This window comes from Massilia sp. DWR3-1-1 (assembly GCF_049898325.1).
GTDB lineage: Bacteria > Pseudomonadota > Gammaproteobacteria > Burkholderiales > Burkholderiaceae_D > JAFCUW01.
In genome coordinates this window covers 1-57,527 of sequence record NZ_JAFCXL010000004.1, presented here as the reverse complement: position 1 = coordinate 57,527, position 57,527 = coordinate 1, and the positions used below count along the sequence as shown (strand labels likewise).

The window sequence follows — 57,527 nt, the reverse complement described above, 5'->3', positions numbered from 1 at the left end:
TGCGAATCAGTTACCGAACTGCGTCACCAGGCCGGCCAGGGCGCCGTCGATATCGGCACCGATACCCTTGGGCGCCAGCTCGACCATCGGCGGCGGCACGTCGGCTTCGATGGTGTAGCTGACTTCCGAACCCGTACCATCGGCAGTGACCACGAAGGTCGCATCGAGACTCTTGATCGGCGGCGCGCCGGCCGGCGTTTCCTGGCCAGGCACCAGTTCGTAGGTCAAGGTCATGGCCCCATCGTCCTGATGCTTGATTCGGTCGAGCATGGTATTACCGCGCTTGAACAACACCTTGCGATCCCCATTGGCCAGCATTTCCACGGAGGTGATGTGCGGTTGCCACGAGGCAAAACCGGCGAAATCCTTGACGAAATTCCATACCTCAGCTGCGCCCGCTTTCAATTTCACGCTCTTGTTTACATTAACAATTGTCATCGTTACTTCCTTTTTTGTTGAGTGATCGGCGCCGCGCGCCGCATACGACACCCCGCCCTCGTGACGCCATCGAGACCTCGAAGCGATGAACGGGATTGCCACAACGCCCCGTTCCAGAACGAAAGACGTCGGGAACGTTACTCGATTAGTCTAACGCGCAAGGAAACGGCAGGAGAGCATTTCCCCGCCTTATGTCCGCACGGTGTATCAAGGGTCAACACGGCGCTATCAGCGGGGGACGCCAACGGTTGAAAGCGCCTGTAATGACACGGCCATCATCGCCGCGGCGGCAGCTGAGCGGCGGCAATGGCATTCGCCTGCCCAGGGGGGCTGATCAATGAATGATTTCGGCGCTTCCGCTGATTTTTACGGACGCGAGCGCCTTGCAATTTTATCGTGCGTCTTTTCGGACTGCCAGAGGCTGGATTTTCAGCAATGTGCCTGGTTCACGTCCGAGACGTTGCCAGCGGTGCCCACAACGGTATGCACCAGACCAGATGGCGCGCCCACACCGATCGGGCAAGGCGTCGATTTGTGACATTCAGAATTGCGTGTCGCCTTCCATGTTTGCTCCCGTTCAGATTGAAACGGCAAGCATTCGGAAAGCAGTACCAAGCGGCATGTCGTGGTTCATGGATCGCTTGGCTTATACCTTGCGTTTGCATCTCGGCACAGCCCTCAGTACATGTGCCGCAGCACCGTGTTCGCCGCGAAGCCCACCTCGGCGGCGATACGCCGCAGTCTCAACCCATGTTTGCTCAATAACGCAATTTCCACATACACCTCGCTGGGTTTCAAGGCCGCTCCGCGAAGCAGCCATCTTCCAAAATCGATGTATCAGTGTACAACCGCTACTGACACATGGTTACGCGTCGAGTAAGTAGGCCATGTCAGCGGAGTTGGCTGAGGGAAGAAAACAATTCATGCAGACGATAAAACTGCGAAAAATAGCGAGAACTGGCACCAATGCGACAGCCATCCATAAGAACCTATCCCGGTAGGTTCTAAGCGGCAGTGTGGCCACGTCTCTAACGATAAAGCCCCGTGAAAAAAGAGCTTTATCGGTTCATCAAAAATGATCATTTTTGTTTCTTGAACAAACTTATTCCCACTCAATCGTCGCCGGCGGTTTCCCCGAGATGTCGTACACCACCCGGTTAATCCCCCGCACCTCATTGATGATCCGGTTCGACACCTTGCCCAGCAGCGTGTGCGGCAAGTGCGCCCATTGGGCCGTCATGAAGTCCAGCGTCTGCACGGCGCGCAAGGCCACCACCCATTCGTAGGTGCGGCCGTCGCCCATCACGCCCACCGATTTGACGGGCAGGAACACGGCGAAGGCCTGGCTGGTCGCTTCGTACCAGTTGGTGGGCGCGTCGCCCGAATCGATCGTGGTCAGCGGCGGCAAGTCGAACGGGGTGGCGCGCAATTCTTCGATAAAAATCGCGTCGGCGCGACGCAGCAAATCTGCATACTCTTTCTTGACTTCGCCCAGGATGCGCACGCCCAGGCCCGGGCCCGGGAACGGGTGACGGTACACCATGTCGTGCGGCAGGCCCAGCGCCACGCCCAGCTTGCGCACCTCGTCCTTGAACAGTTCGCGCAAGGGCTCGAGCAGTTTCAGATTCAGGGTCTCCGGCAAGCCGCCCACGTTGTGGTGGCTCTTGATGGTCTGGCCCTTCTTGCCTTTGCCAGCGCTTTCGATGACGTCCGGATAAATCGTGCCCTGCGCCAGCCACTTGGCGTTCGGCAGCTTGCCCGCTTCGGCCTGGAACACCTCGACGAACTCGCGGCCGATGATCTTGCGCTTCGCTTCCGGGTCCGTCACGCCGGCCAGGTTGCCCAGGAACTGCGCTTCCGCGTCGACACGGATGACCTTGACACCGAGGTTGCTGGCAAACATCGCCATCACCATGTCGCCCTCTTCCAGGCGCAACAGGCCATGGTCGACGAACACGCAAGTCAACTGGTCGCCGATGGCGCGGTGGATCAGGGCCGCGGCCACGCTCGAATCGACGCCGCCGGACAGGCCCAGGATGACTTCGTCCGTGCCCACCTGCCGGCGAATATTGGCGACAGCCTCAGAGATGTAGTCGGGCATGTTCCAGTCCGCCTTGCAGCCGCAGATTTCATGCACAAAGCGGCCCAGCATGGCCTTGCCCTGCACCGTGTGCGTCACTTCCGGGTGGAACTGCACGCCATAAAAGCGCCGTTCCTCGTCGGCCATGGCGGCGATCGGGCAGCTCGGGGTGTTGCCCATCAGTTTGAAGCCGGGCGGCAGCTCGAGTACCTTGTCGCCGTGGCTCATCCAGACCTTGAGCATGCCGTGGCCTTCGCTGGTGACGAAGTCGTTGATGCCGTTCAACAGCGCCGTGTGGCCGCGCGCGCGCACTTCGGCGTAACCGAATTCGCGCACGGCGCCGTTTTCCACCTTGCCACCCAGTTGCTGGGCCATGGTCTGCATGCCGTAGCAGATACCCAGCACCGGTACGCCCAGTTCGAACACCGCCTGCGGCGCGCGCGGCGATTCGCCGTCCAGGGTCGAACTGTGGCTGCCCGACAGGATCACCCCGGCGGCGCCGTAGTTGCGGACGAACTCGTCGCTGACGTCGTACGGGAACACTTCGGAGAACACGCCAGCGTCACGCACGCGGCGGGCGATCAGCTGGGTAACTTGCGAACCGAAATCGAGGATGAGGATCTTTGAATGCATGGGGCGGTCTCTAGACTAAAACAGGGATAAGACGACAATGGGGGAGCCAATACAACAACGCGGCGAATAATCGCCGCGTCGGAGGGATCAGTCGCCGGAACGGTAGTTCGGCGCTTCCTTGGTGATCTGCACGTCGTGGACGTGCGATTCTTTCATGCCGGCCGAGGTGATTTCCACGAACTCGGCTTTCTCGCGCAACTCGTCGATCGAGGCGCAACCGCAATAGCCCATCGACTGGCGCACGCCACCGACGAGCTGATAAATGATCGCCAGCACGCTGCCCTTGTAGGCCACGCGCCCTTCGATGCCTTCGGGGACGAACTTGTCGGCCTTGATCGACGCGTCCTGGAAATAGCGGTCGGCCGAACCGTCCGCCATCGCGCCCAGGCTGCCCATGCCGCGGTAGGATTTGTAGCTGCGGCCCTGGTACAGGATCACTTCGCCAGGCGCTTCTTCGGTGCCGGCAAACATCGAGCCCATCATGACAGTCGAGGCGCCCGCCGCCAGCGCTTTCGAGATATCACCCGAGAAACGGATGCCGCCATCGGCGATGCACGGCACGCCCGAGTCCTTCAAGGCATCGGACACGTTCGAAATGGCGGTGATCTGCGGCACGCCCACGCCGGCGACGATGCGGGTGGTGCAAATGGAGCCAGGGCCGATGCCCACCTTGACGGCGTCGGCGCCGTATTCGACCAGCGCCAGCGCGGCGGCGGCGGTGGCGATATTGCCGCCAATGACATCGACCTGCGGATACTTGGTCTTGATCCAGCGCACGCGGTCGAGAATGCCCTGCGAGTGGCCGTGGGCAGTGTCGACCACGAGCACGTCCACGCCGGCGGCGACCAGCAGGTCGATGCGCTCTTCATCGCGGGCGGACACGCCCACGGCGGCGCCCACCAGCAGTTTTCCCTGGGCATCTTTCGAAGCGAACGGGTGTTCGTGCGATTTTTGTATATCCTTGACGGTAATGAGCCCGCGCAATTCAAAATTGTCATCGACGACCAGCACGCGCTCGAGGCGGTGCTTGTTCATCAGGCGCTTCGCTTCGGCCGGGTCGGCGTCTTCCTTGACGTAGACGAGCTTGTCGCGCGGGGTCATCTTGGCGCGCGCTTCGGCGTCGAGTTCTTCCTCGAAGCGCAAATCGCGGTTGGTGATGATGCCGACCACGGTTTTGCCCTCGACGACAGGAAAACCGCTGATGCCGTATTGTTCGGTCAGGGCGATGACGTCACGGATTTTCATGTCCGGCGGGATGGTGATGGGATCGCGCAGCACGCCTGCTTCGAAACGCTTGACCTTGGCCACTTCGCGGGCCTGGTCCTTGGCGCTGAGATTCTTGTGGATGATGCCGATGCCGCCCTCTTGCGCCATGGCGATGGCCAGGCGGCCTTCAGTGACGGTGTCCATCGCGGCCGACAGCAGCGGGATGTTCAAGGTGATATTGCGCGTCAGCTTGGTCTTCAGAGACGTATCTGCAGGCAAGACGTTGGAGTAGGCGGGGACGAGCAGCACATCATCGAACGTGAGTGCTTTTTGAAGCAGACGCATAGTAATTTTCCTATAGGCGCAAAAGCGAATTATACAGAAGTTCGCCGGCCCCGTCTGGCGTTCATTTTTTTCTATGCCTCAAGGCATTTGTCGATCGGCCACAGTGTGCCCGCCTTTCCGCCCCGCCCTGGCCGCGCCGGGTTGACACGGCCGCCAATCCGTGGCGTAGTGATGTAAAGAAACATCCAGAAAGCTTCACCATGAACCAAGCCATCCGACTTCGCACAAGGCTGCCAGCGCTGGCCGGCGCCCTGCTGCTGTGCAGCGCCACGCTGGCGCACGCCCAGTACATGTGGATCGACGCCAAGGGCATCAAGCAGTATTCCGACCGGCCACCGCCGCCCTCGGTGCCATTGAAGGACATCAGGCAGGCGCCCAGGGGCCAGTTCAGCGCGGACAATATGCCGCCGCCCGAGGCCGCCCCGACCGCCCCCGCCGCCGCGCCAAAAGCGCCGCCCACCCTGGCCGAGCGCGAAGCCGATTTCAGCAAGCGTCAAAAAGCCAAGGCCGAGCAGGACAAGAAGGAGCGCGACGACACGGCACGACGTAGCGCCCAGGCGGCCAACTGCGCGGGCGCGCGCCGCGCCCGCGCCGCGCTCGACTCGGGTTCGCGCATCAGCACGACTGACAGCAATGGCGAGCGCGGCTACCTGGACGAGGCCCAGCGGGAAGTGGAAAGCAAGAAAGTCAACCAGGCCATGGCCGACTGCAAGGGCGGCTGAGGCCAGGCCCGCTCAAGCCTTGGTGCCCGCGCGGCGGCGCCGGCTTTCCTTCGGGTCCGCCAGCAGGGGCCGGTACAGTTCGACCCGGTCGCCATCGCGCAGCACGCTCTCGAGCGGCCGCTTCTTGCCGAATACACCGACCTGGTGCAGCGCCGGATCGAACGGCACCGTGCCCGGGTCGCGCGGATCGGCAAGATTGCCCAGCGTTCCCGCCTGCGCCAGCCGCGCCATCTCGGCCAGGATGCCGGACGCCGCGATCGCGTCGCCCACCGTGGCGCCCTGCGCCAGCGCCAGTGCGCGCACGATTTCCTGCTGCGCCGTGGCGTAGCTGACGACGACGTGGACGGTGGCAGGCGCGGTGGGCACGCTCATCTCACACCCCATGGACGGTTTCAGCGCGCTTGCAGAAGGAATCGACCATGCTGTTGGCGATCACGCCGAACACGGGGCCGACCAATTGTTCCAGGATGACGCTGGAAAACTCGTAGCGCAGGTCGAATTCGACCTTGCAGGCATCCTCGCGCAGGGCCTTGAAGGTCCACAGGCCATCCATGACCTTGAACGGCCCGTCGACCAGCTTCATGGCCATCTGGGTGGGGCGCGTGTTGGTGTTGGCCGTGGTGAACGCTTGCTTGACGCCATGAAAATTGATGCCGACCGAGGCGACGAGTTTGCCGTCGGTCTCTTCGATGACCCTGACGGCGCCGCACCAGGGCAGGAATTTGGGGTAATCAGCGACGTTGGCGACCAGGTCGAACATCTGCTCCGCGCTGTAAGCGAGAAAAACTGTCTTGTGCACTACTGCCATGTGTCTGCCATTTGCTATGATGTGGAAGTTGTTGCCGCCGGTTCAAGGTGCGACGCCCTAGTTTAACCGACCCGCGCATTTTAGCTAATACATGAGCATTGTTGATAATAGAAAAGCATTTCACGACTACTTCATCGAGGACCGCTACGAAGCGGGCATCGTGCTCGAAGGCTGGGAAGTGAAAGCCATCCGCGATTCGCGGGTGCAAATCAAGGAGGCCTATGTGGTCGTGCGGGGCGACGAACTGTTTTTGTTCGGCGCCCACATCAGCGCGCTGGCGACGGCGTCCGCCTTCACCCACCCGGACGCGGTGCGCACCCGCAAGCTGCTGCTGCACCGGGCCGAAGTCGACAAGCTGATCGGCAAGGTCGAGCGCTCGGGATTTACCCTGGTGCCGCTGAACCTGCACTTCAAGGGCGGCCGCGTGAAGTGCGAAATCGGCCTGGCCAAGGGCAAGAAGCAGCACGACAAGCGGGCCACCGAGAAAGAGCGCGATGGCAAGCGCGAAGTGGCCGCGGCAATGAAGACGCACAGCCGCTAACCACCGCGCCCCGCTGCAAAAAGCCGCCCGATCCGGGCGGCTTTTTTTTGGCGCCCGCGTTTACACGGCCGGCTCGGGCACGGCGAAGCGCTTGAGCGTGCTCAGGCGCCAGCAGATAAAAGCCAGCACCACGCCGGCCAGCATGCCCGCGGCCAGCTTCAAGGCGCTGCCGAACAGCAGCGGCGCGACCAGGCCCGAGACCAGGGCAAAGGCGATCATCTGGATGAACGACAGCATCGACGAGGACAGGCCGCGGTTGTCGGGAAACAGTGCGAACGCGCTCATCTGGATGGCCGGCATGGCGCTGGCCAGGCCGAAGGTAAATACCATCAGCGGCAACACCGCCCACGGGATCGCGGCCACGAACAGCAGGTTCAGCACCACGCCGCCGCCGGCGCCGGCGAACATGATGGCAAAGCCGATCCACTTCATGCGCACCGGGGCGATGGTGGCGGCCACCTTGCCGCTCCAGGCTGAACCGATCACCATGCCGCTGATCAAGGGGATGAACAGCCAGCCAAACGCGGTTTCCGGCAGGTGCAGCACTTCCATGACGAAGTTGGCGGCCGAACCGATGTACAGCGACAGACCGCCGAAAGCCATGCCCACGGACAAAGCCAGCAGCACGAAGCGGGGGTGGCGCAGTACCTTGAGGTAATTGGCGGCGATCTCGCCAGGGTGAAATTTAGTGCGCTGCGACGGGGGCAAGGATTCAGGCAGCGCGCGCCACACGATCAGCCACATCAGCGCACCGAACACGGCCAGAAAATAGAATGTGGCACGCCAGCCGAAGTGCACGTGCAGCCAGCCGCCGAAGATGGGCGCGATGGCCGGCGCCAGGCCGAACACCATCATGATATGCGCCATGACTTTTTGCGCCTGGGCGCCGGAAAAACGGTCTTGCACGATGGCCGCGCCCACCACTGAGCCGGCGCCGGCCGCCAGCCCCTGCAGCGCGCGCGCCACCAGCAGCGCCCCGAAACTGGGCGCCAGCGCGGCGCCCAGCGAAGCGACGGTGTACAGGGCCAGCGCCACCAGGATCACGGGGCGGCGGCCGAAGGAATCGGACAGCGTGCCGTAGAACAGCATCATGAAGGCAAAGCAGAACAGAAACAGACTCAAGGTCTGCTGGACCGCCACCGGCCCCACCTCGAAGTGGCGGCCAATCGCCGGAATCGACGGCAAATAGGTGTCGATGGCGAGTGCCCCCACCATGCTCAGAAACGCCAGAATCACCGTCATTGCACGCTGCATTACTACCCTGTTCTTCAAAATTGGCCGCCCCTGCGGCGCAGGGCCGAATTTTACCTGATCGTGTTTGGGGGCGTGTATTTGTGCCTGCCTGAAAGCTGGCATTTTGCAAAGCCCCATGTCGGTATAAAAACAACAAATGTATAAAAAATAATAAACTTGTGAGGATGTATATTTTCAGCAATACTCGGCACGTAAGTAAATAATATTTATTTGTAAACGATCTGGCGTGCTTCGTATTGTGCGCACAGCAATAGTGCAAATCAAATTTTTCACTGCACCATGCTGGCGCGCAAGCGTTTGCGCGCCCGGCGGCGCGGCTGCGCGCTGTCTTGTTGTCCTGCTGGTCTCGATGTTCTGCCCGTCTAATTGTCCTGCACGCCTGGTTGTCTTGCTGTTCTGCTGGTCCCGCCCCACTGTTTGTCTCTATTTTTTTAACAAAAAAACAAAGGTAATCATGACACTCACCCCTCGTACCACGGCGATCAGCCTGCTGGTGTCCCTCGTTTGCGCATCGGGCGGCTTCGCGCAGGCGGCAAGCGCGGAAAAAGCGCCCACCCAGGCAACCGGCCAGAACTGGCAAGACCTTACCAACGCCCACGCCAGGAGCCTGGCCGGCAGCGATAGCGTCATCATTGGCGGCAAATCGGTCAGCCGCGGCATCAAGGCCAGCAAGTTCCGCTCGATCAATCTGGACAAGCGCGCCATGTTGCGCCTGGTGGCCGGCGCGCCGAACGAGCGTTCAGTCAAGAAAGGCGATTCCGGCTTCATCATTTCGCTGCCCCATCCGGAAGGCGGCTATCAGCGTTTCCGCCTGGTCGAATCGCCCATCATGGAAGCGGAACTGGCAGCCAGGCATCCTGAAATCAAGACCTTCGCCGGCCGTGGCGTCGATGATCCGAACGCGTCCCTGCGGATGGACGTGTCGCCGCTGGGCCTGCACGCCTCGGTGCGTTCGGCCAAGGGCAACTGGTACGTCGACCCGATGAATGCCACCAACGACAGCGTCCACGCCACCTATTTCACGCGCGACGCCGTCAACCAGGGCAATGCCCTGCGCGAAGGCAGCATCGACGCGCCCCAACTGCTGCTCGATCGCAGCTTCTATCATGCCGCCGACAGCGTCGAAGTGCGCGGGGCCGGCTTCGAGCCGAACGGCTCGGTGTCGATCACCGTGCGCGGTGAAACCGAGTCCGCGCCCACCCAGAATTTCGTCACCAGCGCCGACGCGGAAGGGGTGATCAATTTCAGCTTCCCGGCCGATCCAACCGGCAACATCGGCGCCTACGTGCTAGCCGCCCGCGACGCCAGCAATGAAACCACCAGTTCGTTTTCGGTCGTCGCCGACAGCGTCACCACCAGCGGCGTGACCGGCATCACCCTGCGCACCTACCGCCTGGCCCTGCTGACGGACCCTTCCTACGCCACCTACTTCGGCGCCGCCAACGTGACCGCCGCCAAGGTCTCCTTGGTCAACCGCGTGAACCAGATCTACGAAGATGAAACCTCGATCCGCCTGGTCCTGATCGGCAACAACGACGTTCTCAACCTCAACACAACGGCCGCGATGAACAATCCCGGTGGTCCTTGCGGCGACACCGCCTGCTTCACGGTTAGCCAGTCCAGTTCATGCGTCAGCGGCACCCTGAGCCGCAACCGCGTGGTGCTGGGCCTGCTGGTGGGCGCCTCGGCCTACGATATCGGTCACATCGCCCTGGGCAATGATGGCGGCGGCATCGCCAGCCTGGGCGTGGTTGGCACCAGCGCCAAGGCACAGGGTTGCACCGGCGTGCCCACCCCGGACGGCGACTACTTTGCCGTCGATTATGTGGCGCACGAAATGGGACACCAGTTCGCCGGCAACCACACCTTCAACGGCGCCGTCGGCAGTTGCACGGGCGGGAACCGCAATGCAGGCACCTCCGTCGAGCCAGGCAGCGGGTCGTCGATCATGGCCTACGCCGGCATCTGCGGCACCGACAATCTGCAGCCGCACAGCGATCCGTACTGGTCGCAGCGCAGCTTTGATGAAATCACCGCCTACACCGCGGGCGCCGAAAGCACCTTGAGTGAAATTCAACAGGCCGCCCTGACCGGCTACACGGGCGCCGCCGGCCAGTCGTTCAAGATCGCCTACAACGGCAATGTCTCGGCCACGACCATCACCGGCACGCCCACCGCGGCCGTCATCAAGGCCGCGATCGAAAGCACCCCGGGATGGCCGAGCGGCGCCACCGTCACCGCGTCGGCCGTGTCGCTCAGCGGCTTTACCGTCACCTTTGGCGGCGCCCTGGCCGGCGCCGATGCGCGACCACTGAGCATCGTCAACGCCGTTGGCGCTTCAGGGTATGTCGGGGAAATCACCAAGGGCGGTTCGACCACGCGGCGCGGCGCCACCTCCGACACGGGCAACAGCGCGCCGGTCGTGACCGTCACCGCCGGCTACACCATCCCGGTGCGCACGCCATTCGTGCTGACCGGCAGCGCCACCGACGTCGACGCCAATACCGTCACCTACATGTGGGAACAGAACGACCGCGGCGGCGCGGGCGGTACCGGCCTGATCAGCAACAGCAAGGTGAACGGTCCGCTGTTCCGCCAGTTCGGCACCCGCGCCATCGTGTCCTATACGGACTCGCTCCAGTACAACTCGCCTGGCGAGAACATTGTCACCACCAATCCGACCCGCGTCTTCCCCGACATGGTGCAGATCCTGGCCAACAATACCAATGCCCTGACCGGCCAGTGCCCGCTGGCCGGTGCCGCGGCGCCCACCACGACCGAGGTCGACTGCTTCTCGGAATGGCTGCCCACCGCGGCCTACGTCGGCGTCGCCGGTGTCAACGCCAGTCCGGCGACGCTGCACTTCCGCCTGACGGCGCGTGACGGCAAGGGTGGTATCGGCAGCGGCACCACGACCCTGACCCTGGCCCCGGCCGCCGGTCCCTTCCTGGTCACTTCGCCGAATACGGCCGTGTCGTACAACACCGGTTCGACCCAGACGGTAACGTGGAACGTTGCCAACACCAACGTGGCGCCGGTCAGCACGGCCAACGTGAAGATCAGCCTGTCGACGGACGGTGGCACCAGCTTCGCCACCGTGCTGGCGGCCAGCGTACCGAACACGGGCAGCGCCAGCGTTGTCATGCCGGCAAGCGCAACCACCACGGCGCGCCTGAAGATCGAAGCGGTCGACAACATCTACTTCGATGTGTCCGACACGAACTTCACCCTCGTCACCCCGCCGCCGCCGGTGATCGTGCCGGCCGACGTCGACGGCGACGGCGTGGTCAGCTGCATCGATCTGGCGGCGGTGAAAGCGGCCATCGGCAAGCGCAGCGGCCAGGCTGGCTACAGCGCCAACCTGGATGTCAACAAGGATGGCGTGATCAACATCCTCGACGTCAACCTGGTGACCAAGGCTCTGGCAAGCGGCACCACCTGCGTCAAATAAACGGCGCGGCAACAAGTCAAGCGCGTCCGCCCGGCCCCGGCCGGGCGGACGCCAGCGGATTCGACCTATTACAAACAAGGAATGATCATGAAGTTCAACACTCTGAAACAAGGCCTCACCGCCGCCCTGCTCGTGGGCGCCATGGCGCTGCACTCGGCGTTTGCCGCACCGACGATCAGCGCGACCGTGTCGCCCACCGTCGGCAACAGCTTCGGCGTCGACGTGCTGGTGAGCGGCGCGGTCGACATCGCGGCGTACCAGTTCTCGCTGTTTTTCAATCCTGCCGCCGTAGCGTATGCGGGCACCGTCGCCGGCACCTTCCTCGATTCGGCTGGCACCTTTGATTTCGATGGCGGCAGTGCCGGCACCGGCAGCATCAACTACACCTTCGCCTCGCTGATCGGGCCTGGCCCGGGCGCCAGCGGCAGCGGCCTGCTGGCCCACTACGATTTCATCGCACTGAGCGCGGCGGCCCCCCAGTTCACCTTCGCTGAGGTGATTTTTGTCAACGACGCTGGCGACGAGGTGCCATTCAATCTCGGCGACATCACGATGCCCGTGACGCCACCCACGGGCAACGTGCCTGAACCGGCAAGCCTGCTGCTGGCGCTGGCCGCGCTGGCCGGCTTGACCGTGCTGCGCCGCCGTCGCGGTATCTGAGTCGTCCGAAGTTCGACGGGGCGGCCTGGGGGCCGCCTTTTTTATTGCCCGATCTTTTACTGGGCGGCCGCCAGCGACAGGCCGAAACGCGCCGGTCGCGGCAGCCAGTTGCCCAGCATATCGGCCGACACCAGCACCCGCTCGGCGCGACCGATCAACAGCGTCCTCGGCACCAGGCCGATATAGCGCGAGTCGGCGCTGTTGTCGCGATTGTCTCCCAGCATCATGAACTGCTCGGGCGGGATGCGCACGGGCGCAAAGTCGCGCCGCGCGGCGACCTCGGGCAGCAAGGCGATGCGGTGCGCGTGGCCGGCGATGGTTTCCACCAGTTCGGCGCCCCCGCTGCTGCTGGCGTCCTGCACGCTGTACTGGCAAGGCTGGCCGTTGATGATCAGGTGTTCATTGCGCATTTCGACGACGTCGCCCGGCAGCGCGACCACGCGCTTGATCAGGCGCGTGCCATCGACGGGCGAATGAAACGTGACGACATCGCCGCGCCGCGGCTGGCCCAGCCGCGCCAGTACCACCTCGGTGAGCGGCAGCTTGAGATCGAACGCCAGCCGGTTGACGAAGACCACGTCGCCCTCGAGCAGATTGGGGCGCATCGAGCCCGAGGGAATCGGATTCCAGTCGGCCACGGCAGTGCGGAACACGCCGAACAGCACGATAAACAACAGGAAGCCCTTGTTTGCGGCCAGAAAATTTTTCATCGCAGATCTCCGTATAGATGGTGGTGCAACCTTTATACGGCGCGATTCTGAAAATGCTCTTAAACCCCGGCCAGCAAGGCCAGCAGCGCGCCCAGTCCGCCAGCGACCAGCAGCATGAGCGCACAGGCGCAGGCCCGGCCGATCGCCTTCAGGCGCCGCCCGCGGGCGCGGCTGCGCCACAGATACAGGGGCAGGACGGGAAACAGCAGCGTCACCATGCCCATGTTCCACCAGGCGGTGCGCTGAAACTGGCAGGCATCGCTGTCCCGGCAGTACCACAGGAACGGCAGGAAACTGAGCGCCAGGTTGCTCAGCACGGCGTGCAGCACCGCCCAGGCGCCCGCCGGCAGGGCCGGCGCCACCCCGGCAAACAGGGCCGCGCCGAACAGCCACCACAGTGCCGCACGGGGCGACGCCGGCTGCAACTGCAGGGTCGGATTCACTTCTGCGCTTTGACGATCTGCATGGCGCTGGCGATCATGCCGCTCATCTCGCCCAGGTTGGACGGAATGATGATCGAGTTATTCGTCTTGGCCAGGTTGGCGAAGGCATCGACGTATTTTTCGGCCACCCGCAGGTCGACCGCATCGCGCCCGCCCGGCGCGGCGATGGCGTCGCCCACTTCGCGCAGCGCCGTCGCCGACGCCTGCGCCAGCGCCACGATGGCGGCCGCCTGGCCTTCGGCGCGGTTGATCGAGGCCTGCTTTTCGCCTTCCGAGCGGGCGATCGCCGCCGTGCGTTCGCCGTCGGCGATATTGATCTGTTCCTGCTTGCGCCCTTCCGAGGCGGCGATCAGCGCGCGCTTTTCCCGCTCGGCGGTGATCTGCGCCTGCATCGCGTGCAGAATTTCCTTCGGCGGCGTCAAGTCCTTGATCTCGTAGCGCAGCACCTTCACGCCCCAGTTGGCGGCCGACTCGTCGATGGCGTTGACGATGGTGGTGTTGATGTGATCGCGCTCCTCGAACGTCTTGTCGAGTTCCATCTTGCCGATCACCGAGCGCAAGGTCGTTTGCGCCAGCTGGGTGATGGCGGCAATATAGTTCGACGAGCCATACGAGGCGCGCATCGGATCGGTGATCTGGAAATACAGGATGCCGTCCACCTGCAGCTGCGTGTTGTCGCGCGTGATGCACACCTGCGGCGGCACGTCGAGCGGGATCTCTTTGAGGATGTGCTTGTAGGCGATGCGGTCGATGAAGGGCACCACGATGTTCAGGCCCGGCGCCAGCGTCGCATGGTATTTGCCCAGCCGCTCGACCACCCAGGCGTGCTGCTGGGGCACCACGTTGATGGTCTTGAACACGAACACGAGCGCGATGACAAAGATGAGGAACGCGACAGTACCGAAAGAAAATTCCATTATTTAGCCTTTTTTGATATTTTATTTCATTGCCTGCATCAAGCGCCGCTCACGATGAGGCGGCTGCCCTGTACTTCCACGATCTTGAACACGCCCGGCTGCGCGTGCGCGCCCGGCCCCAGTTCCACGTCCCACAGGGCGCCCCGGTACTTGACGCGGGCGTGGCCGTCGCGCCAGTGGTCCACTTCGAGCTTCTGGCCGATATCGATATTCATGTTCGGGTCGCGCGCCGTGTTGCCGCGCCGGCTGTGGCCGAAACGGCTGCGGTGCAGCACCACCGTCGCCACCACCCCCACCAGCGCGGCGCTGAGCAGTTGCACGGCCGCGCCGAAGCCGGCCAGCGCGGCCAGCGCCCCGGCCGCCAGACCGGTGGCGAACATCAGCAAATAAAAAGTGCCGCTAAACAGTTCCAGCACCACCAGCACGCCAGCAGCTATCAGCCAGCCCATCGAATCGCTCATTGCCCGTCCCTCCCCTTCCCGCCAGTGACTCCAACAAAAAACCCCCGCTGCCCGACAAGGACAACGAGGGTTCGCAAACCGTACAGTGATTTTTTGATGGCTATTCTGTCAAACATTCCAATGTGGATAGTCTAGCCGATTTCTGGCGCGAGTCAATCATTTGCTGCCGGCAGAAAAATGGCCCCCTTGCGGGAGCCATTCGAGCGTACAACAGGGGCGTCGCTTACTTCGCTTCAGCCGCTTTGACTGCCGCCAGCTTGGTCCAGGTATCGATCACCGAATCGGGATTCAAGGACATCGACTCGATGCCTTCGGCCATCAGCCAGGCCGCGAAATCGGGGTGGTCCGACGGGCCCTGGCCGCAAATGCCCACATACTTGCCCGCCTTGCGGCAAGCCTGGATGGCGCGCGAGAGCATGGCCTTGACGGCCGGGTCGCGTTCGTCGAAATCGGCCGCCAGCAGGGCGATGCCGGAATCGCGGTCCAGGCCCAGCGTCAGCTGGGTCAGATCGTTCGAGCCGATCGAGAAGCCGTCGAAGTACTCGAGGAATTCGTCGGCCAGGATGGCGTTCGACGGCACTTCGCACATCATGACGATGCGCAGGCCGTCCTTGCCACGTTCCAGGCCGTTTTCGGCCAGCAGGTCGATGACTTTTTTCGCCTGGCCCAGGGTACGCACGAAGGGCACCATGATTTCGACGTTGGTCAGGCCCATTTCATTGCGCACCCGTTTCATGGCGGCGCATTCCATCTCGAAGGCGCCGGCAAAGTCGGACGCCAGGTAGCGCGCCGCGCCGCGGAAGCCCAGCATCGGGTTTTCCTCGTCCGGCTCGTAACGCGAACCGCCGATGAGCTTTTTGTACTCGTTCGATTTGAAATCGGACAAGCGCACGATGACCGGCTTTGGCCAGAACGCCGCGCCAATGGTGGCGATGCCCTCAGCCAGCTTGTCGACGTAGAACGCGCGTGGCGAGGCGTGGCCGCGGGCCACCGACTCAACGGCTTTTTTCAGATCCGCATCGATGTTCGGGTACTCGAGGATGGCCTTCGGGTGCACGCCGATGTTGTTGTTGATGATGAATTCGAGACGCGCCAGTCCCACGCCCTTGTTGGGAATCGACTGGAAGTCGAAGGCCAGTTGGGGATTGCCGATGTTCATGGTGATCTTGACGGGGATCTCGGGCAGTTCGCCGCGCGCCACTTCCGACACTTCCGTTTCGATCAGGCCGTCGTAGATGCGGCCTTCGTCGCCTTCGGCGCAGGACACGGTGACGATGGTGCCATCCTTGAGGATGTCGGTGGCGTCGCCGCAACCGACGACGGCGGGCACGCCCAGCTCACGGGCGATGATCGCCGCGTGGCAGGTGCGGCCACCGCGGTTGGTGACGATGGCCGAGGCGCGCTTCATGACCGGTTCCCAGTTGGGATCGGTCATGTCGGCCACCAGCACGTCGCCCGGCTGCACGCGTTCCATTTCCGACGGATCGGAAATGACGCGCACGGGACCGGCGCCGATTTTCTGGCCGATGGCGCGGCCCGAGGTCAGCACGGTGCCGGTGCCCTTGAGCTTGAAGCGCAGCTGGGCGTCGGACGACTTCTGTTGCGACTTGACGGTTTCCGGGCGCGCTTGCAGGATGTAGATTTTGCCGTCGCGGCCGTCCTTGCCCCACTCGATGTCCATCGGGCGCTGGTAGTGGTCCTCGATGATGACGGCGTACTTGGCCAGTTCCACCACCTCTTCGTCCGTGAGCGAATAACGGTTGCGCATTTCGATGGGCACGTCGACGGTCTTGACGGATTTGCCCGCCTTCGCCTCGGCGGTAAATTCCATCTTGATCAGCTTCGAGCCGATGTTACGGCGGATAACCGGCTTGAAGCCCAGCTTGAGCATCGGCTTGTGGACGTAGAATTCGTCCGGGTTGACGGCGCCCTGCACCACCGTCTCGCCCAGGCCGTAGCTCGAGGTGACGAACACGACGTCCTTGAAGCCGGACTCGGTATCGATGGTGAACATGACGCCGGCGGCGCCCAGGTCCGAGCGCACCATGCGCTGCACGCCGGCCGACAGGGCCACTTCAGCGTGGGTAAAACCCTTGTGGACGCGGTAGGAGATGGCGCGGTCGTTGTACAGCGAGGCGAACACGTGCTTCATCGCTTCGAGCACATTGTCGATGCCGACGACGTTGAGGAAGCTCTCCTGCTGGCCCGCGAACGACGCGTCCGGCAAGTCTTCGGCGGTGGCCGACGAGCGCACGGCAAACGACATCTCGGTGCTCGAATCGGCCACCAGGCGGTCATAGAAGGCTTCGATTTCCGCCTGCAGGCGGGGCTGGAACGGGGTTTCGACGATCCACTTGCGGATCTCGGCGCCGGCTGCGGCCAGCGAGCGCACGTCGTCGATGTTCAGGCCTTCGAGGCGGGTGGCGATACGGTCGCCCAGCGAGGCGCCGCCGTCGATGGCGTGGTCAAGAAAATCGCGGAAGGCCTGCGCCGTGGTGGCGAAGCCGCCCGGCACGCGCACACCGGCGCCGGCCAGCTGGCTGATCATCTCGCCCAGCGAGGCGTTCTTGCCGCCGACCGATTCGACATCGGTCATGCGCAAGGTCTCGAACGAAGCGACATACACCGCCTGGCCCTGGTCATTCATTGCTGCGTTGGTCATGGTAAAACACCCTTACTTGAGATAGAAATCGTCGCGCACTGGCGGTAGCTCGGGGGTTTTCTTGTTATTCTGGCCCGCGTACCGCACAATTAAAACCGTTGACGAGCATTCTACAGCGTCCGCCCGTAATTTACAGTCCACAATGTTGGATCAAAAGCAGCAAGCAAACTTCCCTGTCCCTATCCTGAAGCCCCCCATGCCAACTGAATCGCGCCCCGCCATGCCACCCTCGCCGAACACGGTGTTTTTTGTCTCCGACGGCACCGGCATCACCGCCGAAACCTTCGGTCATGCCGTGCTGAGCCAGTTCGAGATGCGCTTTCGCCAGGTGCGCCTGCCCTTCATCGACACCATCGACAAGGCGCATGACGCGGTCCGCAAGATCAACGAAACGTTCGCCCTCGACCAGCAAAAGCCGATCATCTTCTCGACCCTGGTCAAGCCGGACCTGTCGAAGGTCATCCGCACCGCCCACGGCATGCACATGGACCTGATCAGCACCTTCGTCGCCCCCCTCGAGCAGGAACTGGGCGTCATGTCGACCCACACGATCGGCCGCTCGCACAATGTCGTCGACAGCGAAGCGTATAAAAACCGCATCGAGGCGATCAATTTTTCACTGGCCCACGACGACGGCCAGTCGCACAAGAACCTGTCGTCGGCCGACGTGATCCTGGTGGGCGTGTCGCGCTCCGGCAAGACCCCCACCAGCCTGTACCTGGCCATGCAATACGGGATCAAGGCCGCCAATTACCCCTTGATCCCCGACGATTTCGAGCGCGGCAAGCTGCCCTCGAACCTGCCGCCGTACCGCCATAAAATTTTCGGCCTGTCGATCACGCCCGAGCGCCTCTCCGAGATCCGCCACGAACGGCGCGCCGGCAGCAAGTACGCATCGCTGGAAAACTGCCGCTACGAGGTCAACGAAGCCGAAGCGATGATGAAGCGGGAAGGCATCCGCTGGTTGTCGTCGACGACCAAGTCGATCGAAGAGATTGCGACGACGATTTTGCAGGAAATTAAACCGGACCGGCGCGAGTACTGAGACCGCTGGCGGGACGGGCCAGACCCGTTCGGTCTAGAAGAACTGCCGCCAGTCCTCGAGCCAGCCGGGAAACGCGGCCGCCTCCATCGGGCTGGCGATGTAATAGCCCTGCGCGTAGGTGCACCCCAGGCCCTGCAAAAAATCCCAGTCCTGCTTGGTCTCCACCCCCACCGCCACCGATTTGCGATCGAGGCTGCGCGCCAGTCCCAGGCAGGATGCCAGCACCGTGCCCAGCGCGCGTTTTTTCGAGGCGCCGTCGACGAAGCTGCGGTCGATCTTCAGTTCTGAAAACGGAATGCGCGCCAGCAGTTGCAGGTTGGAGCGGCCGGTGCCGTAGTCGTCGATCGCCAGGCCGTAGCCGGCCATGCGCATGCGCACCAGGCGCTCGACGAAACCGGCGTCGATGGTCAGCACCGAGGACTCGGGAATTTCAAACGTCAGGTAGTCGGGCAACAGGCGATGGCGGCCGACGCAGGCGGCAATCTGCTCCATGAACTGGGGATGGGCCAGCGTTTCCGGCGCCAGGTTGATCGAAATGGCGATCGGAATGCCCATGTCGTGGAACGCGCGGCAGCGCTCGACCGACTTTTCGATCATGCTCCAGTCGAGAAAATCGATGCGGTTGTGCTGCTCGAGGGCGTCGATGAAGGCGCCCGGGCCCAGCACGCCGTGCTCGGGATGGCGCCAGCGGGCAAACGCTTCAAGGCCCTTGACCTGGCCCGTTTCGAGCTCGATCTTGGGCTGGAAGAAGGGCTCGAACTGGCGCGCCTGCAAGCCGATGCCCACCTCGGAAAAGGTAAAACTGGGGCCGCTGGCGGCGGCCGTTTCCAGCACCCCGGCATCCTGCGGCACGTAGTTCTCGAGCAGCTCGCGCAGGCGCGCGCCCGAAACGGGGGTGGTGAGGGTGCCCAGCAAATCAAACCCGTAGGCTTGCGCCATGGTCTCGACGGAAAACATCAGGTTGGCCGGCTGATTGCCCACCACGATCAGGCGCGCGCGGCAGTGCATGGCGGCGAGCGTGCGGATCAGCGCGAGGCCATCCATGCCGGGCAGGTCCAGGTCGATGATGGCGACATTGACGGTCGGGGTGAAGCTGTCCTGGAAGCAGCGCAGCGCCGTGTGACCGTCCGGCACCTCGGTCACGCGGGGCGCACCGAGCACGCCCAGCATGTCGACCAGCGCATGCCTTTGGCTGGGATCGGCCTGGGCCACCAAAAAATGCAAATGCGCGATATCCATCCCGTCCCCCAAAGCTGCCGCTCGAATCTGTACGCGAGAAGATTAACCTACGGCAACGCCAGCCGTCCATGACTGATTTTGCCTGAGCTGCTCGAAAAAGCACACGGCCGCGCACGCCGCCACGTTGAGCGACTCGATCTGCCCCAGGTGGGGCACCACCACTTGCAGGTCTGACAAGCTTAATAAATCGTCGGCCACGCCCTGCCCTTCGTGGCCGAACAGCCACGCCACCGGGCGGCGCAGGTCGGCCTCGTACAGGCGCGTGGTGGCGTAGCCGCTGGTGGCGACGACGCCGACCTGCGCCCCTTCTATCAGGGCGGCCAGGTCGACATTCTCGAAAATGTCCAGCACGAAGTGGGCGCCCATCGCCGCCCGCAGCACCTTGGGCGACCAGCAGAAGGCGGTGCCGGCGCTGCAATAGACGGCCGTGATGCCGGCGGCGGCGGCGCTGCGCAGGATCGAGCCCACATTGCCCGGGTCTTGCAGGTTGTCGAGCAGGACGGCGTTGACGGCCAGCGGCGCCTCGACGGTGCGCACGGGGGTATCGACCAGGAACATCAGGCCGACCCCGTGCTCGACCAGGGTGACGGTGTTGTAGAGCGCGTCCGGCAACGCCGTCACGTGGGCCTTGTGCTGCTCGCAGCGGGCGACGATGTCGGCCACCTCGGCATGCTGCAGGGCCGTTTCGCTGACGATGCACTGGTGCGGGGCGCCGCGCAGTTCGAGGTAGGCCTGGCACAGGTGAACGCCGTCGAGCAGGGTGCGGCCGGCCTTGCGGCGCGCCTGCGAGCTGGTGGCGAGCTGCTTGAGCTCCTTGTACAGGGGATTGTCGCGCGAGGTGATGGTTTTCATGGGGCGCTCCTGGCGGGTTGGGGAGAAGGCGCGCCGAAGTCGAGCGCCAGGCTGGCGCCCGTGCCGGCGCCGGCCAGCACCGCCCGCACGGGCGCGAACGAGCGCCGGTGCACGGGGCAGGCGCCATGCTGGCGCAGGCGCTCGACGTGCAGGCGCGTGCCATAGCCCTTGTGCTGGTCGAAGCCATATTCGGGATACAGCGCGTGCAGGCCCACCAGGGCGGCGTCGCGCGCCGTCTTGGCCAGGATCGAGGCGGCCGAAATGGCATGGACCTTGTCGTCGCCTTCGACGATGGCATGGCAGCGCACCGCCATCACCGGGCTGCGGTTGCCGTCGATCAGGGCGATGGTGGGCAGCAGCTGCAGCGCCTCGACGGCGCGGCGCATCGCCAGCATGGTCGCCTGCAGGATATTGAGGGTGTCGATTTCCTCGTGCGAGCATTCGGCCACGGCCCAGGCCAGCGCGAACTGGCGGATCTGGGGCGCCAGCGCGTCGCGCCGTTCGGCCGTGAGTTTTTTCGAGTCGCGCAGGCCGTCGATGGGATGGCGCGGATCGAGGATCACGGCGGCGGCGAAGACGGGGCCGGCCAGCGGGCCGCGGCCAGCCTCGTCGACGCCGCAGACGATGTCGAGCTCGGTGAACGGGTACTCGGATTTTTTCAGGCCCGGGTAAAAATTGATCTTCTTCTTGCTCATGCTCGCTTGCTTTCGATAATCTTCAGTACCGCCGCGGCGCTCTCGGCGGCGCTGTCACGCAGCAGGCCGTGGTGCATGTCGGTAAAGCGCCGCACCAGCGTAGCGCGGTTGGCGCTGTCGTTCAACTGGCCCCACATGGCGTCGGCCATGGCCTGCGGCGTGGCGGCATGCTGCAGCAGCTCGGGCACGAGAAACTCGCGCGCGAGGATATTCGGCAGGCCGATCCACGGCTGGTAGCCCATGTGGCGCATCAAGAGCCACGAGGCCTGCATCACTTTGTAGGCGATCACCATCGGCTTCTTGAACAACGCCACTTCCAGCGTCGCCGTGCCCGACGCCACCAGCACGGCGTCGGCCGCGCAGATGGCGCGGTGCGAGTCGTCGACGATGGTGAGGGGCAGCTCGGCCAGGCCAGCGGCGTTTTGCAGTTCAATAAAATAATCGCGCTGGCGCTGGCCCGCCATCGGCACCAGGAAGCGCAGCGCCGGGTCGCGCGCGGCCAGCAGGCGCGCCGCCTCCAGGTAAGGCACGGTCAGGTGCTTCAGTTCGGCCATGCGGCTGCCCGGCATGAGGGTGACGACGCGGGCATCGACGGCGATGCCCAGCGCCGCGCGGGCGCCGTCCTGGTCGGGCCTGAGCGCGATCAGCTCGGCCAGCGGGTGGCCGATGTAGGTGACGGGCACCCCCGCCTCCCGGTAGAGCGCTTCCTCGAACGGAAAAATGCACAGCATGTGCGACACGGCGCGGCGGATCTGCTTGATGCGCCCGCCCCGCCAGGCCCAGATCTGGGGACTGATGAAGTGGACCGTGGGGATGCCGCCCGCCTTGAGCTTTTCTTCCAGGCCCAGGTTAAAGCCGGGATAGTCGGCGCCGACGAACAGCGCCGGCGGCGCCGCCAGCAACTGGGCGGCCAGGCGGTTCTGGATGCCCTTGATTTCGCGGTAGCGGGGAATCACCTCGAAAATGCCGCGCACCGTCAGCACGTCCATCGGCAGTTGCGTGACGAAGCCCTGCTCGGCCATGCGGGGCCCGCCGATGCCGTCGAAGCGGGCCTGCGGCAGGTGCGGGCGCAGACCCGCGATCAGGCGCGCCGCCAGCATGTCGCCGGACACTTCACCGGCGACCATGGCGACGTGGACGCCGGCACCGGTGCCGGCGTCAGCGTCAGCGGACGATGCCACGGGTGGCCACGCCGAGGAAGTCGCGCATGGCGGCCACCTGCGCGGCGCCGTCGCCGCCGTCGAACCCGAGCAGCGCCGCTTTCGCCTCTTCCAGCGTCAGGCCGTTGCGGTAGACGATTTTATAGGCGGCGCGGATGGCGTCGATCTGGGCGCGGCTGAAACCGCGCCGCTTGATGCCTTCGACGTTGACGCCGCGCGCGGCCGCCGGATTGCCGTTGACGAGCACGAACGGCGGCACGTCCTGGGTCAGGCTGGTGTACATGCCGACGAAGGCGTGGGCACCGATCTTGCAGAACTGGTGGACGCCGGCGAAGCCGGACAGGATGGCGAAGTCGCCCACTTCAACGTGGCCGGCCAGCTGGGCATTGTTGGAAAAAATGGTGTTGCTGCCCACCTGGCAGTCGTGCGCCAGGTGGACATAGGCGCTCATCCAGTTGTCGTCGCCCAGCCGGGTCACGCCCTTGTCCTGGGCGGTGCCCGTGTTAAACGTGCAGAACTCGCGGATGGTGTTGCGGTGGCCAATTTCCAGCCGGGTCGGCTCGCCCGCCCACTTCTTGTCCTGCGGCTGGGCGCCGATGGACGAGAACTGGAAGAAGCGGTTGTCTTCGCCGATGCTGGTGTGGCCTTCGATGACCACGTGCGGCCCCACCACCGTGCGCGCGCCGATGACGACGTGCGGGCCGATGATGGAATACGGCCCCACTTCGACGCTGGCGTCGAGCTGCGCGGCGGGATCGACGATGGCGGTGCGATGGATCAGGCTCATAGGACTAGCCCGCCGCCTTGCTGGCGTCGTCGGTCGAGCGGATCGTGCACATCAGGTCCGCTTCCAGCGCGACCGCGCCGTCGACCGTGCCGACCGCCTTGTACTTCCAGATGCCGCGCGAGACGCGCACGATCTCGACATCCATTTTCAGCTGGTCGCCGGGGCCGACGGGGCGCTTGAAACGGGCGTTGTCGATGCCCACAAAATACACCACCGAGTTCTCGTCGGGCGAGACGCCCATGGTCAGGAACGACAGCAGCGCCGCCGTCTGCGCCAGCGCTTCGATCATCAGCACGCCCGGCATGACGGGCTTGTGGGGGAAGTGACCGTTGAAGAATTCTTCGTTGATGGTGACGTTCTTGATCGCCGTGATCGACTTGTTCGCTTCCCAGGTCAGCACGCGGTCCACCAGCAGCATCGGGTAACGGTGCGGCAGCAGCGCCTTGATCTGGCAGATGTCGAGGGTTTTGTTGGTGTCGGGAGTGGTCATGTGGGCGATGTCAGCTGTTTGATGGTTTTTTCGAGTGCGCGAATTTTATCGCGCATGGTGTCCAGGTTGCGGACGATGGCGGCGGTGCGTTCCCAGTCGGCGTTCTTGGCCAGCGGATAAAAGCCGGTGTACTGGCCGGGCTCCATGATCGAACGCGAGACCATGCTGCCCGACGAGATGTGGACGCGGTCGCCAATGGTCAGGTGGCCCAGCACCATGGCGGCGCCGCCGAAGGTGCAGTATTTGCCGATCACGGCGCTGCCGGCCACGCCGACGCAGCCGGCCATGGCCGTGTGCGCGCCGATATGGCAGTTGTGGCCGATCTGGATCTGGTTGTCGAGCTTGACGCCGTCTTCGATGACGGTGTCGGCCAGCGCACCGCGGTCGATGGTGGTGTTGGCGCCGATGTCGACGTCGTCGCCGATCATCACGCGGCCGGTCTGGGGAATCTTGATGTACACCCCGCCCTCGTTGGCGAAACCGAAGCCGTCGCCGCCGATCACGGCGCCCGAGTGGATGATGCCGCGCTGGCCGATCTGGCAGCGGGCGTGGAAGGTGACGTTGGCGAACAGGTGGGTGTCGGCGCCGATGACGGCGCCGCGGCCGATCACGCAGCCGGCGTCGATGACGGCGCCGGCGCCCACCACCACACCCGCTTCGATCGTCACGTGCGCGCCGATATGGGCCGACGCGTCGATCACGGCGTCGTCGGCCACCACCGCGCTCGGATGGATGCCGGGCGGCGGCACATGCGCCGTCAGCGCCGCGAAGTACTGCGCCGCGCGGGCGAAGTACACGTAGGGGTTGGCGCTGACGATGCGCGCGCCGGCAAAGCTGGCGGCGACGGCGGCGTCGTCGGCGGGCGAGACGATGATGGCGGCGGCGCCGCACGAGGCCACCTGCGCGCGCAGCTTGCTGTTACTTAAAAAACTGATGTCGCCGGGGCCGGCGTCGGCCAGTGGAGCGATCCCTGTCACTTCCAGGTTCGCGTCGCCCACCAGCTGACCACCGAAGCGTTCGACCAGTGCGCCAAGTTGGGTGCCCATGATTGTTCCGTGTTGGTTGCGCAGGCTACTGATCGAGCAGCCTGATGAGTTTGTCGGTAATGTCGCTGCCGGGGCGCGCCCACAGCACGCCGCGAAACAGCACGACGTCGAGCCTGTCCTGGCGGGCGATCTGGGCGATGGCCAGGCTGGCCCGCTCGACGATGCGGTCGCGCTCGACATGGGTGCGGTGCAGCAGGTCGTCGCGGTAGGCCACTTCCTTGCGCTCGGCTTCCTGTTCCAGGTCGCGCACTTCGCGGCGGCGACGCGTGCGTTCGGGCTCGTCGAGCGTCTGCTCGTCGTCCAGGTACTGTTCGGTCATGCGCCGCAAGCGCGCGAACAGGGCCAGGTTGGCGCTGGCGCGAGCGGCGAATTCGGCCTTGATGGCGATATCGGCTTCCCTGGCGGCGCGCGTTTCGACGAACAGCCGGTCGAGCACGACGAAGCCGATCACGGGCGCGCGCGCCGGCGCCAGGCCCTGCCCTCGCGCCGCCGTGCAGCACAGCGCCGCGGCGAGCAGCAGCAGCGCCGCCGGCAACAGGCGTCGAGGATAAAGGCGGGGACGCTGGGCGGCCACTTACTTGTCGAGCAGCTTGATGACTTTGTCGGTGATGTCGATGCGGGGGCTCGACCAGGCCGACTCTTGCAGCACGATGTCGAGCTGCTCCTGCTCGGCGATCTGTTCGATCAGCTTGTAGGCTTTCTGGGCGATGTTGGCGCGCTCTTCGCTTTTCCGCTGCAACAAGTCCTCGTTGAACTCGCGCTGGGTGCGCTGCACGTCTTTTTCCAGGTCCGCCACTTCGCGGTAGCGCCGCGTGCGTTCCGGTTCGACCAGCGCGGGCGCATCGGCGTCGAGCTTCTCGGACAGGGTTTTCAGGCGCGCCAGCAAGTCCTTGTTGGTCTTCTGGCGGCGCGAAAACTCGGCCTCGATTTTCACGTCGGCAGCCTTGGCCAGCTTCGAGTCCGTCATCAGGCGCTCGGTAAAGACAAAACCGATGCGGCTGGGCGGCGCCGACTGCGCCTGCGCCTGGCCCAGCGCGCCGGCGCACAGCGCCGCCACTGCCAACAGCCGTGGCAGCGAGATCGTCAGCCGGTGTTTCAAGGTCCGATTTTTCAAGGTCCGATTTTTCAACGTCAGATTATTCAACATAAGTCTCCGCAATATCATCTGGCGCACGGCCGGCATGGCTGCTGGCGTTCCTGGCATCAGAAACCTGTGCCCATCTGGAACTGGAAGCGTTCCAGGCGGTCGCCCGGTTTCGGATTGAGGGGCTTAGCATAACTCAACTTGAGCGGGCCCACCGGCGAAATCCAGGAGATCCCCAGTCCGGTCGAGAAGCGCAGCTCGCTGGCACGCATTTTCTGCCCTTCCTGGTAGACCTGGCCGCCGTCGAAGAAGCCGAACCAGCGCAGGCTGCGATCGGGTCCGCCGCCGGGGAACGGCAACTGCAGTTCTGCATTGGTGATGATGCGCTTGGCGCCGCCCAGGGCGTCGCCATACAGGGGATCGACGATACCGAGCGAGGACGCCAGATAACCCCGCACCGAACCGATACCGCCGCCGTAGAAATTCTTGAACACCGGGTAGTTGGTGCCGCGGATGCCGTGCCCGTAGTCGATCTCGCCCTTCAGGGCCAGCGTCACCAGGCGCGACAGCGGACGGTACCACTGCTGCTCGTAGACGGCGCGGTAGTATTTCGAGTTGCCAAACAGGTCCAGTTCGAGGTTGGCGCGCTGGTAGCGGCCAAAACTCGGGGTGACGGCGCTGTCGCGCGTATCGCGGCTCCAGGCGGCCGTCAATGGCAGCGAATTGGTCACCGCCTTGCCGATGCCGTCGACGTTGCCGCTGAACTGGCGCACGTAATCGCGGTAACGGGTGGGGCTGGTGGCATCGGTTTCAATGCCGGTGCGTTCGAGGCCGGCACCGAAGAAAACAGTATCGGATTCCGAGAATGGCACCCCGAAGCTCATCCGGCCGCCCGTCTGGCGCACGGTGAACGAGCCGGTATTGAGTGCCGGCGGACGGGTGGTGCGCAAATACACTTCGAATGAGCGCGACACGCCGTCGTCGGTGAAATACGGGTTGGTCTGCGACAGCGCGATGGTGCGGCTGTAGCGACTGGTATTGAGTTCGATGCCCACCGTGTTGCCCGAACCGGCAAAGTTGGCCTGCGAGATGGCTGCCGTCAGGGTGAATTTTTCCGACTGCGAAAACGCGCCGCCGATGAGGAAGTTACCGGTTGGTTTTTCCACCACGGCCAGGTTGACATCGACCTGGTCGGACGTGCCCTGCGCTTCCGGGGTGTCGATGGTGACATCCTTGAAGTAGCCCAGGCGGTCGACGCGATCGCGCGAGAGCTTGATCTTGTTGCCGTCGTACCAGGAGCCTTCGAACTGGCGGAACTCGCGGCGAATCACTTCGTCGCGGGTGACGGTGTTGCCCGAGATATTCATGTGGCGCACGTAGGCGCGCTTGCCCGGGTCGACAAAGAAGGTGAACGCCACTTCGCGCTTGGCGCGGTCGATTTCCGGGTTGGCGTTGACGTTGGCGAAGGCGTAGCCGAAGGTGCCGAGGCGGTCGGAAATGCGCTTGTTCGATTCGGTCAGCAGCTCGCCCGAATAGGTCGAGCCCGGCTTAAGCAGCAGCAGGGTTTTAAGCTCTTCTTCGCGGCCGAACATCTCTCCGTCGAGTTTCACCGCCGAGACGGTGTACTTCTCGCCCTCGGTGATATTGATCGTCAAATAAATATCTTTTTTATCGGGCGTGATCGACACCTGGGTCGATTCGATGTTCACTTCGAGGTAGCCGCGATTGAGGTAGAACGACTTGAGCGCCTCGATATCGCCGGTCAGCTTGGTCTTCGAATACTGGTCGGCCTTCGAATACCAGGTGAACCAGCCGGAGGTGGCCAGCGCCATGGTCTCGCGCAGTTCCTTGTCGGAGAAGCGCTTGTTGCCGACGATGTTGATGCCCTTGATGCGGGCGGCGTCGCCTTCGTCGACGTTGAACATGACGGTGACGCGATTGCGCTCGATCGGCGTGATGGTGGTGGTGATCTTGACGCCATACAGGCCGTGCGACAGGTACTGGCGCTTGAGTTCCTGCTCGGCGCGATCGACCGAGGCCTTGTCGAAAATCTTGGTCTCACCAACGCCGATTTCCTTGAGGGCCTTGACCAGCACATCCTTCTCGAATTCCTTGGTGCCGGTGAAGTCGACGGTGGAGATGGCGGGACGTTCTTCCACGATCACCACCAGCACGCCGTTTTCCTCTTCCAGCCGGACGTCCTTGAAAAACGTCGTCGCGTACAGGGCCTTGATGGCGGCAATGCTCTTGTCGTCGTCGAAGGTCTCGCCGACGCGCACCGGCAGATAGCTGAACACGGTGCCCGCTTCGGTGCGCTGAATGCCTTCGACGCGGATGTCCTTGACGACGAATGGCGTGACGGCCAGGGCCTGGCCCGAGCACAGCGCGACAACGGCGGCGCCGATCAGGGAACGACGCATCAGGGGGCGCGATACAGAAAACAGCGACGGCAGGGCAAAACGGTCTGAATGTAATTTCATTGGCTAGTTCATGGTCCTAATTTTTCACAGGCTTGTCGACAGTCGCCCCGCACGGTGGCGGGCGGGCGCCGCGCCATGTTACAGGCGGCGGGCGATGTCGTTGAAAAGGGCCAGCGCCATCAGCATGGCCAGCAGGACCACGCCGGCACGCTGTGCATACGCCCCGATCCGCTCGGACAAAGGGCGTCCGGTCAAAACTTCCAGCGAATAATACAGCAAAAGACCCCCATCCAGAACCGGAATTGGTAACAGATTCATCACCCCCAGACTGATACTGACGAAGGCGATAAAGCCGATAAATACAGCCGGACCGAGGCGCATGGTCTGCTGGGCGTAGTCGGCGATGGTCAAGGGACCGGTGACATTTTTGAGCGACACTTCGCCCGTCACCATGCGCTTGATCATTTTGAGCGTGATGGTGATGGTCTCCCAGGTACGGCGCATGCCGATGCCGACGGCATCGACCGGCCCGGCCGTCACGGTCACCATCTCGGGCGCCACGCGCGGCGCCATGCCGATCGCCCACAGCTTGTCCTGCGCGCGCAGCTGCGGCGTCACCGATACCGTCATCGCCACGCCGGAGCGCAGCAGCGTGATGGCGAGCGGCTTGCCGTTCGACGCCCGCACCGCCTTGACCAGGTCGATGCCGTCGGCCACCGGCGCGCCGTCGACGGCACTGACGATGTCGCCCTCGCGCAGGCCGGCCTGCTGGGCAGGACTGCCGGCGACGACCGCTTCAACCGCCGCTGGCGGGCGCCACAGGTCCAGCCCCAGGCGGGCGGTGAAATCGCTGTCGATGTCGAGTCCGGCCAGCGCGGTGGCCGGCACCAGCGCGGCGAACTGGCCACCCTGCGGCTGGCGCACGTCGAGCCGCACGGCGCGCTTTTCGACGATCGCGTCGACCAGCGCCCAGCGCAGTTGCGCCCAACTGGCAACCGCATTGCCATCAACGGCGGCGACCGTCTCGCCGCCGCGCAGGCCCGCCTGCCAGGCGGCGCTGGTGGCGTCGGGGGCGCGCAGGCGCGCCGACGGCTCGGTGGTGCCGGCCATCGCCAGCCCCGCCAGCAACACGATGGCCAGCACGAAGTTGGCCAGCGGCCCGGCGGCGACGATGGCGATGCGCCGCCATACCGACTGGCGCGTGAACTCGCGGTGGGCGTCTTTCGGATCGACCTCGGTATCACTCTCGCGCGCGTCGAGCATCTTGACGTAGCCGCCCAGCGGCAGCGCCGACACCGCCCACTCGGTCTGGTCCGGGCCGAATTTACGCGACCACACGACCTTGCCCATGCCGACGGAAAAGCGCAGCACCTTCACCCCGCACAGGCGCGCCACCAGGTAGTGACCCAGTTCGTGAAAAATGATCAACGGTCCCAGCGCCAGGATAAAGGCGGGGATCATCAGCAGATTGTTCATCGGCGCGCCCCTGCCAGGCGGGCGACGATGGCGGCGGCGGCGGTGCGCGCCACGCCGTCCTGGGCCAGCACGGCGTCGATGCTGTCGGCCGCGCCGTGGGCATTCTCATCCATGACGGTCTTGACGACGCGGTCGATGTCGCGAAAGCCGATCTGGCGCTGCAGGAAGGCCTCGACCGCCACTTCGTTGGCGGCGTTGAGCAGGGCCGGGGCGGTGCCGCCGGCGCGCAGCGCGTCAAAGGCCAGCGCCAGGCAGGGAAAGCGGGCCAGGTCGGGCTGCTCGAACTGCAGCGCGGCCATGCCGGCCAGGTCGAGCTGGGCGACGCCGGAGTCGATCCGCTCGGGGAACGCCAGCGCGTGGGCGATCGGCGTGCGCATGTCGGGATTGCCCAGTTGCGCCAGCACCGAGCCGTCAACATACGAGACCATCGAGTGAATCACGCTTTGCGGGTGGATCAGCACCTCGATCTGCGCGGCCGGCGCGCCGAACAGCCAGTGCGCCTCGATCACTTCGAGGCCCTTGTTCATCATGGTGGCCGAGTCGACGGAGATCTTGCGGCCCATCGACCAGTTCGGATGCTTGCAGGCTTCCTGGGGCGTGACGCTCTCGAGCGTATCGACGGCGCGTTTCAGGAACGGTCCGCCGGACGCGGTGAGGACGATCTTCGCCACGCCGGCGGCAGCGGGCGAGCGGCCGTACGCCAGCGGCAGCGATTGAAAGATCGCATTGTGCTCGGAGTCGATCGGCAACAGCACGGCGCCGTGGCGCGCCACCAGGTCCATGAACAACTGGCCCGACAGCACCAGCGCCTCCTTGTTGGCCAGCAGGATCTTGCGCCCTGCCCTGGCCGCGGCCAGGGTGGGCGCCAGGCCCGCGGCGCCAACGATGGCGGCCATCACGGTGTCGGCTTCGGCCGCCACTTCGCACAGGGCCGCTTCGCCCCACGACACGGCGCAGGGCACCTCGCGCTGGCGCAGCAGCGCCTCCAGGCGCCGGGCCGCGTCGGCGCTGCCGACGACGGCCCGCTGCGGGCGGAACTGCACGCACTGGGCGGCCAGTTCATCGACCTTGCTGTGGGCCGTCAGCGCGTACACGGTGTATTTGTCGGGATGACGCGCCAGCACGTCGAGGGTCGAGACGCCGATCGAGCCGGTGGCGCCGAGAATGGTTACTTGTTGCATGGTATTCCTTACAAGCCCTGCCCTAGAGCCAGGTGGCGATCAACGCCGCCAGCGGCAGCACGGGCACCAGGGCATCGATACGATCGAGCACGCCGCCGTGACCTGGCAGCAGCGCGCTGCTGTCCTTGACGCCGGCGCGGCGCTTGAGTTGGGATTCGAACAGGTCACCGCAGACGGACAGCGCCGCGATGGCCACCAGCGCCAGGGCGAAGCCGCCCCAGCCGAAGCGTGCCTGCAGGTAGACGGGGAAGGTGTCGGCCAGAGCGGCGCCGCCGAACAGCACGGCGGCGCCGGCCAGCACCAGCACGGCGATGCCGCCGCCGATGGCGCCTTCCCACGACTTGCCGGGGGAAATCGATGGCGCCAGCTTGCGCTTGCCGAAAGCCTTGCCGGAGAAATAGGCGCCGATGTCGGCGATCCACACCAGCACCAGCACCGACAGCAGGTACAGGGCCGAATGGTGGAACAGGGTGACGATGGCGGCGAAGCAGGCGACGATGGAAATGGCGTAGGTGATGCTCAACAAGGTGTTGCTCACGCTGGCGAGGGGCGGCAGGCCGATTTTCAGCGAGGGCGCCAGTCGCAGCAGCCACACCAGCACGCCGATGGCGAACCACATCGACGGACGGGCCTGTGGCACCAGCAGGAAGGCGTACGCAAACACGGCCGTCCAGACGGCGGCGATCAGCAGCACCTGCTTCGAGCCGGGCGTGAACAGGCGGAACGCCTCCCAGATGGCGGCGCCGAAAAACGCGGCCACCACCACGGCGAAGGCGATCGGGTTGCCCAGGTACAGCACTGGCAACAGGATGGCCAATAAGACGAGCGCCGTGATGATGCGTGTTTTAAGCATGGGCTATTTTTTCTGGGCCAGTTGGTCGCCCGTGCGACCGAAACGGCGCTCGCGGCTTTGATAGGAAACAATCGCTTCGTCGAGCGCAGCGGGCGAAAAATCGGGCCAGAACGTTTCGGTGAAATACAGTTCCGAATACGCCAGTTGCCACAACAGGAAGTTGGAAATGCGCTGTTCGCCGCCAGTGCGGATGAACAGGTCCGGCTCGGGCGCGTAGGCCATCGCCAGGTGCTCGGCCAATTGCTCTTCGGTGAAATCGGTGACGCCGGGATGGGCCTCGAGCATTTTCCGGGTCGCCTGCATGATGTCCCAGCGGCCGCCGTAGTTGGCGCAGATCGACAGCGTCAGGCGCTTGTTGTTGGCAGTGCGCCGTTCGGCATTGGCGATCATGTCGCGCAGCTTGACGTCGAAGCGCGACAGGTCGCCCACCACTTTGAGGCAAATGTCGTTGGCATGCATCTTCGCCACTTCGCGCTCGAGCGCGGTGACGAACAGGCGCATGAGCAGCGACACTTCTTCTTCGGGGCGGCGCCAGTTTTCGGACGAAAAGGCGAACAGGGTCAGGTAGGCGATACCGCGGTCGACGCAGGCTTCGACGATGTCACGCACGGCATCGACGCCCTTGACGTGGCCGGCCACCCGCGGCAGCATGCGGCGGGTGGCCCAGCGGCCATTGCCATCCATGATGATGGCGACGTGGCACGGTACCTGCGGTGCATCCGGTACCGTCTTGGTAGAACTTTTGAAAATCATAAATCCAGACTGTGGTTGACTTGAGGACTAGACCGTCAGCACTTCTTTTTCTTTGTCGACGACCATCTTGTCGACATCGACGACAAACTTGTCGGTCAGCTTCTGGATTTCATCGTTGGAACGGCGCTCGTCGTCTTCCGACGCCAGCTTGTCCTTGACGAGTTTTTTGACCTGTTCATTGGCATCGCGGCGGATATTGCGGATGGCAATTTTCGCGTCTTCCGCTTCGACCTTGACGAGCTTGACCATTTCCTTGCGACGCTCTTCGGACAGCATCGGCGTGGGAACGCGGATCTGTTCGCCCTGCGACGATGGATTGAGGCCCAGGTCCGCATCGCGGATGGCTTTTTCGATGGCGGCGGCCATTTTTTTCTCGTACGGCTGCACGCCGATGGTGCGCGCGTCGATCAGGTTGATGTTGGCCACGCCGCTCAGCGGGGTGGGCGAACCGTAATAGTCGACCATCACGTGGTCGAGGATGCCCACGTGGGCGCGGCCGGTGCGCACCTTGGCCAGATCGGCGCGCAAGGTTTCAATCGACTTGCTCATGCGCTCCTGCGCACTTTTCTTGATGTCAGCGATGGTCATGCTGCTCTCCTGTAGCTTTTGTTGGGGGTGGTGCGTAATGTGGTGCGTAATGTGGTGCGTAAGGTCATGCGCGGCGCCGCGGACGTGCTGCCGCGGCGCCTGAAAAACGGGGAGTCGCTTCCCCATCAGTCACGTGATTTTACACGTGAACGAGCGTGCCTTCGTCTTCGCCCATGATGACGGCCATCAGCGCGCCCGGCTTGATGATCGAAAACACCTTGATGGGCAGTTTCTGATCGCGGCACAGGGCGAACGCGGTGGCGTCCATCACCTGCAACTGGTTCGAGATGGCTTCGTCAAAACTGATCGAATTGTAGCGGGTGGCGGTCGGGTCTTTCTTGGGATCGGCAGTGTAGACGCCATCGACCTTGGTTGCCTTGAGCACGATTTCAGCGCTGATCTCGGCGCCACGCAGGGCGGCGGCGGTATCGGTGGTGAAGAAGGGATTGCCGGTGCCGGCGGCGAACACGACCACTTTACCCTCTTCCAGGTACTGCAGCGCTTTCGGGCGCACGTAAGGCTCGACCACCTGCTCGATGGCGATCGCCGACATCACGCGGGCGGTGATGCCCACGTGGCGCATGGCGTCGGCCAGCGCCAGCGCATTCATGACGGTGGCCAGCATGCCCATGTAGTCGGCGGTGGCGCGGTCCATGCCCTGGGCGCCGGGGGCGACGCCGCGGAAAATATTGCCACCGCCAATGACCACCGCCAGCTCGACGCCCAGCGCGGCCACTTCGGCGATATCGCTGACCATGCGGTCGATGGTGGCGCGGTTGATACCGTAGTTGTCGTCGCCCATCAGTGCTTCGCCCGAGAGTTTGAGAAGAACGCGTTTGTAAGCGGGTTTGGTCATGGAGGCTCCTGGGTGACGTAGGTTGTTTGGTACTGAAAGTGCCGCTGCGCTTCGTGAGCGGGCGACACCTTGTTACTGTTACGCTAGTTAAAAAAACGGGCCTTCCGGCCCGCTTTGCAACTTATTGCTTCGAGGCAGCAATTTGCGCTGCGACTTCAGCGGCAAAATCATCCTGCTTCTTCTCGATGCCTTCGCCGACGACGAACATGGCAAACGATTTGACCGTGGTGCCGGCCGCCTTGAGCATTTGCTCAACCGACAGCTTGTCGTTCTTGACGAACGGCTGGTTCAGCAGGGACACTTCTTTCAGGTACTTCTGGACCGAACCTTCGAGGCGCTTGGCCAGGATTTCCGGCGACTGCGCAGGCTTGCCGGCGGCGGCGGCCTGGTCGGCGTCTTCCTGGGCTTTCAGGGCGGCGACCGAACGTTCTTTTTCGATCAGTTCGGCAGGCACCTGGTCCGACGACAACGACACGGGCTTCATGGCGGCGATGTGCATGGCAACATCTTTACCGACTTGCTCGTCGGCGCCGTCGAATTCGACGATGACGCCGATCCGGTTGCTGTGGATGTAGGAAGCGAGCTTGCCGGTGGTTTCGAAACGCTGGAAGCGACGGATCGACATGTTTTCGCCGATTTTGCCGATCAGGGCCGCGCGCACTTCGTCGAGGGTCTTGCCGTCGAGCGGCAGGGCCAGCAGGGCGGCGACGTCGGCCGGGTTGTTTTCGGCAACCAGTTTGGCGGCGTCGTTGGCCAGCTGCATGAAGTCGTCGTTCTTGGCGACGAAGTCGGTTTCGCTGTTAATTTCCAGCAGCGCGCCTGCGTTGCCGGCGATGTAAGCGACGACCACGCCTTCGGCGGTGATGCGCGACGAGGCTTTCGAGGCCTTGCCGCCCAGCTTGACGCGCAGGATTTCTTCCGCACGGACCATGTCGCCTTCGGCTTCGGTCAGTGCTTTTTTGCATTCCATCATTGGTGCGTCGGTCTTGCCGCGCAGTTCGCCTACCATCGCTGCGGTAATAGCTGCCATGTGAATTCTCCTAAATGTTGTCGATGATGGGGACCGGCGGCGCGCCGATGTGGTGCAGGCGCGCCTCGCTGCGATCCCGGTTTAAAAAAAAGGGTGAGCAAGCTGCCACCCTTTTTTTACTGCGCTGCGGGGTTGCCCCCGCAGCGCAGCATGTTTGCCCTGCTGTTTACAACTTAAGCCTGTTCGGACACTTCGACGAATTCGTCGGCGCCGGCGGCCTTGACCATGTCGGCCACTTCGTTGGTCGCGCTGGCGCGGCCTTCGAGGATGGCGTCGGCGACACCGCGAGCGTACAGCATGATCGCTTTCGACGAGTCGTCGTTACCCGGGATGATGTGGGTGACGCCTTCTGGCGAGTGGTTGGTGTCGACGATGCCGATGACGGGAATGCCCAGCTTGCCCGCTTCGGTGATGGCACCTTTGTGGTAGCCGACGTCGACGACGAAGATTGCGTCAGGAACGCCGCCCATGTCCTTGATGCCGCCGATCGATTTTTGCAGCTTGATCATTTCGCGTTCGAACATCAGGCCTTCTTTTTTCGACAGCTTCTCGACCGAACCGTCTTCAACCTGGGCTTCCATGTCTTTCAGGCGCTTGATCGAGGTCTTGATGGTCTTGAAGTTGGTCAGCATGCCGCCCAACCAGCGCTGGTCGACGTAAGGCACGCCAGCGCGCTGGGCTTCAGCGGCGATGATGTCGCGGGCCTGGCGCTTGGTGCCGACCATCAGGATGGTGCCGCGCTGTGCCGACACTTGCTTGATGGTTTTCATGGCTTCCTGATACATACCCATCGTCTTTTCCAAGTTGATGATATGGATCTTGTTGCGGTGACCGAAGATGAACGGTGCCATCTTTGGGTTCCAGAAACGGGTTTGGTGACCGAAGTGGACACCGGCTTCGAGCATTTCGCGCATTGTTACGGACATGGTATTTCTCCAGGGTTGGGTCTGGAATCCGGTCAGCACCATTCAGGCACCCTTTGCGACCGGACTCGCGATTTTTAACATTTAAACTTGCTTGGTTTGCCGACCACCGAGAATGCATAGCCGGGCAACCCGAGATTATAAGCGCATTTCGTGGAAAATTCAACATGGGCCTGCGCCGGCGCACGCGCGGCGCGGCCAGGGCCGTGCCGGCGGGCACTCGATCAAGGTCGTCATCTTCCTCTATAATGGTGCCATCCGCATTGGCGGGGCCCGTTGGGCCCGCCGCGCCCCTTATTTTTGAGTAAAACAATCCATGTCCACTATTTCCATCAAAACCCAAGCTGACATCGAAGGCATGCGCCTGGCCGGCCGCCTTGGCGCCGAAGTGCTCGATTACATCACGCCATTTGTCAAACCGGGCGTCACCACCGGCGAACTCGACCGTCTGTGCCACGAGTACATGGTCAACGTCCAGGGCACCATCCCGGCGCCGCTGAACTATTGCCCGCCCGGCTACACGCCCTACCCCAAGGCCATCTGCACCTCCGTCAACGACGTCATCTGCCACGGCATCCCCGGCGACAAGGCCCTCAAGAGCGGCGACTCCGTCAATCTTGACATCACCGTCATCAAGGATGGTTACCACGGCGACAACAGCCGCATGTTCCTGGTGGGCGAACCGACCATCATGGCCAGGCGCCTGTCGGAAGTGACCTATGAATGCATGTGGATCGGCATCTCGAAGGTCAAGCCCGGCGCCCACCTGGGCGACATCGGCCACGCCATCCAGGTCCACGCCGAGAAGAACGGCTACAGCGTGGTGCGCGAATTTTGCGGCCACGGCATTGGCAAGGTGTTCCACGAAGAGCCGCAGGTGCTCCATTACGGCCGCGCCGGCACGCTGGAAAAGCTGGCCGCGGGGATGATCTTCACGATCGAGCCGATGATCAACGCGGGCCGCCGCGAGATCAAGGAAATGAACGACGGCTGGACCATCAAGACGAAAGACCGCAGCCTGTCGGCGCAGTGGGAACACACGGTGCTGGTGACGGAAACCGGCTACGAGATCCTGACCCAGTCGGCCGGCACGCCGCCGCCGCCGGCCTTTATTACCGGGCAGGCCGCCGCCGCCGCGGCCGTCGTCTAGGCCGGCATGGAGGCCGTCGCCACCCCGGGCCACACGCGCGAGCTGTTAAAGCAGCAGCTCAAGGCGGACCGCCAGGTCCTGATCGCCGCCTTTCGCAGCGACAGCAAGCCGGAAAAGCTGCTGCGCGGCCTGCGCCAGAGCGTCGACCTGGTGCTCACCGAGGCCTGGCGCCGCGCCGGCCTGCCGGCCGACAGCGCGCTGGTGGGCGTGGGCGGCTACGGCCGTGGCGAACTGTTTCCGTATTCCGACGTCGACCTGCTCATTTTGCTGGGCCGGCCGGCCGACGCCGCCACCCGCGAGCGCCTCGAACACCTGGTGCAGCTGCTGTGGGACCTGGGCCTGGAAATTGGCAGCAGCATCCGCACCGTCGACGAGTGCATGACCGAGTCGAGCGCCGACATCACGGTGCAAACGAGCCTGCTTGAAGCGCGCCTGATCACGGGCGACGTCGCCCTGTTCGCCACCTTGCAGGAGCGCTACTGGGAGCAGCTCGATCCCCAGGCGTTTTATCAGGCCAAGGCGGCCGAGATGCGCCTGCGCCACGCCAAGTACGAAGACACCGCATTTGCGCTGGAACCGAATTGCAAGGAAAGCCCCGGCGGCCTGCGCGACCTGCAAGTGATCCTGTGGGTGGCCAAGGCGGCCGGGCTGGCCAACTCCTGGCGCGAACTGGCCACGCGCGGCCTGATCAACCAGACCGAGGCGCGCGCGCTGATGGAAAAGGAAGCGGCCTTCAAGGACATCCGCATCCGCCTGCACCTGCACGCGGGCCGGCGCGAAGACCGCCTGGTGTTCGACGTGCAAACGCCGATCGCCGAAACGTTCGGCCTGCGCTCGACGGGCGAAGGCAGCAACGCCCGCCGCGCCAGCGAACTGCTGATGCAGCGCTATTACTGGGCCGCCAAGACGGTCACCCAGCTCAACACCATCCTGCTGCAGAACATCGAGGCGCAGCTGTTTCCGCAGCCGGAAAACCTGACGGTCATCAATGATCGCTTCAACGAGGTCAATGACCTGATCGACATCAGCGCCGACGACACCTTCCAGCAGGCGCCCTCGGCCCTGCTCGAACTGTTCGTCCTGATGACCGAGCGGCCCAACCTGAAAGGCCTGACGGCGCGCACCACGCGCGCGCTGTGGCATGCGCGTTCGCTGATCGATGACGATTTCCGCGCCGATCCGCGCAACCGCGCCGCCTTCCTGCGCATCCTGCAGGCGCCGGTGGGACTGGTGCACGCGCTGCGGCGCATGAACGAGATGAGCATCCTGGGCCGCTACCTGCCCGCGTTTCGCCCCATCGTCGGCCAGATGCAGCACGACCTGTTCCACGTCTACACGGTGGACCAGCACATCATGATGGTGGTGCGTAACATGCGCCGTTTCACCATGAGCGAGCATGCCCACGAATACCCGTTCTGCAGCGACCTGATCGCCAATTTCCGCGATTCCTGGCTGCTCTACGTGGCCGCGCTGTTCCACGACATCGCCAAGGGCCGCGGCGGCGACCACTCCAAGCTGGGCACGGTCGACGCCCGCGCCTTCTGCGACGAACATGGCATCAAGCCGGCCGACACCGAGCTGGTGGTGTTCCTCGTCGAGCAGCACCTGACGATGTCGCAGGTGGCGCAAAAGCAGGACCTGTCGGACCCCGACGTCATCGCCGCCTTCGCCGCCGTGGTGGGCGACGAGCGCCACCTGAGCGCCCTGTACCTGCTGACGGTGGCCGATATCCGCGGCACCAGCCCGAAAGTGTGGAACGCCTGGAAGGCCAAGCTGCTCGAAGACCTGTACCGCGTCACCTTGCGCGTGCTGGGCGGCGAACCCCATTCGGCCGACCGCGAGCTGCGCAACCGCCAGGACGAGGCGCGCGCCATGCTGCGCCTGGCCGGGCTGCCCGAAAAAGCCCACGCCGCCCTGTGGGGCCAGCTCGACATGGCCTGGTTCCTGCGCCACGACGCCGCCACCATCGCCTGGCAGACGCGCTCCCTGTACGACCAGCTCGACAGCGACAAGCCGGTCGTCAAATGCCGCCTGGCGCCCATCGGCGAAGGCTTGCAGGTGGCGGTCTACGTGCGCGACCAGCCGGACCTGTTCGCGCGCCTGTGCAGCTACTTCGACCGCAAGAATTTCAGCATTTTCGACGCCAAGATCCACACCACCCGCAAGGGCTACGCGCTCGACACCTTCCTCGTGACGGAGCAGAATTTCGCCAAGAACTACCGCGACATCATCAGCCTGATCGAGCACGAAATCTGCGAGCTGCTCACGCGCCAGGCGCCGCTGCCGGCGCCCAGCCACGGCCGCCTGTCGCGCCTGTCGCGCAGTTTTCCCGTCACCCCGACGGTGGACCTGCGGCCCGACGAAAAAGGCCAGTACCACATCCTGTCGGTGTCGGCGGCCGACCGCACGGGATTGCTCTATTCGATCGCCAGCGTGCTGGCGCGCCACCGCATCAACCTGCACACGGCCAAGGTGATGACCCTGGGCGAGCGGGTCGAAGACGTATTTTTGGTCGACGGCGCCGGCCTGTCGACCGCAAGAAATCAGATCCAGCTCGAAACCGAGTTACTGGACGCCCTGAAGGTTTAGAAACGAAAGCATGCAGAATCAATGAGTGAACTTTTACGACTGTCGAAACGAATGTCCGAACTGGGCCTGTGCTCGCGCCGCGAGGCCGACGAGTGGATTGCCCGCGGCTGGGTGCGGGTCGACGGCCAGGTCAAATCCGAACTGGGCAGCAAGGTCTATCCCGAACAAAAAGTGACGGTCGAGCGCCAGGCCGCGGCCGAGCAATCGAAGCGCGTCACCGTGCTCATCAACAAGCCGATGGGCTACGTCAGCGGCCAGGCCGAGGACGGCTACACCCCCGCCGTCGCCCTGATCAAGGCGGAAAACCGCTGGCCGGACGACCCGTCGCCGGAACAGTTCCACCCCACCCAGCTGCGCTCGCTGGTGCCGGCCGGCCGGCTCGACATCGATTCGGTGGGCCTGCTGATCCTGACCCAGGACGGGCGCGTGGCCAAGACCCTGATCGGCGAAGACACCGTCATCGAAAAGGAATACCTGGTGCGGGTGCAATACACCAAGCCGGGCACCCTGCCCGAGGGCGACCTGAAGAAACTGTGTTTCGGACTATGGATGGATGGCAAGGCCCTGCTGCCCGCCAAGGTGCGCTGGCAAAACGAGGACCAGCTCAGTTTTACCTTGCGAGAAGGCAAAAAGCGCCAGATCCGCCGCATGTGCGACATGGTGGGACTGAAGGTGCTGGGCCTCAAACGCGTGCGCATCGGCAAGGTCAAGCTGGGTGACCTGCCGGTGGGCCAGTGGCGCTACCTGCGCCCCGAGGAACAGTTTTAAGGGGTCCTCGAGACGCTTACTCGAATACCTTCAGCTTGAGCTGCACGGAAATGCCGCCGTACAGGCGGTCCTTGTAGCTGGGCACGAAGCCGATATTCACGCCCACCCGCCGGTATTCAAAACTTGCCGCGGGAATCAGGGCGGGAAACCAGCCGCCGTCGCGGGTTTTCGGGTAGCCATTGAAGGCACCGATCACCGCGCCCAGGCGCACCGGCCCGATCGCATACGGCTGCCAGATCGCGCCCACATAATTCGAATACGCCCGGTCGCTGTTGTAGAAGCGGCCCGCGGTGGCCGCCAGGTCGCCGCGAAAGCGGTATTCGATGCCCAGGCCGCCGTTGGCGCCGTTGAGGTCCTTGTCGCGATTAAAATGGTAAGTGGCAAAGCCGCTGTCGATCCACACTTCGCGCACCGGTACCGGCTCGATGCGCACGAACAGCGGCTCGGCGCGGGCGCCATCGGCGGCCAGCGCCAGCAGCGTGCACAGGATCGGCGCGGCCTTCAATCGTCCTCTCCCGGATCGAGATCGGGGAACATCACGCTGGTAAAGCCGAAGCGCGAAAAGTCGGTGATCCGCATCGGGTAGAGGATGCCATGCAGATGGTCGACCTCGTGCTGCACCACGCGCGCATGAAAGCCGTCCACATCGCGCACGATGGGCGCGCCGTACTGGTCGACGCCTTCATAATGCAGGCGCGTGTAGCGCTCGACGACCCCGCGCAGGCCCGGCACCGACAGGCAGCCTTCGAACGCTTCGTCGGTGTCGTTCGACAGGGGCGTGAGGATCGGGTTGATCAGCACCGTCTGCGGCACCGGCGGGGCGTCCGGATAGCGCTGGTTGTCCTTGAAGCCAAAAATGACCAGTTGCAGGTTGACGCCGATCTGCGGCGCGGCCAGTCCGGCGCCATTCGCATCGTGCATGGTGTCGAACATGTCCGCGATCAGCGCGCGCATGGCCGGCGTATCGAACTCGGTGACCGGTTCGGCCACGCGCAGCAGGCGAGGGTCGCCCATCTTGAGGATTTCCCGGACGCTCATGGCGCGGCCAGGGTGCCGGCGACCTGCTGCAGGAATTCACGGTAGCCGGCCGCCGTCTCGGGGTGCTTCAGGCCCATCGCCGTCATCGCCTGCAGGTAGCCCAGCTTGGAGCCGCAATCGTAGCGCTGGCCCGCATAGCGGTGGGCCAGCACGCGCTCGTCGTTCATCAGGGCGGCGATGCCGTCGGTGAGCTGGATTTCGCCGCCGGCGCCGGTGCCCAGGTGTTCGAGGTGCTCGAAGATTTTCGGCGTGAGCACGTAGCGCCCCACCACCGCCAGGGTCGACGGCGCCACTTCGGGCTGGGGCTTTTCGACAATGGCGGAAACGAGTTCGAGGTCGGGGCGGTAAGCGGTGGCGCTGACGATGCCGTACTGGCGGGTGTGCGCGCGCGGCACATCATGCACCGCCAGCAGCGAGCATTTTTCGTAGTTGTAGATGTCCGTCATTTGCGCCAGCACGGGGCTGTGACCGTCTGCGGTGTCCATGAAATCGTCGGCCAGCAGCACGGCGAAGGGCTCATTGCCCACCACCGGGCGCGCGCACAGCACGGCGTGGCCCAGGCCCAGCGGGGCCGACTGGCGGATGTAGATGCAGGTGATGTGTTTCGGGATGACGTTGCGGACGAAATCGAGCAGAACCTGCTTACCGGCCGCTTCGAGCTCGGCTTCGAGTTCGTAGGCCTTGTCGAAATGGTCTTCGATGGCGCGCTTGTTGCGCCCGGTGATAAAGATCATCTCGGTGATGCCGGCGGCGACCGCCTCTTCGACCGCGTACTGGATCAGCGGCTTGTCGACAACGGGCAGCATCTCCTTGGGCTGGGCCTTGGTCGCCGGCAGAAAACGACTACCGAGACCGGCTACTGGGAAAACTGCTTTGGTAATTTTTTTCATTGAAGGTCGCCTGATATAAAAATGGGAAAATGGGTTGGTACGTGCGCAGCCCTGTCGCGCTCATCGGTGCTGGTCCGCCCCCAGCAGGGCCAGCAGGCCGGCTTCGTCGAGGATGGCCAGGCCCAGCGTTTCGGCCTTGGCCAGCTTGCTGCCCGCTTCGGCGCCGGCCACCACCCAGGCGGTTTTTTTCGACACGGAGCCCGACACCTTGCCGCCGGCCGCCTCGATCAGCGCCGCCGCGGCATCGCGGCTGAGCGTTGGCAAGGTGCCCGTGAGGACCAGCGTCTTGCCGGCCAGCGCGCCGGCCGGGCGCGTCATGACATGCTCGCCTTCGGCCCAGCGCAGCGCGGTGCGCAGGCGCCCGACCAGCGCCAGGTTGACCGGATCGGTGAGAAACTCGGTGATCGAGCGCGCCACCACGGGGCCGACGTCGTCCACTTCCAGCAGTTGCAGACCACCCGCGAAGGCGGCCGCATGCAGCAGGGCGTCTAGGTTGCCGAAGTGCTGGGCCAGCGCCTTGGCGGTCGACTCGCCCACGTTGCGGATGCCCAGCGCGTAGATGAAGCGGGCCAGCGTGGTGTCCTTGGATTTTTCCAGCGCGTCGATGACGTTCTGGGCCGACCTGGCGGCCATCCGGTCCAGCCCCGCCAGCTTGTGCTGGTCGAGCGCGTAGAGGTCGGCGGCGGTGTCGATCAGGCCCTTGTCGACCAGTTGCTCGATGAGCTGGTCGCCCAGGCCCTCGACGTCGATGGCGCGGCGCGACACGAAATGCATCAGGCCACCCTTCTTCTGGGCGCCGCAATGGGTCCAGCCGCCCGAACAGCGCGCGATCGCCTCGTCTTCCAGGCGGACGATGGCCGAGCCACACACGGGGCACAGCGTGGGCATGACGAATTCGCGCGCATCGGCGGGGCGACGCTCGGGCACGAAGCTGACCACCTCGGGGATGACGTCGCCGGCGCGCCGCACGATGACGGTGTCGCCGATGCGGATGTCCTTGCGGCGCACTTCGCCCTCGTTGTGCAAGGTGGCGTTTTCCACCGTCACGCCGCCGACGAACACGGGCGCGAGCCGCGCCACCGGGGTGATCGCGCCCGTGCGGCCCACCTGCACGCCGATGTCGCGCACTTGCGTCAACGCTTCCTCGGCGGGGAATTTATGGGCCATCGCAAAGCGCGGCGCGCGCGCGACGAAGCCGAGCGCGCGCTGGTCTTCCAGCCGGTCGACCTTGTACACCAGGCCATCGATCTCGTAAGGCAGGCGGGAACGACGCTGGCCCACTTTGAGGAAGTAGTCGAGCAGGCCGGCCGCGCCGGCCACGCGCGCACGCTCATCCGACACGGGCAAGCCCAGCGTTTCAAACCAGTCCAGCAAGGCCGAATGGGCGTCCGGCATGGGCATGCCTTCGAGCGCGCCAATGCCGTAGCTGTAAAAGCGCAGCTTGCGGCTGGCGGTGATGCGCGAGTCGAGCTGGCGCAGGCTGCCGGCGGCGGCGTTGCGGGGGTTGACGAACTCGCGCAGGCCCGCCTCGCGCTGGCGCGCGTTGAGGGCGGCAAATTCGGCCTTGAGCATGAGCACTTCGCCACGCACTTCCAGCACGGCGGGAAGCTGGTGCGCCTGGCCGTGCAGGCGCAGCGGGATGTTGCGCACCGTGCGGATATTGACGGTGACGTCCTCGCCCGTGCTGCCGTCGCCGCGCGTGGCGGCCTGCACGAACAGGCCGTTTTCGTAGCGCAGGCTGATGGCCAGGCCGTCGTATTTGAGTTCGGCCGTGTAGCTCACCTCGTCCACGCCCAGGCCCTCGCGCACGCGCCGGTCGAAGTTGTCGACGTCCTCGCTGCTGAAGGCGTTATTGAGCGAGAGCATCGGCACCGTGTGGGTGACCTGCCTGAACTCGGGGATCGGCGCGCCGCCCACGCGCAAGGTGGGCGAATCGCTGGCGACGGCCGCCGGATGGGCCGCTTCGAGTGCCTGCAGTTCGGCGAACAGGCGGTCGTACTCGGCGTCAGGGATGGTGGGAGCATCCTTGACGTGGTAATTGTAGCTGTGTCGATTCAGTTCGGCCGTCAGCGCGACGATGCGCGCCAGATCGGCCGCGGCTGACGATGCATCAGGGGTAACGCTCACGCGGCCCCCTTAGCTGAACAGGCGCAACGCGCGGGTCGAGCCGGCCGGAATGTCCGCGGCCGCCATCTCTTCGTAGAACTCGAGCACCTGGCCGTTGATCTCGGCCAGGGTGGCGTCCAGCAGGGGCTGGCCGCTGTCGTCGACGATGCTGGCGTCGAGCCGGCCGACCATCGCGCGCGCGCAGCCGACCATGGCGCCGAAGCCGTCGCGCTCGGGGGCGACCACGGGCACGTCGAGCAGCAAGGTCAGGTGCGAGGTGGTGTCGGCGCCCAGGGTGACGTTGGTGCTGAGGGTGAACAGCACGCCGCCGTCGCCGTCGGGCATGGCGAAACGGCCGTCCGGACGCACATCGAAGCCCTGTTTTTCCAGCGCGCCGATGAGGGTGGCGATCGACCAGGGGGCGCCATTCGACATCAGGTTCACGCCCAGCTGGGCATCGTGGCCGGCGACGAATTTGTGCAAGGTGCGGGCGTCGCCCATCACTTCGATCATGTCGGGAATTTCCGGCTCGGCGCCGATCTCGTCGGCCAGCGCGCGCAGGCGCGTCACCAGTTCCGAGTATTCGAGTTCATTGAGGGCGGTGGTGCGGCTGGCCATCTGCACGCCGGCCTGCAAGGTGGTGTAGACGCCGCCATGGACGACCGCTTCCCACTCGCCGCTGACGGCCAGGCCGATGTAGTGGATCGGCTTGTTGCCCACGTGGCGCAGGGTGTGCAGCACGGGCAGCAGCTTGTCGCCGCGCAGGGCCGCTTCCAGTGCCAGCGGGATCAGGCAGTCGATCAGCGGGTCGACCAGGCTGGTGGCGCCGTCGTCGCGGGCGGCCTGCTCGTCGGCGCGCACGGTCGGTGGACCGGGATCGGGGGCGCCGGCGGCGCCTCCGTACGGATGCAGGGCCGGCTCGGCGCGCACGGCGGCGCCGCCGTCGAGGGTCGGCTCGGCACGCACGCTGTTGCGCGCGGGGGCGGCGGCGACGGGCGCGGCCACGGGAGCGGCCTCGTCGGCGTGGCCGCCGGCGCCCATCAACACGTCGTCGTGCTCGGCGCCGAAGGCCCGTTCGACGCTTTTACGCGCCTTGTGCTCCTGCCACTTGTTGTAGGCGAAAACCGCGCCGACAAATACCACGGCGCCGCCAATGAGGCTCATTTGAAGTTCGGTCATCCTGCGTACGCCTCGGTCGTGATCGCCTTGCGCGCATCGGGCGCGGCAAGCTTGAAATATCCCGGCATGGGCGAGCTCCTTTTTGTTTATTCTGTTATCGGTTCGTCGGTGCTGCGTTTATATGCCCGAGGGTAACACGCGGCGGCCGCGGCACGCGTCCATCACGCCGCAAGGCGCCGGCCAGGCCGGGCAAAATCGCCATCATGATACCAATATCAGTGTGCGTACGCCATGCGGGCCGACTAAAATCTGTCCGCCGCCGCCTGAAACGCTCAGGCCGCATGCGCCGGCTCGGCAAAGCCGGCCGCCACTTCCATGTCGACCGCCACGATGCGCGAGACGCCCTGCTCCTGCATGGTCACGCCGATGAGCTGGTTGGCCATCTCCATGGCGATCTTGTTATGCGAAATGAACAGGAACTGGGTGTGTTCCGACATCCGCTTGACCATCCGGCAAAAGCGCTCCGTGTTGGCGTCGTCGAGGGGCGCGTCGACCTCGTCGAGCAGGCAGAACGGCGCCGGATTCAGGCGGAACATGGAAAACACCAGCGCGGTGGCGGTCAAGGCCTTCTCGCCGCCCGACAGCAGGTGGATGGTGGCGTTCTTCTTGCCCGGCGGCTGGGCCATCACCTGCACGCCGGCGTCGAGGATTTCATCGCCCGTCATCACCAGCCGGGCATTGCCGCCGCCGAACAGGATCGGGAACAGCTCGGAAAAATGCAGGTTGACCTGGTCGAAGGTCGCCTGCAGCAGCTCGCGCGTTTCCTTGTCGATGCGGGCGATGGCGTCTTCGAGCGTGTCGATGGCCTCGGTCAGGTCGGCATTTTGCGCGTCCAGAAAATGCTTGCGCTCGGACGCCTGCGCCAGCTCGTCGAGCGCGGCCAGGTTGACCGCCCCCAGCGCGGCGATGGCAGTGCCCAGCCGCGTGACGTCCCCTTGCAGCAGCGACGGGCGCATCTCCGGCTCAAGCTTGCGCGCCAGATCGGCCTCGTCGGCCGCCACCGCCTGCAAGGCTTCGGTGAACTGTTCCTGGTTCAGGCGCGCCGCCTGTTCCTTCAGCTGCATTTCCGAGATCTTCTCGCGCTGCGGCTGCAGGCCCCGTTCGGCCGTCATGCGCGCCTCCTCGGCCTGGCGCAGTTGCAGGGTGATCTGGTCGAGTTCATGGCGGGCGTTGGCCAGCGCCACCTCCTGCTCGCTGCGGCGCTCGAGCAGCGCCTGCAAGCCGTCGGCGGCGGCGCCCGACTCGAGCGCTTCGAGCTCCTGCTGGCCGTGCGCCAGCGCGTCGCTCACCTGGTCCGCCTGTGCGCTGGCAGTTGCCAGGGTGCGGCGCAACTCGTCGATCTTGTTCTTCTGCGATTTTTCGGCGAACTGCGCTTCCTGCGCCGCCCGTTCCAGTTCGCGCAGGCGCTCGCGCGCGCGCGCCAGCGCCTGTTCCTGGTCGAGGAAGGCGCTTTGGCGCTCCTCGTGGGCGCCCTGCAGCTCGGCCAGCGCCAGGTCGAGCTCCTCGAATGCCGCTTCCGCTTCCAGCCGCAGCATCTGCTGCTCTTGTTCCTGGGCGCCGATTTCGGCCAGGTCGGCGCCGATCTGCGTGCTGCGCTGGTTGAAGCGGGCCTCCACCTCGGACTGGCGCACCACCTCGAGCTGGAGCGCGTGCACCGACTGTGTCAGGGTGCCGATGCGCTGGCGGGCATCCTGCAGGCGCCGTCCCAGCTCGCTGGCGCGGGCGTCGGCCGCCACCTGGCGCGAGCGCGCCTGGTCGGCCAGCATGGTCTGGGCACGCAACTGGCGGCCCGTGTTGTCGATCTCCTGCTGGCGCGCCAGCATGCCGTCGTGCTCGGCGTCGGCGGCATAAAAGCGCACGCTGGCACTGCTGATCAGGTGGCCCTGGCGGGTGACGAACACGCCGCCGGGCGGCAAGGCGGCGCGCCCGGCCAGGGCGGCGGCGGCATCGTCGGCGATGAACACGCCGTGCAGCCAGTCTTGCAGCACGCCCCGCAAGTGGGTGTCATTGATGCGAAGGATTGCATAAAACGGCGACAGGCCGGGCGTCGGCGTTTGCTCTGCCGGCTGGGCGCGCGGCAGCGCCGGCGCGTACAGCGCCAGCCTGGCCGGCGGGGCGTCGGCAAAGAAGGCGCGCGCCCAGTCCAGGTTCGACACTTCCAGCGCCCCCGTGCGCTCGCGCAGCACCGCTTCGAGCGCCGTCTCCCAGCCGTCCTGCACCTGCAGCTTTTGCCACAGCCGGGGCAGCGCTTCGAGCTCGTGCTTTTTCAGCCACGGCTGCACCTTGCCCTCGGTTTGCACCCGCTCCTGCATCTGGCGCATGGCGTTCAGGCGCGCTTCGAGCTGGGCGTTGGCGGCCGATTCCTGGTTGACCTGCGCCTGCGCGGCCACCCGTTCGGCTTCCGCCGCGCCTTGCTGCTCGAGCGCCTGCTCGAGCAGCATGGCCTGCTCTTCGAGCTGCTGCTGCTTTTCTTCCAGTTGCAGGCGCAGGTTCTGCAGCTGAGACGAATCGGGCAGGTGGAGGGCGTTTTTTTCCTGTTGCAGCCGCTCGCGGCGGCTGACCAGCCCGTTGATGATCTGCGCGGCATGGCGCTGACCGCTGGCCGACAGTTCGATTTTCTGCTGCGCCTGCAGGATGGCCGTGCGCGAATCGAGGCTGGCCTGCTGGGCGGCGCGCCAGGCGGCGTCGAGCGCCGGCAAGGCCTCGCCCTGTTCTTCGGCGGCGATCTGCGATTGCTCGACGCGGGCGCCGAGCTCCTCGACCAGGTAATCGGCTTCTTCCAGCTGGGCGCCGGCATCCTGGGCCTGGGCCTGCCACTGCCTGCGCTGGGCGTCCAGCGCCGCCAGTTGCTGCTGCAGGCGCGCGCGCGACTCGAGCACAAACTTGATCTGCGCCTCCAGTGCGCCGATCTCGGTATTGGTCTGGTACAGGTGGCCCTGGGCCTGGTGCAGGCGGTCGCCCACGGCAAAATGGGCCTGGCGCATGTGTTCAAGCTCGAGCTCGACGTGGCGCAAGCCGGCCGTCTGCCCTTCCAGCGCCGTCTGCGCCGCTTCCATCTCGCGGAACTGGCGCTGCTGCTCGGCCTGCGCCTCGTTCTTGCGCAGCAGCCACAGCAGCTTCTGCTTTTCTTCCTGCTCGGCCTGCAGATTCTGGAAGCGCGTCGCCACCACCGCCTGCGCTTCGAGCTTTTCCAGGTTGGCGTTCAGTTCGCGCAGGATGTCTTCCACCCGCAGCAGGTTTTCGCGCGTGTCGCCCAGCCGGTTTTCCGTCTCGCGGCGGCGCTCCTTGTACTTCGACACGCCGGCCGCCTCTTCCAGGAACACGCGCAGCTCTTCCGGGCGCGACTCGATGATGCGTGAAATCATGCCCTGGCCGATGATGGCGTAGGCGCGCGGCCCCAGCCCCGTGCCGAGGAAAATATCCTGGATGTCGCGCCGGCGCACCGGCTGGCCATTGATATAGTAGGTCGAGGTGCCGTCGCGCGTGAGCGTGCGCTTGACGGCGATCTCGGCGTACACGCCCCACTGGCCGGCCGCCTTGCCGGCCTGGTTGTCGAACACCAGTTCGACCGAGGCGCGGCCGGCCGGCTTGCGGTGGGTGGAGCCGTTGAAGATGACGTCCTGCATCGATTCGCCCCGTAACTCCGACGCTTTCGACTCGCCCAGCACCCAGCGCACCGCGTCGATGATGTTCGACTTGCCGCAGCCGTTCGGCCCGACCACGCCAACGAGCTGACCCGGTACCTGGAAGTTGGTGGGATCGACGAACGATTTGAATCCGGACAGCTTGATGGAAGAAAGGCGCAACGCTCAGGAACTCCAGTGGCGGGTTGATATCGGGGGGACGAACATCGGCCGATCATACCATCTGCGGCAGCGAAAAAGCAGGGGGTCAGCCCGTGCATCCCGCGCCCGCCTGGCGCCGTTGGCGCCGCCCGGCGGCATTTCGTCGCACGGGCCGCCGGCGCTGGCGATGCCGGCCTACAGTGAGGCATCCCAACCGTTCCCCGGAGCCACCATGAAAGCGACCGCCCTCCTGCTCACCCTTGCCAGCCTGCTCGGCCTGCCCGCCCACGCCGCCGACCTGCGCATCCACGTCGACGACGTCAGGAGCGGCGCCGGCCAGATCATGGTTGCCCTGTACGACAGCGAAGGCCGCTTCATGAAGCAGGCCCTGCACAGCGCCAGCGTGGCCGCCGTGCAAGGCAGCACCACCGTCGACTTCAAGGACCTGCCAGCGGGCGAGTACGCGTTCGCCGTGGTGCACGACGCCAACGCCAACGGCAAGATGGACCGCAACTTCATGGGCGTGCCCAGCGAAGACTACGCCTTCAGCAACAATGCGCTGGGCAAGATGGGACCGGCCGCCTATGCCGACGCCCGCTTCTCCCTGCCCGCCGGCGGCGCCGCCGTGCGCGTGAGCCTGCGTTAAATCCCCGATCACTGCCAGGAGCCCCCATGTCACGCCGCCATTTTCTCAGCACTCTCGCCCTGCTGCCCGCCACCGCCCTGGCCGACAGCAACACCGCCCGCCTGTTCCACGCGGCCCTTGCGCGCGATCCCAGCCTGGTGGTGGTCGCCGACACCCGCGCCAGCCAGGCCGGCAGCGCGCGGGTGTCGGGCCGCCTGCCGGCCGACCTGCACGGCCAGTTCTATCGCAACGGCCCCGGCCGCATGGAACTGGGCGGCGAGCGCTACCACCACTGGTTCGACGGCGACGGCTTCGCCCAGTGCTGGCGCATCGGCGACGGCAAGGTGGCCCACCAGGGCTGCTTCGTCGCCACCCAGAAGTTCACCGAGGAAAGTGCGGCCGGCCAGTTCCTGTATCCCGCCTTCGGCACCCACATCGACCGGCGCGCCGTCAAGAACAACGACACCATGAACGCCGCCAACACCAACCTGCTGCCCTTCGCCGGCAAACTGTACGCGCTGTGGGAAGGCGGCTCGGCGGTCGAACTGGCGCCGGCCACCCTGGCCACCGTCGGCCTCAAGACCTGGCGCGAGGACCTGCGCGCGATGCCGTTCTCGGCGCACCCGAAAATCGACCAGGACGGCAGCCTGTGGAATTTCGGCGCCCTGCCCGGCGCCGACCGCCTGGCGCTGTACCAGGTGGGCGCCGATGGCGCACTGCGGCGCGCAGCCGCGGTCGATGTGCCCCAACTGGCGATGGTGCACGACTTCGCCATCAGCGAGCGCCACCTGGTATTCCTGGTGGCGCCGTACGACTTCTCGTCCGACCCCACGCGCAGCTTTGCCGAGCGCCACCAGTGGAACCCGGCGCGGCCCCTGCGCGCCATCGTCATCGCCAAGTCCAGCCTGGCCGTCGTCAGGACGTTCGAGTTGCCACCTCGCAGCGTATTTCACTTCGGCAATGCCTACGACGACGGCCGCCAACTGCGCTTCGATGCAATTTTGCACCAGGGCGACGCCATCGCCGCCGTCGGCCAGGTAATGGCGGGGCAGCGGCCAGCGGCGGGGCGTGCCGCCACCACCGCCATCAGCCTCGACCTCGACAGCGGCGCCGTCCACGAAGCGGTGCTGCTGGCCGGGGGCGAATTTCCCCGCGTGATGCCGCAGGTGGTGGGGCGGCGCCACCGGCGCCTGGCGGTGGTGTCGAGTTCACCCGGGCAGACCGTCCTCGACACCGTCAACCTCGTCGACACGGACCAGGGCCGCGCCGACAGCTTCACCTTCGACGCCGGCTGGGTGGCCGAAGAACACCTGCTGCTGCCGCGCCGCAACGCCCGCCACGAGCGCGACGGCTACCTGGTCGGGGTGGTGCAGGACACCGTTCGCGCCGTCAGCGCCCTGACGGTGTTCGATTGCGCGCGCATCGCCGACGGCCCCGTCGCCATGGCCCGGCTGGCCTATCGCACGCCGCACTGTTTCCATGGTAATTTCCTGCCCACATGATCTTCCGGAACAACACCATGGCTTCTTCTCCCGTCCCGCCGCGCGCCAGCCACCCGCTCGAGCTCATTGCCGTGTTTCGGCGCTGGCCCCAGTCGCGCTGGCGCGATACGCTCTACACGGTGATCTGGAGTTCAATGATCGGCGTTGTGCTGGCCGTTATCCAGGCCGTGTTTCGTAACAGCGGCTCGATGGTCGATTTCCTGCTGCCGATGGTGGTGGTGTCGAACGTGGTCGGCGCCCTCGTTCACGGCGGCCTGGTCGGTGCGGACGTGCTGCTGCGCGGCTGGCCCCGGCGCCAGGCGGGCGCGGTGCGCCTGGTCTACTACCTGGCCCTCGTGTCGCTGCTGGTGGTGGCCGGCATCGCCAGCGGCAACGCCCTGCTGCAAGGAAATAATCCCCTGCACGTGCTGACGCGCTACGGCACCGTGACGGCCCTGCTGCCGTTCGCCCTGGCCACCGCCGTGCTGATGTTTGTCATCAACGACGCCGGCGAGCGGCGCGCGCGCGCCGCACTGGAGGCCATGCGCCAGCGCGAAGCCATGGCCGAAGCGGCGCAACTGCTGGCCGAAACGCGCCTGCGTGCGCTGCAGGCGCAGATCGAGCCCCATTTTTTGTACAACACCCTGGCCAATGTGCTGGGCCTGATCGACCGCGAGCCGGCGCAGGCGCGCCACATGCTCGAGCGCTTCATCGATTTCCTGCGCGCCAGCCTGCATGCCAGCCGGGCCGAGCACGCCACCGTGGGCGCCGAGCTCGATCTGGCCGCCGCCTACCTGGACGTGCTGACGGTGCGCATGGGCACGCGCCTGCGCTACCGCATCGAGGCCGACGACGCTGCGCGCTCCTGCGCCATCGCTCCCATGCTGTTGCAGCCGCTGGTGGAAAACGCCGTCATGCACGGGCTCGAGCCGAAGATCGAGGGCGGCACCATCGTGCTGCAGGCGCGCCTTGCGCAAGATCTGCTGGTGCTCGAGGTGGGCGACGACGGCGTCGGCATCGGCAACGCGCCGCCGCGCGCCGGCGGCGGGGTCGGCTTGGCCAACCTGAAGGCGCGCTTGCGCAGTTTGCACGGCGCCGGCGCACAAGTACAATTGCTCGACAAGCCAGATGGCGGCGCGCTGGTGCGCCTGCTGCTGCCCACCACCGAGGTCATGCCATCGACACTGCCGCGCACCCCACCGCCCTGATCGCCGACGACGAAGCGCACCTGCGCCACTACCTGGCGGCGCAACTGGCCCACGCCTGGCCCGCGCTGCGCATCGTCGGCCAGGCCGCCAACGGCGTCGAGGCGCTGCGCCTGATCGACGAACTGGCGCCCGATATCGTCTTCCTCGACATCCAGATGCCGGGCCTGACGGGGCTGGACGTGGCGCGGCGCCTGTCGGGCGCCGCGCACGCGCCGCAGATCGTGTTCGTCACCGCCCACGACCATTACGCCGTGGCCGCCTTCGAGCATGCCGCCTGCGATTACCTGCTCAAGCCGGCCAGCGCCGAGCGGCTGGCGCGCACGGTGGCGCGCCTGCAAGCGCAGCGCAGCGCGCCGGCGCGGCCCGATGACCAGGCCGCGGCGCTGCGCGCGCTGCTCGGTACGCTGGGCACGCTGGGCGTGGCGCTGGCGCCGCCGGCACCGGTGGCGCCCCTGCAATGGATCCGCGCCGCCCACGGCGAGCAGACCCGCCTGATCGCCATCGACGACGTCATTTATTTTCAGAGCAACGACAAGTACACCAGCGTCTTCACGGACGACGGCGAAAGCCTGATCCGCACGCCCATGCGCCAGTTACGCGAGCAAGTCGACGAGCAGCGCTTCTGGCAAATTCACCGCAGCACCATCGTGGCGGCCAGGTGCGTGGCGAGCACGCACACGGATTTTCGGGGACGCCTGATGGTGAGCCTGAAGGGCCGCGCCGAGCAGCTCGTGGTGAGCCGCAATTATGCGGAGCTGTTCCGGCAGATGTGACGGTACGGCGCTGCCGCAGCGCTAGGCGGCGGCCGCGGCGGCATCATTGACGGCCAGCGCCGCCGCCAGCGCCTGCGCCACCATGCCGTCCTGCCGCACGATGCGCACGCGGCCGTCGCGCCAGGCCGCCGCCAGCGGCTCGATGCCCAGCGAAAACGCTTCCTTGCGCTCGCCCGTGGAAAAAATGAACAGCGTCCGCAGGGGGCTGATCCAGGCCAGCTTGACGGTGCGGGCGGCGCTGTCGGCCTCGGCAAATTCGAGCCACATGCCCCGCTCGAGGCCGTCGATATCGGCCTGCACCGGGTCCTGTTCGGCAGCTGCCGCCTCGACCAGTTCGGCGGCCGCCTGCGCCTGCTCCTTTTCGACACGGCGCAAGGCGTCCTGCTGGGCCGCCTCGAGCGCCACTTCCAGCTGCCGCTCGGGTGACAGGTCGATGGGTGCGCGCACGATCGAGGCGTGGCATTCGGCCAGTTCGGCAAAAAACTGCAGGCGCTCGGCATCCTGCCATTTAATGATGTCGAGCCATTTATTGAGCGTGGTGAGCAGGCCCGGCAGGCGGGCGATCAGCTGCTTTCTCTGCTCGACGGTGATTTTTGGCTTGACGCTCCAGATCAGGTCATCCATGGTGCGGGTGGCGCTGCCCACCGCGCCCGGCTTTTCCGTCTCGACCGAATAGGCGATCGTCAGCACCGAGGTCCATTTGCGCTGCAGGAACGCTTCGACCACCGTGGCCAGCTGGCCGCCGCCCACCCGCAGGGCGATGGCATTGCGCGCCGACTTGGTCGCCGCACTCACTTTTTCCTGCTTCAGGGCGGCCGCGATGGGCGCGGCGAAGGTGGCGGCAGCCGCCTGCTCCTGCGCCGCCAGCGTGGTTTCCAGCTCGGCCACCGCTTCGGCAAACACGGTGACGGTGGCGTCGCTGTCGCGACCGACCCGCTCGACGCCCCGCTGCATCGCCTGGAACAGGGGATCGTCGGCCGAGCGCTGCTCCCAGCCCATGCGCGACATCAGGTCGATCATGCGGCGCGCGGGGTGGTTGTCCTGGTAAAAGAACTCCTTGTCCAGCAGGGCAGCCTTCAGCACGGGCGCCTGCAGGTACTGGATCAGTTCGCGCGTGGGCTGGGGAATGGCATCGTCGAGATAGACGGTGTCGAAAATGCGCGAGAGCAGGTCGAGCGTGGTGGCGTCACCCCGGTTGAGGGCGCCGGCCGGCATCGCCTGGCGCAGGCGCGGCAAATAAAACACTTGCTGGGCGCCGGCGCCGGTCTCGACCGGTGCTGTTGCCGTCGTCGCCACCGGCGACAGGCCGGGCAGGCGCGCCAGCAGCTCGAGCAGGCTGGCATGGGGCGCCTGCGGCGCGGCGGCAAAGGCGGCATGGTGGTCGGCGCCCGGCGCCAGCGGCGCGCCGGCATGCTCGATGCCCCCGGCCTGCGGGGCAAAGCCGGCGCCGCCCTGGGCTGCCGGATGGTGCCGCGCGTCGTGGGTGCTGGCGACCAGGGAGGGGGCGGCGTGGAACGCGGCGGCGACAGCCGGCCCGGGGTGCGTCGATCCGGCGTGGACGGGGCCGGCATGCATGCTGCCGGCATGCCCGGGGCCGGCGTGGCCCGATCCGGCGTGCAGGGGCCCGGCCTGGAGAGAACCGGTGGACATCGCTCCGGCGTGGATCGACCCTGGGTGGGTCGACCCGGCGTGTATTGATCCTGCATGCGTCGATCCTGCATGCGTCGATCCTGCATGCGTCGATCCTGCGTGCATCGGCGCGGCGTGCGTGGGCGCCGCCTCGAAGCCATCGGCGCCGCTGGGGCGCCAGCCGCCATTGCCCTGCGGCATGGAGGGCAGATCGGGGACCAGTGGCGTGTCGTCGTCGAAGTCGCCGCCGTCGGCAAGGAACTGGCGCAATTGCCGGGCTAGCGCCGCCTTGCTGCCGGCCCGTTCCGCCCTGGCGCGGGCGGCGTTGTCGGTCTTGCGAATGCGCAGCGCCTGGCCGCTGCCCGCCTCCAGCACGCCATTGAGGGCCTCGTACAGGGGCGCGAAATCGGGCGCCACGCCCGGCTTCAACAGGGGCGCGAACAGCGCGTGGGTGTCGGCCTCGGGGGAAAATTCGCACCAGGCCTGGTGCAGCGCCAGCAGCACCAGGTCGGGCCGGAACGGGTTCTGCCCGACCCGCAAGGTGTCGCGTTCGAGCAAAAATCCCAGCCGTACATTGAGGGTCGCCAGCGATTCGGCGCAGGCCGCTTCGAACGGCCGACTGAGGGTGGCGAAGGTGACGCTCAGGTCCATCTCTTCCATCGGCACCAGCGAGAGGGCACCGGCGCTGGCCGCTGCGCCCGGCAGTTGCGGGCGCAGCGCCAGCGCCTCCTTGCGCATGAGGCTGTCGATGGCGGCCCCCGCCAGGTGGATGTAGGCGTAACTTTGAGATTTCAACAAATTGCCCGCGCGCACACGGTGGTACACGGTGGCGGCGTCGATGGCGGGATCGTCGATGGCGAGAAAGGCGGCCGACAGGCGCGTGCACAAGGCCGTCAAGTCCTCGCCCAGGTGCTTGGTGGCGAGCTCGACCAGATTGTTCAATTGTGACTGCACCACCGGAAGCGGGGACGCTTTCGATACAGTTTGCATAATTGAATGAATTGCCATGATTGAAAGCCTCGACCGCGACATGTTCTGCGCTTCTTCTATTGTGGCACAAAATTTCCACATGGCAATCATTTTCACGGTAGCCCTGCCGATTATTTGCGCCGGCGCGCGGGCACGACGGGGCTTGATGAGGCGCAACGGTGCTTTGGGGAATTTATTTACCATGAGCACTTTGCCCCCGAGGAAATCACCATGCCTGCACGCCGCCCGTTTTCGCAGTCCGCCCGGCTCGCCGCCGCCGCCGTCTCCATGCTGGGCCTGGCTGCGGCGATGGCGCTCTGGCTGCTCAAGCTGATCGACAGCCTGGTGCCGGTGGCGCCGGGCGTCAAGGTGGCCGCCGCCCGCCTCGCCGTCGCCGACAGCGCGCGCGAGGTCGTCGTGCTGGGACTGGTCATGGGATCGCTGCTGGCCGTGCTGCTGGTGCGCACGCTGGCCGCTGCCGCCGCCCGCCCGCTCGAGCAGGCCGCGCGCGCCGCGCACCGCCTGCAGCAGGGCGACCTGCGCGTGCCGGACGATGGCGCCGCGCCGCTCGGCGGCGCGCTCGAGACCCTGCGCGCGACCCTGGCGCAACTCGTTGGCGGCGCCCGCGCCAGCGGCGCCGCCATCGGCAGCGGCGCGGCGCGGATCGGCGCCGGCAGCACCGCGCTGTCCGAACGCACGGGGCAGCAGGCCAGCTCGCTCGAGAAAACGGCATCGTCGATGGAACAGATCACCGCCACCGTCAAGCAGAACGCCGATCACGCCCACCAGGCCAGCAAACTGGCGGTGTCGGCCTCGGAAGTGGCCGTCAAGGGCGGCGCCGTGGTGGCCGAGGTGGTGGGCACCATGGCCTCGATCAATGCCTCGTCCAAGCGCATCGCCGAAATCATCGGCGTCATCGACGGCATCGCCTTCCAGACCAATATCCTGGCCCTGAACGCGGCGGTGGAGGCGGCGCGCGCCGGTGAACAGGGGCGCGGCTTTGCCGTGGTGGCGTCCGAGGTGCGCAACCTGGCGCAGCGCTCGGCGGCCGCCGCCCGCGAGATCAAGGTGCTCATCGACGACTCGGTGAGCCAGGTCGACGCCGGCACGCTACTGGCAGACAAGGCCGGCTGCACGATGGAAGAAGTGGTGGCCAGCGTGGCGCGGGTGACGAGCATCATTGCCGAAATCGCCGCCGCCAGCGCCGAGCAGACCACCGGCATCGAACAGGTCAACCAGGCCATCGCCGCGATGGACCAGGCCACCCAGCAAAACGCCGCGCTGGTCGAGCAGGCCGCCAGCGCCGCCGCTGCCCTCGGCCGCGAGGCGGCCGACCTCGATCACCTGCTCGACGCGTTCGGCACCGGCACCCCGCTCGATCAGCGCGCCGCCCGGCCGCCGGCCGGGCAAGCGGTGCGCGCCGCCCTGCCCGTCGCCCCTGCACCGGCCCGGCCCGGCCAGCCGGCGGCGGCCCGGCGCGCCGCCCCGACCCCGGCCCCGGCCGGCGCGCCGGCGATGGCGTGGGCGA

Annotated in this window: 50 protein-coding genes and 1 pseudogene; 14 read left to right on the top strand and 37 right to left on the bottom strand. The window is 65.3% G+C overall.

The features are described 5' to 3' along the window. Positions 1-6: 6 nt before the first annotated feature. The 4 genes and pseudogenes from ACP7EY_RS05650 to guaB all read right to left on the bottom strand — a co-directional run bounded on the left by ACP7EY_RS05650 (position 7) and on the right by guaB (position 4,702). Positions 7-438 (bottom strand): SRPBCC family protein, encoded by a 432-nt coding sequence (locus ACP7EY_RS05650; RefSeq protein WP_426191342.1) that lies wholly within the window; start codon positions 436-438, stop codon positions 7-9. A gap of 684 nt (positions 439-1,122) precedes the next feature. Next, positions 1,123-1,236: pseudogene (locus ACP7EY_RS05645) on the bottom strand (IS21 family transposase); the annotation flags it as partial. Between the two features lie 304 nt (positions 1,237-1,540). Beyond that, positions 1,541-3,151, bottom strand: coding sequence for a glutamine-hydrolyzing GMP synthase (gene guaA, locus ACP7EY_RS05640; protein WP_426191340.1), 1,611 nt, complete (start codon positions 3,149-3,151; stop codon positions 1,541-1,543). A gap of 87 nt (positions 3,152-3,238) precedes the next feature. Beyond that, positions 3,239-4,702, bottom strand: coding sequence for an IMP dehydrogenase (guaB, locus tag ACP7EY_RS05635; RefSeq protein ID WP_426191338.1), 1,464 nt, complete (start codon positions 4,700-4,702; stop codon positions 3,239-3,241). A gap of 200 nt (positions 4,703-4,902) precedes the next feature. Here guaB and ACP7EY_RS05630 point away from each other — a divergent pair, with 200 nt between their 5' ends. Further along, the gene (locus ACP7EY_RS05630) at positions 4,903-5,424 is read left to right on the top strand and encodes a DUF4124 domain-containing protein (RefSeq protein ID WP_426191336.1); all 522 of its coding nucleotides are present in this window, start codon (positions 4,903-4,905) and stop codon (positions 5,422-5,424) included. Between the two features lie 12 nt (positions 5,425-5,436). Here the strand turns inward: ACP7EY_RS05630 and ACP7EY_RS05625 are convergent, their stop codons facing one another. Continuing rightward, entirely contained in the window at positions 5,437-5,796 is a 360-nt protein-coding gene (locus tag ACP7EY_RS05625) for an RnfH family protein (RefSeq protein ID WP_426191334.1), read from the bottom strand. Position 5,797: 1 nt separating this feature from the next. After that, complete coding sequence (locus ACP7EY_RS05620) at positions 5,798-6,232, bottom strand: type II toxin-antitoxin system RatA family toxin (protein ID WP_426191332.1); 435 nt, start codon at positions 6,230-6,232, stop codon at positions 5,798-5,800. A gap of 91 nt (positions 6,233-6,323) precedes the next feature. On the opposite strand from ACP7EY_RS05620, the gene smpB reads away from it, so the two are divergent. After that, a complete protein-coding gene (gene smpB / locus ACP7EY_RS05615; protein WP_426191330.1) occupies positions 6,324-6,773 on the top strand; it encodes an SsrA-binding protein SmpB in 450 nt (149 codons plus the stop codon). Between the two features lie 60 nt (positions 6,774-6,833). Here the strand turns inward: smpB and ACP7EY_RS05610 are convergent, their stop codons facing one another. Next, positions 6,834-8,015 (bottom strand): multidrug effflux MFS transporter, encoded by a 1,182-nt coding sequence (locus ACP7EY_RS05610; protein ID WP_426191328.1) that lies wholly within the window; start codon positions 8,013-8,015, stop codon positions 6,834-6,836. Between the two features lie 466 nt (positions 8,016-8,481). Here ACP7EY_RS05610 and ACP7EY_RS05605 point away from each other — a divergent pair, with 466 nt between their 5' ends. Both ACP7EY_RS05605 and ACP7EY_RS05600 read left to right on the top strand, forming a co-directional pair. Beyond that, a complete protein-coding gene (locus ACP7EY_RS05605) occupies positions 8,482-11,478 on the top strand; it encodes a M12 family metallo-peptidase (protein WP_426191326.1) in 2,997 nt (998 codons plus the stop codon). An 87-nt stretch (positions 11,479-11,565) separates the two neighbouring features. Beyond that, positions 11,566-12,138, top strand: a complete 573-nt coding sequence (locus ACP7EY_RS05600; RefSeq protein ID WP_426191324.1) for a PEP-CTERM sorting domain-containing protein — start codon at positions 11,566-11,568, stop codon at positions 12,136-12,138. A gap of 56 nt (positions 12,139-12,194) precedes the next feature. Here ACP7EY_RS05600 and lepB read toward each other — a convergent pair whose 3' ends face one another. From lepB to ppsA, 5 genes are all read right to left on the bottom strand, one after another. Further along, positions 12,195-12,848 (bottom strand): signal peptidase I, encoded by a 654-nt coding sequence (gene lepB / locus ACP7EY_RS05595; protein WP_426191322.1) that lies wholly within the window; start codon positions 12,846-12,848, stop codon positions 12,195-12,197. A 59-nt stretch (positions 12,849-12,907) separates the two neighbouring features. Then, entirely contained in the window at positions 12,908-13,291 is a 384-nt protein-coding gene (locus tag ACP7EY_RS05590; protein ID WP_426191320.1) for a hypothetical protein, read from the bottom strand. Beyond that, positions 13,288-14,208 (bottom strand): SPFH domain-containing protein, encoded by a 921-nt coding sequence (locus ACP7EY_RS05585; RefSeq protein ID WP_426191318.1) that lies wholly within the window; start codon positions 14,206-14,208, stop codon positions 13,288-13,290. The genes ACP7EY_RS05590 and ACP7EY_RS05585 overlap by 4 nt, the downstream gene beginning before the upstream one ends. Before the next feature lie 38 nt (positions 14,209-14,246). Continuing rightward, a complete protein-coding gene (locus ACP7EY_RS05580; protein WP_426191316.1) occupies positions 14,247-14,669 on the bottom strand; it encodes an NfeD family protein in 423 nt (140 codons plus the stop codon). 223 nt (positions 14,670-14,892) lie between these two features. Beyond that, a complete protein-coding gene (gene ppsA, locus ACP7EY_RS05575; RefSeq protein WP_426191314.1) occupies positions 14,893-17,331 on the bottom strand; it encodes a phosphoenolpyruvate synthase in 2,439 nt (812 codons plus the stop codon). Positions 17,332-17,527: 196 nt separating this feature from the next. Between ppsA and ppsR the strand changes: the two genes are divergently transcribed. After that, positions 17,528-18,376, top strand: a complete 849-nt coding sequence (ppsR, locus tag ACP7EY_RS05570) for a posphoenolpyruvate synthetase regulatory kinase/phosphorylase PpsR (RefSeq protein WP_426191312.1) — start codon at positions 17,528-17,530, stop codon at positions 18,374-18,376. A 33-nt stretch (positions 18,377-18,409) separates the two neighbouring features. Here the strand turns inward: ppsR and ACP7EY_RS05565 are convergent, their stop codons facing one another. The 18 genes from ACP7EY_RS05565 to rpsB form a co-directional block, all read right to left on the bottom strand. Beyond that, positions 18,410-19,615: an EAL domain-containing response regulator gene (locus ACP7EY_RS05565; protein ID WP_426191310.1), complete on the bottom strand. Its 1,206-nt coding sequence runs from the start codon at positions 19,613-19,615 to the stop codon at positions 18,410-18,412. 42 nt (positions 19,616-19,657) lie between these two features. Beyond that, complete coding sequence (locus tag ACP7EY_RS05560; RefSeq protein ID WP_426191308.1) at positions 19,658-20,467, bottom strand: TrmH family RNA methyltransferase; 810 nt, start codon at positions 20,465-20,467, stop codon at positions 19,658-19,660. Further along, positions 20,464-21,162, bottom strand: coding sequence for a ribonuclease HII (gene rnhB, locus ACP7EY_RS05555; RefSeq protein ID WP_426191306.1), 699 nt, complete (start codon positions 21,160-21,162; stop codon positions 20,464-20,466). The genes ACP7EY_RS05560 and rnhB overlap by 4 nt, the downstream gene beginning before the upstream one ends. Then, the gene (gene lpxB, locus ACP7EY_RS05550) at positions 21,159-22,289 is read right to left on the bottom strand and encodes a lipid-A-disaccharide synthase (protein ID WP_426191677.1); all 1,131 of its coding nucleotides are present in this window, start codon (positions 22,287-22,289) and stop codon (positions 21,159-21,161) included. Before lpxB ends, rnhB begins: the two co-directional genes overlap by 4 nt. 37 nt (positions 22,290-22,326) lie before the next feature. Next, complete coding sequence (gene lpxA, locus ACP7EY_RS05545) at positions 22,327-23,109, bottom strand: acyl-ACP--UDP-N-acetylglucosamine O-acyltransferase (RefSeq protein ID WP_426191304.1); 783 nt, start codon at positions 23,107-23,109, stop codon at positions 22,327-22,329. 4 nt (positions 23,110-23,113) lie between these two features. Next, on the bottom strand, positions 23,114-23,599 hold the full coding sequence (gene fabZ / locus ACP7EY_RS05540; protein WP_426191302.1) for a 3-hydroxyacyl-ACP dehydratase FabZ: 486 nt from the start codon (positions 23,597-23,599) through the stop codon (positions 23,114-23,116). Further along, positions 23,596-24,645: a UDP-3-O-(3-hydroxymyristoyl)glucosamine N-acyltransferase gene (gene lpxD, locus ACP7EY_RS05535; RefSeq protein WP_426191300.1), complete on the bottom strand. Its 1,050-nt coding sequence runs from the start codon at positions 24,643-24,645 to the stop codon at positions 23,596-23,598. The genes fabZ and lpxD overlap by 4 nt, the downstream gene beginning before the upstream one ends. A gap of 25 nt (positions 24,646-24,670) precedes the next feature. Further along, a complete protein-coding gene (locus ACP7EY_RS05530; protein ID WP_426191298.1) occupies positions 24,671-25,219 on the bottom strand; it encodes an OmpH family outer membrane protein in 549 nt (182 codons plus the stop codon). Beyond that, positions 25,220-25,759, bottom strand: a complete 540-nt coding sequence (locus ACP7EY_RS05525) for an OmpH family outer membrane protein (protein ID WP_426191296.1) — start codon at positions 25,757-25,759, stop codon at positions 25,220-25,222. An 89-nt stretch (positions 25,760-25,848) separates the two neighbouring features. Continuing rightward, complete coding sequence (gene bamA, locus ACP7EY_RS05520; RefSeq protein WP_426191294.1) at positions 25,849-28,209, bottom strand: outer membrane protein assembly factor BamA; 2,361 nt, start codon at positions 28,207-28,209, stop codon at positions 25,849-25,851. A gap of 78 nt (positions 28,210-28,287) precedes the next feature. Next, positions 28,288-29,625: an RIP metalloprotease RseP gene (rseP, locus tag ACP7EY_RS05515; RefSeq protein ID WP_426191292.1), complete on the bottom strand. Its 1,338-nt coding sequence runs from the start codon at positions 29,623-29,625 to the stop codon at positions 28,288-28,290. Continuing rightward, positions 29,622-30,806, bottom strand: a complete 1,185-nt coding sequence (ispC, locus tag ACP7EY_RS05510; RefSeq protein WP_426191290.1) for a 1-deoxy-D-xylulose-5-phosphate reductoisomerase — start codon at positions 30,804-30,806, stop codon at positions 29,622-29,624. The genes rseP and ispC overlap by 4 nt, the downstream gene beginning before the upstream one ends. A gap of 22 nt (positions 30,807-30,828) precedes the next feature. After that, positions 30,829-31,659 (bottom strand): phosphatidate cytidylyltransferase, encoded by an 831-nt coding sequence (locus ACP7EY_RS05505; protein WP_426191288.1) that lies wholly within the window; start codon positions 31,657-31,659, stop codon positions 30,829-30,831. 3 nt (positions 31,660-31,662) lie between these two features. Beyond that, a complete protein-coding gene (gene uppS, locus ACP7EY_RS05500; protein WP_426191286.1) occupies positions 31,663-32,412 on the bottom strand; it encodes a polyprenyl diphosphate synthase in 750 nt (249 codons plus the stop codon). 27 nt (positions 32,413-32,439) lie between these two features. Beyond that, positions 32,440-33,000, bottom strand: a complete 561-nt coding sequence (frr, locus tag ACP7EY_RS05495) for a ribosome recycling factor (protein WP_426191284.1) — start codon at positions 32,998-33,000, stop codon at positions 32,440-32,442. A 139-nt stretch (positions 33,001-33,139) separates the two neighbouring features. Next, positions 33,140-33,856: a UMP kinase gene (gene pyrH, locus ACP7EY_RS05490; protein ID WP_426191282.1), complete on the bottom strand. Its 717-nt coding sequence runs from the start codon at positions 33,854-33,856 to the stop codon at positions 33,140-33,142. Positions 33,857-33,977: 121 nt separating this feature from the next. Next, the gene (gene tsf / locus ACP7EY_RS05485) at positions 33,978-34,886 is read right to left on the bottom strand and encodes a translation elongation factor Ts (protein ID WP_426191280.1); all 909 of its coding nucleotides are present in this window, start codon (positions 34,884-34,886) and stop codon (positions 33,978-33,980) included. A gap of 173 nt (positions 34,887-35,059) precedes the next feature. Then, entirely contained in the window at positions 35,060-35,812 is a 753-nt protein-coding gene (rpsB, locus tag ACP7EY_RS05480; protein WP_426191278.1) for a 30S ribosomal protein S2, read from the bottom strand. A 313-nt stretch (positions 35,813-36,125) separates the two neighbouring features. Here rpsB and map point away from each other — a divergent pair, with 313 nt between their 5' ends. Genes map through ACP7EY_RS05465 form a run of 3 tightly spaced genes read left to right on the top strand, consistent with a single transcriptional unit; the run spans position 36,126 to position 40,316 of the window. Next, positions 36,126-36,959 carry a type I methionyl aminopeptidase gene (gene map / locus ACP7EY_RS05475; protein ID WP_426191277.1) on the top strand — a complete coding sequence of 278 codons (834 nt, stop codon included), beginning with the start codon at positions 36,126-36,128 and terminating at the stop codon, positions 36,957-36,959. Between the two features lie 6 nt (positions 36,960-36,965). Continuing rightward, on the top strand, positions 36,966-39,548 hold the full coding sequence (locus tag ACP7EY_RS05470) for a [protein-PII] uridylyltransferase (RefSeq protein ID WP_426191275.1): 2,583 nt from the start codon (positions 36,966-36,968) through the stop codon (positions 39,546-39,548). A gap of 21 nt (positions 39,549-39,569) precedes the next feature. Continuing rightward, positions 39,570-40,316 (top strand): pseudouridine synthase, encoded by a 747-nt coding sequence (locus ACP7EY_RS05465; protein ID WP_426191273.1) that lies wholly within the window; start codon positions 39,570-39,572, stop codon positions 40,314-40,316. Between the two features lie 16 nt (positions 40,317-40,332). On the opposite strand, the gene ACP7EY_RS05460 is transcribed toward ACP7EY_RS05465, so the two are convergent. From ACP7EY_RS05460 to ACP7EY_RS05440, 5 genes are read right to left on the bottom strand one after another with little or no spacing between them, the layout of a single operon-like run. Further along, complete coding sequence (locus tag ACP7EY_RS05460; protein WP_426191271.1) at positions 40,333-40,821, bottom strand: hypothetical protein; 489 nt, start codon at positions 40,819-40,821, stop codon at positions 40,333-40,335. Beyond that, on the bottom strand, positions 40,818-41,354 hold the full coding sequence (gene def, locus ACP7EY_RS05455) for a peptide deformylase (RefSeq protein WP_426191269.1): 537 nt from the start codon (positions 41,352-41,354) through the stop codon (positions 40,818-40,820). Before def ends, ACP7EY_RS05460 begins: the two co-directional genes overlap by 4 nt. Next, complete coding sequence (gene galU / locus ACP7EY_RS05450) at positions 41,351-42,244, bottom strand: UTP--glucose-1-phosphate uridylyltransferase GalU (protein ID WP_426191267.1); 894 nt, start codon at positions 42,242-42,244, stop codon at positions 41,351-41,353. The genes def and galU overlap by 4 nt, the downstream gene beginning before the upstream one ends. A gap of 60 nt (positions 42,245-42,304) precedes the next feature. Continuing rightward, complete coding sequence (ligA, locus tag ACP7EY_RS05445) at positions 42,305-44,371, bottom strand: NAD-dependent DNA ligase LigA (RefSeq protein ID WP_426191265.1); 2,067 nt, start codon at positions 44,369-44,371, stop codon at positions 42,305-42,307. Between the two features lie 9 nt (positions 44,372-44,380). Then, positions 44,381-45,529 (bottom strand): cell division protein ZipA C-terminal FtsZ-binding domain-containing protein, encoded by a 1,149-nt coding sequence (locus tag ACP7EY_RS05440; protein WP_426191263.1) that lies wholly within the window; start codon positions 45,527-45,529, stop codon positions 44,381-44,383. Here ACP7EY_RS05440 and ACP7EY_RS05435 point away from each other — a divergent pair. Beyond that, a complete protein-coding gene (locus tag ACP7EY_RS05435; protein WP_426191685.1) occupies positions 45,515-45,664 on the top strand; it encodes a hypothetical protein in 150 nt (49 codons plus the stop codon). The genes ACP7EY_RS05440 and ACP7EY_RS05435 overlap by 15 nt on opposite strands. 137 nt (positions 45,665-45,801) lie before the next feature. On the opposite strand, the gene smc is transcribed toward ACP7EY_RS05435, so the two are convergent. Next, positions 45,802-49,335, bottom strand: a complete 3,534-nt coding sequence (gene smc / locus ACP7EY_RS05430; protein ID WP_426191261.1) for a chromosome segregation protein SMC — start codon at positions 49,333-49,335, stop codon at positions 45,802-45,804. Between the two features lie 211 nt (positions 49,336-49,546). On the opposite strand from smc, the gene ACP7EY_RS05425 reads away from it, so the two are divergent. Genes ACP7EY_RS05425 through ACP7EY_RS05410 form a run of 4 tightly spaced genes read left to right on the top strand, consistent with a single transcriptional unit; the run spans position 49,547 to position 53,401 of the window. After that, complete coding sequence (locus ACP7EY_RS05425; protein WP_426191259.1) at positions 49,547-49,960, top strand: DUF2141 domain-containing protein; 414 nt, start codon at positions 49,547-49,549, stop codon at positions 49,958-49,960. 26 nt (positions 49,961-49,986) lie between these two features. Then, positions 49,987-51,441, top strand: a complete 1,455-nt coding sequence (locus ACP7EY_RS05420; protein ID WP_426191258.1) for a carotenoid oxygenase family protein — start codon at positions 49,987-49,989, stop codon at positions 51,439-51,441. Positions 51,442-51,458: 17 nt separating this feature from the next. Next, positions 51,459-52,628: a sensor histidine kinase gene (locus tag ACP7EY_RS05415; protein WP_426191256.1), complete on the top strand. Its 1,170-nt coding sequence runs from the start codon at positions 51,459-51,461 to the stop codon at positions 52,626-52,628. Between the two features lie 20 nt (positions 52,629-52,648). After that, positions 52,649-53,401, top strand: a complete 753-nt coding sequence (locus tag ACP7EY_RS05410; protein ID WP_426191675.1) for a LytR/AlgR family response regulator transcription factor — start codon at positions 52,649-52,651, stop codon at positions 53,399-53,401. A gap of 21 nt (positions 53,402-53,422) precedes the next feature. Here ACP7EY_RS05410 and ACP7EY_RS05405 read toward each other — a convergent pair whose 3' ends face one another. Further along, positions 53,423-55,972: a DUF1631 family protein gene (locus tag ACP7EY_RS05405; protein WP_426191254.1), complete on the bottom strand. Its 2,550-nt coding sequence runs from the start codon at positions 55,970-55,972 to the stop codon at positions 53,423-53,425. Between the two features lie 258 nt (positions 55,973-56,230). Here ACP7EY_RS05405 and ACP7EY_RS05400 point away from each other — a divergent pair. Next, positions 56,231-57,527: methyl-accepting chemotaxis protein (locus ACP7EY_RS05400; RefSeq protein WP_426191252.1), on the top strand; the 1,297-nt coding region annotated here is incomplete at its 3' end.

What these genes read in the sequence shown, in the direction of transcription:
- rseP (WP_426191292.1), bottom strand. Translation starts at nt 29,625, where the DNA reads ATGAACAATCTGCTGATGATCCCCGCCTTTATCCTGGCGCTGGGACCG.
- ACP7EY_RS05605 (WP_426191326.1), top strand. Translation starts at nt 8,482, where the DNA reads ATGACACTCACCCCTCGTACCACGGCGATCAGCCTGCTGGTGTCCCTC.
- ACP7EY_RS05560 (WP_426191308.1), bottom strand. Translation starts at nt 20,467, where the DNA reads ATGAAAACCATCACCTCGCGCGACAATCCCCTGTACAAGGAGCTCAAG.
- lpxA (WP_426191304.1), bottom strand. Translation starts at nt 23,109, where the DNA reads ATGAGCCTGATCCATCGCACCGCCATCGTCGATCCCGCCGCGCAGCTC.
- ACP7EY_RS05465 (WP_426191273.1), top strand. Translation starts at nt 39,570, where the DNA reads ATGAGTGAACTTTTACGACTGTCGAAACGAATGTCCGAACTGGGCCTG.
- tsf (WP_426191280.1), bottom strand. Translation starts at nt 34,886, where the DNA reads ATGGCAGCTATTACCGCAGCGATGGTAGGCGAACTGCGCGGCAAGACC.
- ACP7EY_RS05580 (WP_426191316.1), bottom strand. Translation starts at nt 14,669, where the DNA reads ATGAGCGATTCGATGGGCTGGCTGATAGCTGCTGGCGTGCTGGTGGTG.
- guaA (WP_426191340.1), bottom strand. Translation starts at nt 3,151, where the DNA reads ATGCATTCAAAGATCCTCATCCTCGATTTCGGTTCGCAAGTTACCCAG.
- def (WP_426191269.1), bottom strand. Translation starts at nt 41,354, where the DNA reads ATGAGCGTCCGGGAAATCCTCAAGATGGGCGACCCTCGCCTGCTGCGC.
- ACP7EY_RS05630 (WP_426191336.1), top strand. Translation starts at nt 4,903, where the DNA reads ATGAACCAAGCCATCCGACTTCGCACAAGGCTGCCAGCGCTGGCCGGC.
- ACP7EY_RS05505 (WP_426191288.1), bottom strand. Translation starts at nt 31,659, where the DNA reads ATGCTTAAAACACGCATCATCACGGCGCTCGTCTTATTGGCCATCCTG.
- ACP7EY_RS05440 (WP_426191263.1), bottom strand. Translation starts at nt 45,529, where the DNA reads ATGACCGAACTTCAAATGAGCCTCATTGGCGGCGCCGTGGTATTTGTC.
- ACP7EY_RS05610 (WP_426191328.1), bottom strand. Translation starts at nt 8,015, where the DNA reads ATGACGGTGATTCTGGCGTTTCTGAGCATGGTGGGGGCACTCGCCATC.
- ACP7EY_RS05620 (WP_426191332.1), bottom strand. Translation starts at nt 6,232, where the DNA reads ATGGCAGTAGTGCACAAGACAGTTTTTCTCGCTTACAGCGCGGAGCAG.
- smpB (WP_426191330.1), top strand. Translation starts at nt 6,324, where the DNA reads ATGAGCATTGTTGATAATAGAAAAGCATTTCACGACTACTTCATCGAG.
- lpxD (WP_426191300.1), bottom strand. Translation starts at nt 24,645, where the DNA reads ATGGGCACCCAACTTGGCGCACTGGTCGAACGCTTCGGTGGTCAGCTG.
- ACP7EY_RS05625 (WP_426191334.1), bottom strand. Translation starts at nt 5,796, where the DNA reads ATGAGCGTGCCCACCGCGCCTGCCACCGTCCACGTCGTCGTCAGCTAC.
- pyrH (WP_426191282.1), bottom strand. Translation starts at nt 33,856, where the DNA reads ATGACCAAACCCGCTTACAAACGCGTTCTTCTCAAACTCTCGGGCGAA.
- ispC (WP_426191290.1), bottom strand. Translation starts at nt 30,806, where the DNA reads ATGCAACAAGTAACCATTCTCGGCGCCACCGGCTCGATCGGCGTCTCG.
- map (WP_426191277.1), top strand. Translation starts at nt 36,126, where the DNA reads ATGTCCACTATTTCCATCAAAACCCAAGCTGACATCGAAGGCATGCGC.
- ppsR (WP_426191312.1), top strand. Translation starts at nt 17,528, where the DNA reads ATGCCAACTGAATCGCGCCCCGCCATGCCACCCTCGCCGAACACGGTG.
- ppsA (WP_426191314.1), bottom strand. Translation starts at nt 17,331, where the DNA reads ATGACCAACGCAGCAATGAATGACCAGGGCCAGGCGGTGTATGTCGCT.
- ACP7EY_RS05470 (WP_426191275.1), top strand. Translation starts at nt 36,966, where the DNA reads ATGGAGGCCGTCGCCACCCCGGGCCACACGCGCGAGCTGTTAAAGCAG.
- rnhB (WP_426191306.1), bottom strand. Translation starts at nt 21,162, where the DNA reads ATGAGCAAGAAGAAGATCAATTTTTACCCGGGCCTGAAAAAATCCGAG.
- uppS (WP_426191286.1), bottom strand. Translation starts at nt 32,412, where the DNA reads ATGATTTTCAAAAGTTCTACCAAGACGGTACCGGATGCACCGCAGGTA.
- lpxB (WP_426191677.1), bottom strand. Translation starts at nt 22,289, where the DNA reads ATGGTCGCCGGTGAAGTGTCCGGCGACATGCTGGCGGCGCGCCTGATC.
- lepB (WP_426191322.1), bottom strand. Translation starts at nt 12,848, where the DNA reads ATGAAAAATTTTCTGGCCGCAAACAAGGGCTTCCTGTTGTTTATCGTG.
- ACP7EY_RS05420 (WP_426191258.1), top strand. Translation starts at nt 49,987, where the DNA reads ATGTCACGCCGCCATTTTCTCAGCACTCTCGCCCTGCTGCCCGCCACC.
- fabZ (WP_426191302.1), bottom strand. Translation starts at nt 23,599, where the DNA reads ATGACCACTCCCGACACCAACAAAACCCTCGACATCTGCCAGATCAAG.
- frr (WP_426191284.1), bottom strand. Translation starts at nt 33,000, where the DNA reads ATGACCATCGCTGACATCAAGAAAAGTGCGCAGGAGCGCATGAGCAAG.
- ACP7EY_RS05425 (WP_426191259.1), top strand. Translation starts at nt 49,547, where the DNA reads ATGAAAGCGACCGCCCTCCTGCTCACCCTTGCCAGCCTGCTCGGCCTG.
- bamA (WP_426191294.1), bottom strand. Translation starts at nt 28,209, where the DNA reads ATGAAATTACATTCAGACCGTTTTGCCCTGCCGTCGCTGTTTTCTGTA.
- ACP7EY_RS05565 (WP_426191310.1), bottom strand. Translation starts at nt 19,615, where the DNA reads ATGGATATCGCGCATTTGCATTTTTTGGTGGCCCAGGCCGATCCCAGC.
- guaB (WP_426191338.1), bottom strand. Translation starts at nt 4,702, where the DNA reads ATGCGTCTGCTTCAAAAAGCACTCACGTTCGATGATGTGCTGCTCGTC.
- ACP7EY_RS05650 (WP_426191342.1), bottom strand. Translation starts at nt 438, where the DNA reads ATGACAATTGTTAATGTAAACAAGAGCGTGAAATTGAAAGCGGGCGCA.
- ACP7EY_RS05585 (WP_426191318.1), bottom strand. Translation starts at nt 14,208, where the DNA reads ATGGAATTTTCTTTCGGTACTGTCGCGTTCCTCATCTTTGTCATCGCG.
- galU (WP_426191267.1), bottom strand. Translation starts at nt 42,244, where the DNA reads ATGAAAAAAATTACCAAAGCAGTTTTCCCAGTAGCCGGTCTCGGTAGT.
- rpsB (WP_426191278.1), bottom strand. Translation starts at nt 35,812, where the DNA reads ATGTCCGTAACAATGCGCGAAATGCTCGAAGCCGGTGTCCACTTCGGT.
- ACP7EY_RS05600 (WP_426191324.1), top strand. Translation starts at nt 11,566, where the DNA reads ATGAAGTTCAACACTCTGAAACAAGGCCTCACCGCCGCCCTGCTCGTG.
- ACP7EY_RS05415 (WP_426191256.1), top strand. Translation starts at nt 51,459, where the DNA reads ATGGCTTCTTCTCCCGTCCCGCCGCGCGCCAGCCACCCGCTCGAGCTC.